Source organism: Vibrio sp. Isolate22 (genome assembly GCF_022398115.1).
Classification (GTDB): domain Bacteria; phylum Pseudomonadota; class Gammaproteobacteria; order Enterobacterales; family Vibrionaceae; genus Vibrio.
On record NZ_JAKEUW010000038.1, the window covers coordinates 1 to 47948 of the forward strand.

The following is a 47948-nucleotide window of genomic DNA, read 5'->3' on the forward strand; positions in this document are numbered from 1 at the left end:
CATGGATAGCCTCGGCTTCAAGACCGCAAAGGCATTTAGCCTCAGAGTTAGGTTTAAGAGTCAGTGTAATAAGTGATGCTGTCTGGTGAGACTTTACTATTTTAAAGCCTTCCCAGAATGAAGATAGGAAAGTATGATTCGGCATGAAAACGGTAGTTTGTGTATGATTTTTGTTTGGCGACTAAACCATATCACTTACTACCGTTTTTGTTTTTAGTTCCCGCTAATCCGCGATGAACCTTTTTTTATTCACCGGGTTAATCAACCACTGGATTATCGAATATCAAATTTCGACTCCGCGCCTCTCTCATAGTTGAAGCGGAACCACTTATCGATATCATCACAAATACCAAGATAAGTCTCACCGCGGCGCCCTAAAGCTCTTGGGTTCTGAGAACAGTATTGTGCCTTACCAACCTCATAACCTTGGTCATAAGCGGCATACAAATTAGCGTCAATTGACGGTGACGAGGCAGCTTCTGCCAAGCTAGCTTCCGTCTGCTTGGTTTTTCCTTTGAGTGCCATTTCTTCACCAAAACTCTGCCAATCGGTTGTGTTCATAGACGTTGGTGGCGGAGTTTGCGCACAACCAAATAACATTACTGATAGCACCAATAATAGATATTTCATAATTTCCTCCTGATGGAAAAGACTAGCCTGTACATTAAGACTTCTAGCTATTACGTCAGAATGCTTTCAGTAGTTCATTCACTACAGCGGGTTGTTCCGCTTACACCAGTCACCCGAAAGTATTTCTTTATTAGCTGTTAGATCAAGCTGATACAAATATACCCATGCTAATCCAAATATAGTCTCTATTTGCTCGCGACGATACTCGATAGGCACATCTTCTAGCCGATCGAGCGACTCCAAAACTTCGTCGTTAATCATATAGACCTCCCCAACGACACTTTTCTTTCCAAAAATTATCGCGGGATAAGCACCTAGGTCAAAAAGCGCGTATTCCTCTGGAGTATCAAACCTGCCTAGTAATTTACAGCCCTTTAAATAATGGTGATTGGATTGGCCTTGCCTCAAGGTTCCATAGACAAAAACAAGATGCTTCATAAATCCTCCATACCATTAATACGAGCACGGTAATCAATGGCTGATGCATTACCTAAGTGACTTCAAATAGCTTTATTCGAACTCAAACTGATAAAGGAGGTCTACCGCACTGTCTAAACCAGAGACGGCTTCAACGTAGAGATCCTGCATCAATCGATAACGAACAGTAAACTCACCAAGTGAGTTGAAGATACCCACACCATACTTAACCTGTAAGCCTGGAAGGATGTAGCCGCTTACCGTTACTTGTGAGTCGTCACCAGAGCCTGCGGTATCCAGTTGTAAATCTTGTACACCAAAGGCTTCACCTATCTCTCCAACTACCTTACCGCTCTTCGCTAAGCTCAAACCAATTAAAGTGGTTGTCATAGAGCCGCTCGACTCACCATCGATATCTTGACCACGCAAGATATAGGAAAGAGCATTTGCTTGCGGCATCGTAGGGTCCGAATAAATCTCAATAGCTGGCTCTGTCGCCGGGCCAGTCACTCGAATACCCGCCGTCACATCATCTTGAGTATTGTCAGGATTACGGATCGCATTGATCGCTACGTAAGGCTGGTCTGCTGGTCCATTCATCAAGATCTTACCTTCTTCAATCAATAAGTCCTGACCGAACGATTGGTAGGTACCGTTAACGATGTTGACCTCACCGGTCACAAACGGACCTTGGTCTTTTTGAGCAACATTCAGTTTACCAACCAATTCACCCTCTAGGCCGAAAGCGGACAGCTTAAAGTCATCGCCAATTGAGATATTAATGTTCGTCACGACATCAAATGGAATGGTCGATTCGCCCTCAGGTTGCAGATCTTTATTCAAAATAACCTGATCAGAAGAAACACCAACCGCAGAAGGTGGCAAGTCTTCAACTACAATGCGTCCCCATGGTAATGCAATATCACCGGTAATTTTTGCAAGCTCAGGCGTAACATCAATGGTCATGTCAGGAACGACCTTTACCTTGACCATAGGTGGCACATCCACCATCAATTCATCGGCAAACACCCTAACGTTCGAATGCCATGCTTGAAGATCTTGCCACTCACCGGAGCCTTCAATATCAAGGTGTCCATCTGGCGTTTCTACATTGGCATCCAGCTTTGCACTATAGCCATCAAAGTCGAGGTCAATACGGCCATCTTTCACATCGATTGGGGTAACGTCGCCTTTAACTTGAATGCCGTCCACTGAGAATTGCCCGAACACTTGAGGATGCATCAAAGAGCCTTTTACCTGCAAGTCACTCGCAAGGTCTGCTTTCAACAAGCTATATTCACCTAAAATAGGCTGTAAGAAGTCCAAATGGAAAGTCGTCAACTTAATCGCAGCATCGACCATTTTATCTTGTGCAAGAATATCAGGCAGCGACACCGTACCAGACAGATCACCGTTATCAGACACATCCAATTTGAAGTCTGCGTCTAGCTTGTTGTCTTTCAGTTGAGCATTTAGGGCAACGCTCTCCCAACCGATTGTGATTGGTTCACCAACTTGCTGTACAGCCTGACCTTTTGGCATATCAAGGCTTAACGTGACTTCTGGTTGACCTTGTTCCGACCATTTTGCGTGAGCTTTAACATTCACTAAGCCTTGTAGCTCAGTCTCTTTAGGAACAAAGGCTTTAATCTGATCGAAGTCGAACTGATTAATTGCAATCTTGGCCTCACCCGATTTTCCTGCACGGGTGTCTTCGTCCAGACACACACTCGCACCAGCTTGCTTCCAACAGTGCGCTTGAACATCAGCAAACTGCTTGTCGACATCGGCCTTAATAGAGACAGGTTGATCAAGCACCCAAGGGCCTTGTTGAGTGGTGATTTTTACTCGGTCTAACGAGCCATCCCAAATAAGAGAAGGCTTTTGGATCAACTCACCAGAAATCGCTAAACTTGTCGATACGATGTCGGATATGACATCTAACGTCACAGTGTGCTTTTTCTCACCGCCACTTACCGTCAAGTCGATGCTTTCTACGTTTTGTTCTTGATAGCTCAAGTTATTGGCTTTCAACACCAGATCGGCTTGCGCTTCAGGTAATGGCAATGGAACCACTGAACCATTAAGAGATAGTGACTCTAGTGTTGCTTCGCTATTCCAATCCACCTTATTAACGTTCAGTGTTAGATCGACCTTGGGCTCTTGAGTCGGGCCACTAAGTTGGATGTTACCAATCACTTGTCCTTTCAAGTCTGGAACACTTTTCACAAGCTCAGGGAAGTAGATATCAACGCCCATATCCCATTGCTTATCGAGTTGTCCCTGTGCCTTTATCGAATTCACACCGTGAGCTAAGCTCAAGCCACTGGTTTTCAGTTTAGGCTCACCACTTGCGCTTCGATCTGACGCCGACAGCTGGCCTTCAATATCCAGTGGGTAATCACGCAAGATACCCTCGATATCAAGCTTAGGTAGCTCAATCGCCCAGCCACCAGCCTCAGTCAATTCACCCGAGGTCACTAAGCTACCGCTGATATTACCTTCCGCTTCAGGCCACTGTAGTCCAGGTTGAATGTCTTTTAGGGATACATCTGCTTGCCAGTTAACAAGTTTTGCCCAGTTAGCTTTTACCGTACCATGGAGCTCACCGCCCAAGGTGTTCAATTTCAATCGCTCAAGCTCTATTTGTTCAGTGGTGCCTTTACCCTGTAAGTCGATGGCTAAGGCTGGAATCTCCTTACCGTCCGCCTCACCTTTAAGCTGAACATTAAAACCATCTAATGAGCCATCAGCCTTGAAGCGTTCAATTTCAGCTTGGTAATCGCTTTCACCATTTAGAGGCCATTGTGCTTGTCCATCTTCTAGCAGTAAATCAAATGGCAACGTCGGCTCTAAAGGTTGCAGTTCTCCAGAGAGCTTGGCTTCTATCAAGTCAGAAAACTGCGAGTCGAGCTGTAGCTTAGCCACACTACCTTGTGCTTTTAGTGATAACTTCTGACCAGCAAGGTCGGTTTCCTTCACCTTAGCGTCCAACGAAAGCTCTAATGGGTAACCATCTTTCAGCTCTACCTTAGTAGAAAGGTTCGCGCTCGCCTGTGGCATGTCGAGTTCAAGGGTGGATACATCAACGGTATTTTTTCCCGCTCGCGCTTCAAGCCCGAGGTGATTAACAACGATTGGCGTCTCTTGCTCTAAAGTGAAACGATTGAGATCAAATCGTTCTAGTACAACCTGTAATGGAATCCAAACCTCAGGCAGCTCTATCGCGGTTTTAATGGCAGATTCAGGCTCAACGGCTTCTGGTTTTGGCTCTTCAGTTGATTCCGCAAGTTTAACTTTTAGATCATTGAACAAGGTTGGCGATACTGTCAGCCTTTCACCTTGCATACTCAAAGCCGTTGAGAACAAGCTCCATTCAACCTCATTACCCAAGATGTTCAGCTTAATATCAGATAAAGCGATACGATTGATGGTGATTGGAAGTGGCGTTTTTACCGACTTAAGAGGTGGCGTTGGCTCAGTCTCTTCTGTAGAGGCAGGAGGAAGCTCAGTAAAAGCAAAATCTAGCCCCTGAATTGCAATGCGATCAACACACAACTTAGGATCGAGTAGACAACGAGGATTAATAGCCAATACCAGTTTTTCCACTTTGGTATCGATATGGAGGCTATCATCTTTGAATTGAACATTATTGAGCGTAAAGCTCGGGAAAAAAGCACCTTTTGTGCTTCCCACTTTAAGTTGTGGCAGAGCTTTTTCAGCACCCCACAGCACAGTGTTTAAGCCAGGGTTTGTAAACAATACAAAACCTAACAGGGCTATTAACAACAGCAAAATCGACGTCAGTGAAATCGACGTCCATTTTATGCACTTGCCCATCACTTTGATCATAACTCTGGTCCTAAACTAAAGTGCAATTGAAACTCATCACCTTTCTTCGCATCTAGACCCCATGCAAAGTCGAGACTGACTGGCCCAACAGGCGACGCCCAGCGTACACCAACGCCAGTACCATGTTTCCACTCTGGTTTATCGTTGAACGCATCACCAATATCGTAGAAAGCTGCGCCCCACCAATTTCCAACGAGACGGTATTGATATTCAACCGAGCTTGTTGCGATGAACTTAGCACCGGTTAATGCACCACTTTCATCTCGAGGAGAGATCGATTCGTAGCCGTAACCGCGGATACTGTTGTCACCACCGGCGAAGAATCTTAGTGAGGGAGACAGTTTCTCAAATTCATCAGCAAAGTTACCACCAAACTGTAGGCGAGTTAGACCACGGTGGTTGTTACCGATACTTCTGATCCAAGCCGTTTGACCTTGAAAACGTACCACTTTGGTTTCCGACAGTAAGGTGTCATCAGCGGCTTCAACCATAATGGTTTGTTTATCGCCCCACATCGGCATCGAGCCACCACGCGTTCGAGTTCGTGAGAAAGAGATACCCGGCAACACGAATTGCGCTAAATCATCCTGCAAACCTTGCTCATAGTTTTCAACCAAGTATCGAATGAAGACAGTACGTTGCCAGCCATTATCAAGACGCCAATATCTCTCTAGCGCTAAGTTCGACTCCAAACTCTTGGTATCACGATTATCTAGGTTCTTCATCCCGTACTTAACTTGGTAATAATCATTAAGCACATCATCTAATGGGATTTTATAAGTCGCGGTGATCGTCTGCTCAGGTTTGGATATCGACAAACTACTATTAAAGCTATGACCAAGTTCGTTAACCCAAGGTTTCTTCCATTTAAGCGTACCTTTAACACCAAGGTCAGTAGAAACACCAATACCCGTTTCAATCTGGTTACGAGCTTGAGGAGCAAGGCTAACCTTCATCGGAATTTCTCGGCCTTCACCTAACTGGCTTAAATCAGGCTCAACAAAAACCGAAGAGAACCAATCCGTATTGGACAAGTTTTGGTTGTACTCACCCACTTTAGTAATCGAATAGGGTTCACCATCTTCAAAAGTCTTGAGAGATTGAACCTTATCGTCCTCGATTTGGCTTCCAGTTACTGTGGTTTTACCGAAGTGGTAACGAATGCCACTGTTGTAATGAAGGCGGACATAAGCACGATTCAGTTCAGGCGCAACCTCTAGCTTGCTAACCTCATATGTACCATCGAAGTAACCTTTAGCTAGACCGAGATTACGTATCGAAGACTTCAAAGAATCGTAATTACCATGATTCAAAATCATGCCTTTAGAGAGCTTACTCTTCGCAATTAAGGCCAAAAAGTCTGGATCATCTTTAGCTTCACCGCTCAGTACGATGTCTGATTCATAGATACGAACAGCCTCTCCCTGCTCAACCGTCACCGTGAGCTCAGTTTCATCTTCAGAGTGGGAAAAAGTAATGGTGGGTTGGTAATAACCTAACGCGTTGAGGGCTTCTTTAATCATAGACTCCAAGCGAGACTGGAATCTTAGTGATATCGCATACTCTTCTTCAGGCACAGCACTCAGATAAGCATCTACGTTATCTTCAAGCGCTCCATCAAGCCCTTTAATTTCAAGGGAAACGTCAGCAAAAGCGAGCGTCGATGACAATAGAGTGCCAATCAGAACTGGTAAAGTTTTTCTTATCATGCTTAATTGGTGAAGAAGTTATCAATACGTTAATAATCAAAAAGAAATAATACCGCTAAAAAGGCATTGAGTCTGTAAGTAATCCTGCAATAACACGGTCTAATTTAAAGACTTATTTAATATGAACCAAGCGTTAATACGCCCACAGTTCACAAAAGCCAACGTGGTCAACGTATGCGAAAAGGAATATGACATGCTAAACAAACAACAACTGGTTTCCGCAGCCACCGCATTACCGGGAAATGCTGCTCCAATTCAAATCACTGAGCGCCATTACGTTAATCAAACTGACTTGCTAGCAGCCCCTATGGGCTCCCAACAAGAGGTGTTGTTAGGCATGGGATGTTTCTGGGGAGCTGAACGTTTGTTTTGGCAATTAGACGGTGTGGTCTCTACATCAGTGGGCTACGCTGGCGGTTACACAGTGAACCCAACCTATGAACAAGTGTGTACCGGACAAACTGGCCATACAGAAGTCGTCCGTGTCATTTTTGATAGCGAGCAAACTTCTCTAGCACAAATACTTGAGACCTTCTGGGAGCGCCATGACCCAACTCAGGGCATGCGCCAAGGTAATGATTTAGGCACACAATACCGCTCTGCTATCTACACCTTTAGTGAAGAACAACAGACCATTGCTGAACAATCTCGACAAAATTATCAAAGAGCGATTACTGCCTCTTTAGGCAATGAGATTACGACAGAAGTTCTACCAGCTGGGAAATATTTTTTCGCGGAAACCTATCACCAACAGTACTTAGCTAAGAACCCTAATGGTTACTGTGGGTTAGGCGGAACTGGTGTTTGTTTCCCTCCGCAATAACGCATGGCAAAAGGCGAAATTCAGAATAATCAAAACTAAAAAAGGGCTTTCGTTAGGAAGCCCTTTTTACGTTTAATCGTTCAAGGTGAGTGCGATTTACAAAAATCAATTACACCGGAAGCGCTGCAATTTTGCCGTTAACTTCTTTAAAAATGGTGAGCTTTTGTTTATCTGAAACTTCAGGAAGCAGTACTTTGCCTTGGTCGAAGCGAAACTCTCCAACACCCTCAATAGCAAACTGGCCTTTGAATAGGACTTTAACGAAACGCGCCACCTGATGTGGGCGGTAAGTAGAAAATTTTCTTAACATATTACAACCTCAATTCCATTTGAGTACTACAGCCACGTACCTGAACACTGGCGAGTTCGAAGCACATTTAATCGCTAATTCCTTTAGCAAACAGCAAGATAATCCGTTGTTTATCTTGGATATTGTTGCATTATACCTTTTGGTAACAAGCCTGCAACTTATTTCTACATCGTACGATAAAAAAGTTAAAGAGGCATTTTTCAGATTTCATATTATACTTCCAATGCAAACCAACAAGCGGAACAAAAATATAATGAAAAACAAAACTCTACTGGCTTTATTAGCCGCAGCCTCTCCACTCTTCGCCAATGCTCACAACTTATCTGTAGGTTCAACTCTTCCTGCCGTTGATGTTAGCAACTATGGTGAAATCGTTCTAAAAGACGGAACTACAGAATATCAAGCTTGGGCAACCAAGGATCTTCTGGGTAAAGTTCGTGTCGTTCAAGCTATCGCAGGCCGCAGCAGCTCAAAAGAGCTTAATGCACCACTGATGGCAGCGATTACAGCGTCGAAGTTTTCAGAAGACAGCTACCAAACCACGACCATTATCAACCAAGATGATGCGATTTGGGGCACAGGCTCTTTTGTAAAATCATCAGCTGAAAGCAGCAAAGAAGAATTTCCATGGTCTTCTATGGTTCTTGATGAAAGTGGCACCGTTGCTTCATCATGGGCTCTAAAAGAAGAGAGCTCAGCGATTATCGTGCAAGACAAACAAGGTAAGATCTTGTTTGTAAAGGAAGGCGCACTTAACGAATCAGAGGTAACGCAAGTTATTGAATTGATTAAAGCCAGCCTTTAATCAGATATTCGCGTCTTTTTAGAGACCTTATCAAAGGATATTGTTATATTGTAACAGTATCCTTTTTTAATTCTGTGGTTAATCATCCTCATGTGGCACAACACACCTAACAATGTGAAATGCAAATCAGGCTTCTTGCTTGGGCTTATGCTCATGCTAAGCGTGTTAGCAGCAACACATATGGTGGATATAGCCCCAGAGCATCACACATCACATCATTGTGAACTGTTTTCAATAAACCAGTTCATTACCTCGCACTCTCTACCACAAATTCCAGAACTCAATTCAGAATTTACAGCCGCTCCCACAGAGTCAGTAACCACGCTACAACGGCTCTACTTTGCTTATTTGGCGCGTTCTCCTCCTGTCAATATCGCTTAATTACCACTACTTTTTAATTAACTTTTATTCAGGAAAAAAACATGAAACCTTCTATTTTAGCCGTTGTTATCGGTATGACTGTCTCTACTACTGCTCTAGCTAATGAGGAGTTCCGTTCTCACGGTGCGCACGTGCATGGCCAAGTTGAAGTAAACATCGCTCAAGACGGACAAGAACTGCTTGTTGAAGTAACAGCGCCAGGTGCAGACGTAGTTGGCTTTGAGCACGCCCCAGAAACCGCTGAGCAAAAGAAAGTGTTTGAGCAAGCTATCGCACAACTGAACAAGCCAGACGAGCTATTTAGCTTTAACAACGCGAACTGTACGCTGAAATTTAAATCAGTGTCGAACACGTTAGAAGGCGATCATGATGAGCATGAAGGCCATGACCACGCTGAGCACGATCATGACGACCACGAAGGCCACGACCATGCTGAACATGATCATGACGACCATAAAGGCCATGACCATGCTGAACATGATCATGACGACCATAAGGGCCATGACCATGCTGAGCACGATCATGACGACCATAAGGGCCATGACCATGCAGAACACGATCATGACGACCACGAAGGTCACAACCACCACGATCATGAAGGTCATGACCACTCTGAAGGTGGCCACGGTGAGTTCACTGTTGAGTACCACTACCAATGTTCAGATGTAGCTAAGCTAGACACAGTTAGCACTCAGTGGTTCTCGAAGTTCAGCAACACCGAAAAAATGACGGTGAACCTACTAACAGATACCGCTCAAGTACAAGAAGTACTTAACGCAGAGCGTATTAGCTTTCGATTCTAATCACTCCTAGATCGGATTAAACGTAAAATAAACAGCCAAGTAAGTGCCTACTTACTTGGCTGTTCAAATCGGTGTGCTATGGGAATTTATGTCACTAACTGCTGTCCAGTAGATACACCGCTTTAATTATTGGAGCTAGCATGTCTTTTGACAGTTCATCACTTGTGGTCAAACTCGAAAATATCAGCTTTCGTTGGAAACCAGAATTACCCCCAACTCTAGAGATCCCTTCTCTGCATATCCAAGCCCAAGAACACCTATTCATAAAAGGGCCAAGTGGCTGTGGCAAGTCAACACTGTTAGGGTTATTGACTGGCATAAACCAGGCAGAGCAAGGCGAAGTCTCTATTCTAGGTCAAGATCTGACTCAGCTAACACCTCGCCAAAGAGACACCTTTCGAGCCGATCATATTGGTTATATCTTCCAACAATTTAACCTTCTTCCTTATTTATCAGTGATCGATAACGTCACGCTTCCTTGCCAATTCTCAAAAACACGTAAGCAGCAAGTCACTGATAGTAAGAACAGTTTGCAAAAAACAGCTCAAGAGCTACTGCTCCGATTGAAGCTACCCCAAGCTTTAATGGATAAGCCAGTGACTGAGCTCAGTATTGGCCAGCAACAGCGTGTTGCCGCTGCCCGTGCTCTTATGGGGCAACCTAAAATAATCATTGCAGATGAACCTACTTCAGCACTCGATCATGACAACCGAGAAGCTTTTATCGAGCTATTGCTAGAGCAAGCCAATCAAGCAGGCTCAACTCTAATCTTTGTCAGCCATGATCCAACATTAGAAAAACTGTTCACTCGCACCATAGATCTAAAAACCGTTAACCAAGCTAAGGTTGTCGTATGAAAGTAATTACTCACTTAGCCCTAAAAAGCGTTCTCAACCGCAAGGCCACGGCTATCCTCACCATTCTGACTGTGGCAGTGTCAGTTATTCTATTACTTGGTGTAGAACGTGTTAGAACCGAAGCCAAGAGCAGCTTTGCTAATACCATTTCAGGCACTGACCTTATCGTTGGTGGCCGCTCAGGTCAGGTAAACCTTCTGCTCTACTCTGTATTTAGAATCGGTAATGCGACCAACAATATCGACTGGAAAAGCTATCAAGAATTTAGCCAGCACAAAGCCGTAAAGTGGGCGATCCCTATTTCATTGGGTGATTCTCATAAAGGTTTCCGTGTGATGGGTACTAACCATAGCTACTTTGAAAACTACCGCTATGGAAGTAAGCAACCACTTACTTTTCAGCAAGGTAAAGAGTTTAATGAGCTATTTGATGTAGTGATTGGTGCCGATGTCGCGAAAAAGTTAGATTACAAGATTGGTGATCAAATCATTCTTGCACACGGTATCAGTGATGTGGCGTTCAGCCGACACGATAACCTACCCTTCAAGATTGTCGGAATACTCGCACCAACAGGAACGCCAGTAGACAAAACTGTGCATGTATCGTTAGAAGCGATCGAAGCGATTCACGTTGGTTGGGAGTCGGGTGCCAACCTAGGGCATACCCCAGATGCCGAAACCTTGAAAACCTACGATTTCCAACCTCAGCAAATCACAGCAATGATGCTTGGACTGAAATCGAAGATTCAAACCTTTGCACTACAACGAGAGATCAATAATTATCGCCAAGAGCCTTTGAGCGCAATCATGCCTGGTATTGCTCTGCATGAATTATGGGGCATGATGTCTGTAGCAGAGCAAGCACTGTTAATTGTATCAGGGTTTGTTGTTGTGGCCGGTTTACTGGGGATGCTCAGCAGCCTACTGACTAGCTTACAAGAGCGACGTCGAGAGATGGCTATTTTGCGTGCGATGGGCGCAAGGCCTCGCCATGTGTTTGGTCTATTGATTAGTGAAGCCAGTGCCCTGACCTTGTTAGGTATCACATTGGGCGTTGCAGTATTGTTTGCTCTAATCGCAGTAGTTGCTCCTATTGTGCAACAAAGTTATGGTATCAACATATCGATATCCGCAATCACACCTCATGAGTGGAAACTGCTTATGTTGGTCCAAGTTGCCGGAATCATTATCGGCTTTATTCCCGCTTTCAGGGCTTACCGTCAGTCATTGTCTGATGGCATGACAATTCGAATCTAAATAGGAAACTACGATGCAACGCAAATTCCTACTGATACTTGGGCTACTGATGTTCCCATTTATGAGTACAGCTCACGCTGAAACACCTCAGAATGAGGAATCAGTATTAACACTCGAATGGATTGATTTAATTCCAGAATCAGAGCGTGCTCAACTTGATTCGTTTGGCATGCCAATGGTTGACCATAACAGCACGGAGAAACCTCAACAGTCGACTCTAGGCGCAGTTCGCCCCGAGCTAAACGGCAGTAAGGTTAAGATTCCCGGCTTTGTGATTCCATTGGAAGGCGATGAGAATATGATCACTGAGTTTCTGTTAGTGCCGTACTTTGGTGCATGTATCCACGTGCCACCACCGCCACCAAATCAAATCATCTACGTTAAGTTTCCTAAGGGAGCGCCAATACAACAATTGTGGGATGTTATCTATTTGGTAGGTACGCTGAAAACAGAATCGATCAGTCACGATCTAGCGCAAACTGGCTATCTGATTGAAGGGACTGCGATAGAAGAATACGACGACATGTAGTCGTTTGGAGGGTGGCTCAGCAATGAGCCGCCGTCACTGAATAAACAAAATTATTCAATAACAGTTTAATAACGATATTGTTCCTCTAAATTACGCAATGTAATTAGATAAATAAGCTAGCACACCCACATAAGTCGCGAGTAATAAACCTATACCAAGCTGCTTTTTCAGCTTGTTATCATTGACTTGATTCATAACTCCTCCTTGATAATTACAACAAATTTAACATTTTATTATCATTATCAAAAGTAAAATTTTGTTGAAGTCTTCAACTCTGCACGCAAAATCTAGCCACCAATCAGATAAAGAGTTACATTTTAGACAGTTAAGTCGTTTCCTAACGGTACTCTTATGTCAGAAACCAAACAGCCAGTGATCATTGAGCATGCTAGCGACACACAGCACAAGCATGAGAAAAAGCCTCATATTGCCGACAGTGCCAGTCGAATGCTGCACATTGCCCAAAGCTTCGGTTTAGATTCCTTAATCAGTCACAGCGAGAAAGCGAGCGATAAAGCCGCCAGCACCCTGATTGAGCGAGCGCTATTACGAGAGAAAAAACGTAAGGAGCTGCGCCAGAAGAACTTAGAGCAGATCCTGAAACTGGCACACTCTTCATGTAAAGATGAAGCGGCTGGCGACCCTGATCAGGATTGGTTATATCGCTTTTTCGACATGGCACAAGAGATCCACAATACCTCAATGCAAAGGCTTTGGGCTCAGGTGCTAAAACGAGAAGTCACCAACCCAGGTTCTACGTCGATGAAGGCACTGCAAATCCTAAAAGACATGACGCCAAAGGAAGCACTGACCTTACAAAGAGCCGCTTCACTGGGTTGTAGTTTTGGTAGCGACAACAGTAAAAAGCTATTGCTTGGCTTTAAGTCTCACGCAGGGCTGTTTAGTTTTGGTAAAAAAGACACCACCAACACCATTAACCTTGGTGGGCATAACCTTCCCTACTCTAGCCTTCTCCACCTGATTGAACTTGGCATCATTCTAGGCACGGAGTTAGAGTCTGGAGAAATCGACTTCGACCCAGCATTACATCTAACGTACCAAGGGAAAAGTATGTCACTGGCGCCGCTATCAAAAGGCGTTAAGTTAGTGTACTACCGATTCAGCCCTACGGGCAATGAGCTATGTGCGCTACTAGGCAATAAACCTAACATGCCTTATTACGACCAATTAATTGCCCTATTGAGCCAGAAATTCACGGTACAAACCGAAGTGAAAAGCAGTGTGAATTACACCGTCTAGATAATAGAGTCTAGGAAGTAGACGGTGTAAAGATTGAAAAGCATTGAGAAGAATGAAGATAATCTAGAGGATAGGTTTCTTGTCTCGGTAGAGTGAGGCTGCACTGCTTTTAGCGGACATGCGCTGCCTTAGTCATACCAACGGTCTCAATTAGCTAAAATGTTACGCTTCTCTAACGCATCAATGCACAGCTCGACCAATTCATCGATCGTCTTCTCTCCTGCAGGTAGATCGATCTCAGGGTTCTGTGGCGCTTCGTAAGTCGAGCTAATTCCGGTGAAATTAGGAATCTCTCCCGCACGTGCTTTCTTATACAAGCCTTTAGGATCACGCTGTTCGCAAACCTCTAATGGCGTATTCACAAACACTTCAAGAAACTCCCCTTCAGGCAGTAAATCGCGTACTAGTTGTCTTTCCGCTTGGTGAGGAGAGATAAACGCAGACAGTACGATCAAACCAGCATCGGCCATCAATTTAGCTAACTCACCGATACGACGAATATTCTCTCGGCGATCTTGCTCAGAAAAGCCAAGATCACTACATAAGCCATGACGAACATTGTCACCATCCAGCAAATAGGTATGGTAACCCAGTTGCGCCAAACGATTCTCTAGCGCACCTGCCACTGTCGACTTACCAGAACCAGACAGCCCAGTGAACCAGAGCACGGCAGGCTTTTGTGATTTCAGATCCGCGCGGAATGCTTTATCAATCGAGTGTTGATGCCACACAACATTCTCATCTTTGTGTTTGAGTACTGCGGTCATAAATAGTCCTTTAAATAAACAGCATTAAAATGGGAAAAAGTAAGGAATTAGGGTCAGTACCAAGCCCGAATAAACAATCGAGATTGGGATACCGATGCGCAGATAATCTGTGAGGTGATAATTACCTACGCTATAAACAAGTAAGTTGGTCTGATAGCCGTATGGCGAAATAAAGCTGGCACTCGCACCAAACAATACCGCCATGATGAATGGCATTGGGTCAACGCCATAGCCTATCGCCATGCTGTAGCCGATCGGGAACGAAAGTGCCGCTGCAGCGTTATTGGTGACTAACTCTGTCAGAATCAAAGTCATCAAATAAGTCGCGACCAAGGCACCAAATACGCCCCAGCCATTAAATGCTTCAATGAACATCTGCCCCATTCGTTCCGATAAACCCGATGAAATCATCAGCTGAGCAATAGAGAGCGCAGAGCCCACAATCACAACGATATCAACAGGAAAGCGGCGGCGAAGCTCACTCAGCTGCACGATGCCAAATGCCACCAGCAATAATAAAAATCCAGCTAAACCTTTAATTATCGGCACCATATCAAGCAGTGCTAAACCAATCACGCTGGTGAAACCGAGTAGTACAAGCGCCGATTTATCAGCATCAAGCTTGGCACTTGAATCCAAATCATTCATCAACACAAACTCTTTGTTGTGTTGTTGTCGTTGCTCTTCAAAGCGTTTGCCAGGCACTAGAATCAAGGTATCGCCTGCCGTCAGCGTGATGTTACCCAAGCCACCTTCAAGGCGTTCATGACCGCGACGAATCGCCACCACCACCGCATCAAAGCGGTCTCGGAACTGGCTAGTTTTCAATGTTTTATTACAAAAGCTTGCCGATGAGCTCACCACTACTTCAACAAAGCTCTGACCGTTGAGGTGATGTTGACCAAACAAAGTTAGCCCTTGGATTTCTTGCAGCGTCGCGACACTCTCTACATCACCACAAAACAGCAGTCGATCACGAGCCTGCAATACAAAATCAGGGTCAATTGAGGCTGTGGTTTTACCGTCACGAATCACTTCCGCTAAGAACAACTTTCGCAGTGCTCTTAGGTTATTCTCACTCACACTGCGACCAACCAACGGAGAGCCCGGCTCTACTCTAGCCTCTAAGAAGTAAGGCAGATCATCTTGCGATCCATCATCGTAGCTTGGTAGGAAGTAACTCAGAGGAATAAGGATCAACACCCCACCCGCTAATACCGCTAAACCGATCAGAGTTGGCGTAAAAAAGTTAAGACTCGGCAATCCTGCATCTTCAACAAAGCTATTGATGATCAAGTTGGTTGAAGTGCCGATCAATGTCAGTGTTCCACCAAGAATAGCGGCGTATGACAATGGAATAAGGAGTTTAGATGGCGCGTGTTGTTGATTACGTTTGATCGCACCGATCAAAGAAACCACCACTGCCGTGTTATTGGTAAAAGAAGAAAGCAAGGCTGTGGAAATACCCAACTTTGCCACCACTGTGCCCAACCGCCCTTCAGAAATATTGCGGCTAACCCAGCTAATTAAGCGAGTTTTTTCCAACGCACTTGATGCCAAGATCAGGAGAATTAGAGTCAGTAGTGAGGAATTAGTGAAATTGTTGGCTATGCTCGATAGGTCGATCATCCCACCCATAAAAGCAATAAACGCCGCGCCAGCAAAGATAAAGCTTGGCTTAATACGGGTAACGAGCAGGCAAGTAATAATGCCGAGCAAAATCGCTAATACAAATCCTTGTTGCCACATATACCCGTCCTTTGTGGCGGAAACGGTCGGTTTCCGCCTGATTCAATAAGCTGCTACTTAGCCGTTTATGACTTCAGTAGTTGGCTTAAATCTTTGGCATCCCAATGCGGGAAGTGCTTGCGAACCAATGCATTAAACTCAAGTTCAAATGCAGAGAAGTTACCGACTTGCTGTTCAACAGAGTCCAAACGGTCTCGAATCAAACCCGCACCAACTGTCACGTTGGTTAGGCGGTCAATAACGATGAAACCACCGGTATCGGCACTTTCACGGTATTTATCCAGCGCGACTGTCTCGTTCAGTGACCACTCACACAATCCAATACCATTCAGTGGTAACTCTTCAACCTCATGCGTCGACAAGTTGTTGATGTCGTATTGATGGCGAACAGCTTCCACCTGACCTACCGTTTTCTTACCTGCGATCTTGATGTCGTAAGCTTTACCCGGTTGCAGTGGTTGCTCTGTCATCCACACGATGTCTGCCAATACGTGGTTAGTAGATTCAATCTGAGCGTTTTCCAACACAATCAAATCACCACGGCTGATGTCGATCTCATCTTCAAGGGTCAGCGTTACCGCCAAGCCCGCTTGCGCAGATTCCAAATCACCATCAAAAGTCACAATGCGTGCAACTTTAGAAGTTTTGCCTGACGGCAGTGCTTTGATTTCATCACCAACACTCACACGGCCAGAAGCAACAGTGCCTGCAAAACCACGGAAATCTAAGTTCGGACGATTCACATACTGCACTGGGAAACGGAATTCCCCAGCAGAACGTTTTTGATCAATGTCGACATTCTCTAATACTTCTAATAGAGATGGGCCTTCGAACCATGCAAGCTCTTTACTTGATGCGGCAACGTTGATGCCTTCAAGCGCTGAAACCGGCAAGATCTGAATGTTGGTTTCGCCTTCTAAGTTTTCTGCAAACTCTAGGTATTCATCGCGAATTTCTTCAAAACGATCTTGTGCGTAATCCACGAGATCCATCTTATTTACAGCGACAATGAAATGCTTCAAACCAAGCAGGTTAGAAATAAACGAGTGACGACGTGTTTGATCCAGAACGCCCTTACGAGCATCAATCAGGATCACCGCGAGATCACACGTTGAAGCACCTGTTGCCATGTTGCGCGTGTACTGCTCATGCCCTGGAGTATCAGCAATAATGAACTTACGTTTTTGAGTCGAAAAATAGCGGTAAGCTACATCGATCGTGATGCCTTGTTCACGCTCAGCCTGCAGGCCATCAACAAGCAATGCTAAATCAGGCTTCTCACCTGTGGTGCCCACACGTTGGCTATCCGAGTGAACCGCTGCTAGCTGATCTTCATAAATCTGCTTTGTATCATGGAGTAAGCGACCGATTAACGTACTTTTACCGTCGTCTACCGAGCCACAAGTTAAGAATCTAAGCATAGATTTATGCTGATGCTGACTCAGATAACCTTCAATCCCTAGTTCAGCCAATTCGGCTTCTACTGCACTATTCATTTTTCTTTCCTTAGATTCTTAGAAATAACCTTGGCGCTTTTTCAGCTCCATAGAGCCAGACTGATCATGGTCAATCGCTCGACCTTGACGCTCACTAGACGTCGCCACCAGCATCTCTTCAATAATGCCTGTTAGCGTATTCGCCTCAGATTCAACCGCTCCGGTTAGTGGGTAACAGCCTAAAGTACGAAAACGAACGCTTTTCTCTTCAATCACTTCACCTTCTTGCAGCTCCATACGGTCGTCATCCACCATGATCAGCATGCCATCACGCTCAACAACTGGGCGTTTGTCTGAAAGATAAAGTGGAACAATATCGATACTCTCTAGATAGATGTATTGCCAAATATCCAGCTCAGTCCAGTTTGACAGAGGGAATACACGAATGCTTTCACCCTTGTTAACCTGACCGTTATAAGTATGCCAAAGCTCTGGACGCTGGTTCTTTGGATCCCACGTGTGGTTCTTATCGCGGAAAGAGTAAACACGCTCTTTCGCTCGAGATTTTTCTTCATCACGGCGCGCACCACCAAAAGCGGCATCGAACCCATACTTGTTTAACGCCTGCTTAAGACCCTGAGTTTTCATGATGTCTGTGTGCTTTGAAGAACCGTGTACGAATGGGCTACACCCCATCTCGATACCTTCAGGGTTCTTATGTACCAAAAGGTCAAAACCGTACTTTTCTGCAGTGCGGTCACGAAACTCAATCATCTCGCGGAATTTCCAGTCCGTATCAACGTGTAACAGTGGGAATGGAATCTTGCCTGGGTAAAACGCTTTGCGAGCTAAATGAAGCATCACAGAAGAATCTTTACCGATGGAGTACATCATCACTGGGTTATCAAACTCAGCCGCCACTTCACGGATAATATGAATACTTTCCGCTTCTAGCTGTTTTAGGTGGGTTAAACGTTCTTGGTCCATTTTCAGTGCTTCCTTTAAGGCTCGCGTTACGAGCAATTCATTACTTGGTCTTACCAAGCAAGGGATTTAACTCATCCACTTGAGTGAATGGGAGTATTGGCACTAGAAGAAAACAGAAGCTTCGTTTTGAGCTATCCTTGCTATTCATCTGCCTGATACATCCTTGATATAGGCATTATGACGAGCCTCTCATATTACTGGAAATTCTAAAATTTCATTTTTTATTCGAAAAGCTGATAAGGGATTTTATTTATCGATAAGCAGGTGAAATGAATGGACTAATCTTATCGATACCATTTGTACATAGATCGACCAGGTTTGGGAGGCATCTTGCAGAACACCATAAAGTAATCGATCTAAGTCACGAATTCACATTCGTTGTAATCATTGTTTCATTCTGTTTTGTTACATTACGCAACGAATTTTCTACCATCCACTTTGGAGCTACAAAATGAAAGTTGCAATGAAACCTTTATCATTGGCTGTACTTGCGGGTCTTGGTCTGACACTCGCAGGCTGCACAACAACACCAGATACCGATGAAGTGATTAAACTACGTGTCGTAGAGACGACTGACATCCATACTAACCTAATGGATTACGACTACTACAAAGACAAGCCATCACAAAAAATTGGCTTAGCACGTACTGCAACTCTAGTAAAAGAAGCTCAAAACGAAGTAACAAACAGCGTATTAGTTGATAACGGTGATCTACTGCAAGGTAGCCCAATGGGTGACTACATGGCAGACAAAGGTATCGTTGCCGGTGAAGTTCACCCTGCTTACAAAGCAATGAACCAGCTAAGCTATGATGCAGCGAACATCGGTAACCACGAGTTCAACTACGGCCTAGAGTTCTTAGAAGAGTCTATCAACGACGCTGATTTCCCATACATCAGTGCTAACGTTTACGATGCTGAAACGAAAGAGCACTACTTCACGCCTTACATCATCAAGACGCACACGTTCGCAGATACAGCGGGCGTAGAGCACGAGATCAAAGTAGGTTACATAGGCTTTGTTCCACCACAAATCATGACGTGGGATAAGAAGAACCTTGAAGGTAAAGTCATCGCTCGCGACATCGTTGAGACAGCGAACGAACTAGTACCTCAAATGAAAGCTGAAGGCGCAGACGTTATCGTTGCGATCCCTCACTCTGGTGTATCTCAAGACCCATACAAAGCAGGCGAAGAGAACTCGACGCTTTACCTATCTGAAGTAGAAGGCATTGATGCAATCGCATTTGGTCACTCTCACGCCGTATTCCCAGGTAAAGGCTTCGACAACATCCAAGGCGTTGACAACGAAAACGGCACTATGAACGGTGTTGCCGCAGTAATGCCAGGTCGTTGGGGTAGCCACGTAGGTGTTATGGACCTAACACTGGCGCAAAAAGACGGTAAGTGGGAAGTAGTTAAAGGCCAATCTGAAGCACGCCCTATCTATGACAAGATTGAGAAGAAATCACTGGCTGCAGCGGATGAAGGCATCGTAACTGCACTAGAAAAAGACCACCAAGGTACTCGTGATTTTGTGAACCAGCCAATTGGTAAAGCAGATGACGTGATGTACAGCTTCCTGTCTCTAGTACAAGACGATCCAACAGTACAGATCGTTAACCTTGCACAAAAAGATTACGTTGAGCAATTCATCCAAGGCGACCCTGATCTAGACGGTACACCAGTACTTTCAGCAGCAGCACCATTCAAAGCGGGCGGTCGTAAGAATGACCCAGCAAACTTCACTGAAGTTGAATCTGGTCAACTAACTTTCCGTAACGCGGCTGACTTATACCTTTACCCGAACACGCTAGTGGCGATGAAGGTAACGGGTCATGAAGTAAAAGAGTGGCTTGAGTGTTCTGCTGGTCAATTCAACCAAATCGACGTGAACTCAACAGCACCACAACAGCTGATTGAGTGGGATAACTTCCGTACTTACAACTTCGATGTTATCGACGGTGTGGATTACCAAATCGACGTAACTCAACCTGCGAAATACGATGCAAACTGTAAAGTGGTTAACCCTGATTCTCAGCGTATTGTTGGCCTAACTTACCAAGGTAAGCCAATCGACATGAAGCAAGACTTCCTGATCGCAACCAACAACTACCGTGCTTACAGCGCTAAGTTCCCGGGTACAGGTGAAGAGTTCATCGCATTTGATGCACCAGATGAAAACCGTACTGTACTGGCGAACTACATCTCTCGCGTAAGCAAAGAGCAAGGTCAAGTGAGCCCAACAGCTGACAACAACTGGTCATTCGCCCCAATCAAAACGGATAAGAAACTAGATATCCGCTTTGAAACGTCACCAAGTGAGAAAGCTGCTCAGTTCATCAAAGATAAAGGTCAATACCCGATGAAACGCGTTGCGACTGATGACGTTGGCTTCGGTGTTTACCAAATCGACCTAACTAAATAGATTACTTAACTAATCGATAGTTAACCTTCCAAAGGCTGAGTTTCACGACTCAGCCTTTTTTGTTTTTAAAACAACTTAAGCAATTGAATAGCAGATAGATTAGTTCTTAATTTCAAATAATTCGTCACTCTCAAACTGTTTTTCAAATCACAGCCTCTTATCTAATTCCCTCATCGAAACATCACTACGCTTACACCTATCGCTACTCAACCAGATTAAAAAATCCGCCATTCGCTGTAAGTTTTTCTCAGCTCCTCCTGTCTATTTAATTTACTACACTCAATGAATGGTCAAAAACCATTCATCTATAGGATAAATAGGGACATTTGATGAGTACCGCCGAGAGCATTCAAGCATGGTTACATTCAGGAGAAGAGTCGCTGCTATGGCTAATGCTTGGCATCATCGCGCTTTCTTACCTGCTTGAAGATCTAGCGATTGTGACCGCTGCTGGTTTGGCGACACAAACACTCATCCCACCTCAATACGCACTGCTTGCGATTTTCATCGGCATTGCCACCGGTGACCTTGGGCTCTATTACCTTGGGAAATCAGGGCGTTACTTTCGGGGAGTTCGTTATAAGGCACTAACCAACCGACACTTTCGCGCACTTCGCACCAAATTACGCAAAAACGCATTCAGTAATCTTTTTGTGATTCGCTTTATTCCCGGGCTACGCACGGTTGGTTTTACCTTGAGTGGTTTTTTCGCTATCCCACTTCCAACTTTCTTACTGGCTGTAATCAGTGCTACCGCGTTATGGACAGGCGCTGTCTTCTCTGCCATCTACTATTTAGGGACATCAGCCTGGCTGCAAGCCTCTGAATATCAATGGATCGTCATCCCTTGTGCTATCGCTTTGCTGCTTGTCGGTAATCGATTAATGAATAAAACCTACTTTAGAGGATTATCATGAGTTCACCGCAAGATATTCGCGTTATTCCCGCACATCAAATCAATGCAGGCATGCCCCTACTTGAAAAAGATACTGTGCGCAGTGTCTCTCCTTATGAGTTTCTTCCGACTTGGTTTTTCTATACACCTGTCGTGATTCAAAGCCTGATTCAAGGGTTACGGCACTTTGATTGGGCACTGCCACTCATTGCCAACCCGAGTATCAAACTCAGCGGCATGGTTGGTGAATCAAAACACGAGATATTGAGCCTTGCCGGATCGTCGAGCAAGCGTTGGATCTCTCCATTTATCACTTTAACCAAAACAGATCTCAGCAGTAAGAAGCAAGCTGAAGATGCACGTACAGCACTAGTACAAACGGATCTTAATTTCCCTATCGTGGCCAAACCGGATCTTGGTTGTCGCGGCGTTGGAGTAAAGCTGATCAACAGCCAAGATCAACTTGAGCAATATATTGAATCCTTCCCAAATCACGCTCGTTTTCTACTGCAAGAAAAAGCGCCATACCAGGCTGAAGCGGGCGTGTTCTATGTTCGTTATCCGAATAAAAAACAGGGTGAGATCATCTCGATTACCCTCAAATATGCACCAATGGTCACTGGCGATGGCACTTCGACACTCCAGCAATTAATAGAAGATAACCCACGAGCCGGACAACTCAGTCACCTGTACCTGCCGAGGCATGAAGACAAATTAGAACAAGTACTTGATGAAGGTGAAGAGTTCCAACTCGCCTTTGCTGGCAGTCATAGCCGTGGATCGATCTTCCGAGACGGCAATCAATATATCACTCAGGCTTTAACCGAACGTTTAGATGAGATATTCGACGACTTCGATGGTTTTCATTTTGGTCGACTAGACGTCAAGTTCAAAGACATCCACAGCCTAATGCGAGGCGAAGATTTTACGATTCTTGAGGTCAATGGCGCGAGCAGCGAGGCCGGACATATCTGGGATCGCAATACGCCGCTGCGAGAGATTTTTTCTACGCTACTTCAACAATACCGCATTCTTTTTGACATAGGTGCTCAGCAGAAACAACGAGGCCACCAGCCTCCATCTTTTAAGAGCCTGTTTAACGCATGGCAAGAAGAGCGACGCCTTGTTCAACAATATCCAACCACCGACTAACTTTATACGAGGAACATGCATGAATCCGATAGCCCAGCCGAGCGCCTTTGCCGTTGTCTCTCCTAGTATCAAGGGAGCGGTAGAGATACTGAATCAAGGCCTAGAGTTTCTGACAGCAATTTCTGATAGCGATTATCTAACGAGTGCTAAGCCACACGTCACTAGCTCTATTGGTGAGCATACTCGCCATACGCTGGATCTTTTTCACGCTTTGATTTTGAAAGAGGATGCGACCGTTGATTACAACACTCGTCGTCGTGGTCACCCAGTCGAATACAATAGATCGATGGCAATCAAAGAGATCCACTACGTGATCAATTGGCTGGAGCGATTAGACCATCATGATCTAGAAGCGCCTATCACGATCCAAACTGAGGTTTCGATGGATACTCAAGTGTTTGCTAGCCTGCCTTCAACACTAGAAAGGGAGATAACCTTTGCAGCGCTGCACGCTAATCATCATTACGCGATGATCAAAGTGATCACCACCTTCCTTGATGTTGAAACCTGTAACACCTTTGGTTATGCCCCAACCACTAGCAGCTATCTGAGGGAGCAATAATCATGTGTTCAGTATCTTGGTTGCTTGAAGAAAATGGCTATCAGGTCTTTTTTAATCGTGATGAACAAAAGACCCGAGCATTGGCCATGCCCCCTAAACAATACCAGGTTAACGGTGTCGATATCATCATGCCACTCGATCCTACTGGTGGTGGTAGCTGGATCAGCATTAACGAGTTTGGGCTTTCACTATGCTTACTCAATAATTATCAAGGCATGGTGCCAGTCGGCCCATTAGTCAGCCGTGGTTTATTACTAAAGAACCTATCCTCGAGTCGTAATATTAGTCAGCTTTCAGAGGCTTTTCATCGCCTCAACCTACACTCGTTTGCCCCATTTACCCTACTGGCTTTTGCTCCAAATCTAACGCAGCACAATGGTTTGGTGATTGCCTATATGTGGGATGGAATTCAACAGAGAGTAGTGGAAACCGACTCTCCTCTATTCTCATCCGGTGTTGATTTAGAACGAGTACAAGCCTACCGACAAGCCCAATACGCTCAACTCGTCGCAACGGAGAAAAATCAGCAAAACCTACTTAAGTTCCACTCTCACCATCACAGTGAACAGCCCCATTTAGCAACCTGTATGCATCGTGAAGACGCGCACACAGTCAGCTTTACCCATTTACGTAATCTGCATGGTCATGCCTCGATGTTTTATGCACCCGGCTCACCTTGCGAACCAATCAAACCACGCCAGATAAATCAGCAGCGTTTTACCTTCGATTTATCACCAGCAATCAATCTATAGATGGAGTCCATCATGAGAAAACTAATCACTATGGTCATGCTACTTGTTAGCCCGTACGTATTTGCCGCCGATGAAATCTATACCGGCTTTTTTAGCAGCAAGGCACTCGATGGCTACGATACCGTGGCTTACTTCACCTCAGGCAAGCCTGTTGAAGGCAGTAAACAATTCAGCACTGAATACAAAGGCGCGGATTGGTATTTCTCTTCTGAAAAGAATCTGACTTTATTTGTTAATAATCCTGAAAAATATGCCCCTCAATATGGTGGTTATTGCGCATGGGCCGTTTCTGCCAAAAACGACTTTGCACCAGGTGACCCACAATATTGGACCATAGTGGATGACAAACTTTACCTGAACTACGACCAAGAGATTCAAGAAACTTGGGAGAAAGACCGTGCACAGCACATTCAACAAGCCGATAAAGCTTGGCCGCAGCTGATTAAGTAAGGGAATAACCATGACATTCACTCCTGCTAAACATCTTCCGGCAGCATTAATTGCTTTTGTGTTCATTCAGTCGCTGTTTTTTAAATTCACAGGCTCATACGAGACAGAGCATATATTTGGCACGCTCGCGACATGGTCAGGCTTAAGCTGGTTCGGTTCGTTTGGCGGCTATTTGATAGGCATCGCTGAATTGATTGCTGCCATTCTACTGTTCTCTCGCTGGCATGGCCTGGGTGCCATTATGAGTGTGGGGATCATGAGTGGCGCAATTTTCTTCCACCTGTTTACGCCACTCGGTATTCAAATGCCTGAGTTTAATGCAGCAGGCGAGATTGTCGGTTACGACGGCGGGTTATTGTTTGGCATGGCATGCCTGGTTTGGTTATGCGGTGCGTTTTTAAGTGTGAAAGATTTCAAGAGTCAAGACGGTTTCTTAAACAACTTTAGTCAATAAGGTAGCTTCATTATGATTGATAGTCCTTTTCGTTTACCACGTTACACGCCTTTTGGTTTGGGTGAGTCTGTTGTCGAGTGGGCAACTGGGCTATCTAAGCTAGACCGACTCTATCAAGATCGCCAAGACGAGTTATCTAGTTTCGAATTCATGAATTACACCTTGTCGGCGCTCAATATCGACTATTCCATTGTATCGGGAAGCACAGAAAACATTCCTGAAGAAGGTCCTGTTGTGATTGTAGCGAACCACCCACTCGGCGCGATTGAAGGCGTGATCCTAGCTGATCTCGTAGGATCAGTGAGGAAGGATGTGAAGGTATTGGCGAATGAGTTACTCAAACGGCTACCTGAACTGGATGATCTTTTCATTGGTGTTGATGTCTTTAATGGTAAAGAATCAAAAAGGACTAATGCCAAAGCTATTCGAGATGCCAATCATCACCTGGCTGATGGTGGGCTGCTGATCGTGTTCCCAGCCGGAGAAGTATCCAGTTACCGCAAAGGAGCAAAAACACTTACCGACATAGAGTGGAGCAAATCAGTCGCTAAGTTTGTTAAGCGCCATCAAGCGACGACGGTTCCAATCTTTATCAATGGTAAAAACAGTGAACTGTTCTACCAAGCCGGCCGTGTGCATCCACTATTGAGAACCGCTCTACTCGGGCGTGAACTTCTCAATAAACAGGCGACAACTATCTCTATCTCGATTGGCTCATCGATTCCGTATTCAGAGATAAAATCGTTTGAAAAAGAGATGGATATCGTCAACTATCTAAGGCTCAACACCTATCTTATGAGTCAACAAGATAGCCCGAACACGCAGATCCACGCACCCTCTTTCGATACCCAAGTGATTACGCCAATATCACCAGAAGTATTGGCAATAGAGATAGACTCACTGCCTCAAGAAACGATGCTACTCGAACAGGGTGACTTCGAGGTCTACTGTACGCCAAGCCAATCTATTCCCAATTTAATGCGAGAGATTGGTCGAGTCAGAGAAGAGAGCTTTCGAGAAGTCGGTGAAGGTAGCGGGCTTGCTTGTGACTTGGATGAGTATGACCTTTACTACCATCAACTGTTTGTGTGGAACAAAGCTAAGGCCGAATTAGTCGGAGCTTATCGACTGGGTATGGTCGACAAGCTAATTGCCGAACACGGATTAGACCAACTCTATTCCCGTAGCCTGTTCAACTACAACCAAGAGTTCATCGATACCCTAGATAACAGTATTGAACTTGGTCGCTCTGTAGTGAGTAAACCTTATCAAAAGAGCCTCAATTCACTGTTACTGCTATGGAAAGGCATTGCGACTTTTGTCTCTCGACACCCTCAATATACTCACCTATTTGGCCCGGTCAGTATCAGTAATGATTACAGCCACAATGCGCGCCTGTTGATCGCGACTACCTTATCGATCCACCATTATGATGAAGAAAAGGCGAGTCTGGTTTCTCCTTCGTCACCGCTCAATACTAGCAGTCATGTGTTCTGGCAAAATCACCTATTGTCTTCACTGGCAAGTGTGCCTCTGCTATCCAAAGTGTTAGCTCGTATGGAGCAAGGAAAAGGGTTACCGGTACTACTGCGCCAGTATCTTGGGATGAATGGCAAGCTAGTGTGCTTTAACGTCGACCCATCGTTTAATGATGCGCTAGATGGCTTGATTGTGGTTAACCTTAAAAAGGTACCATTGAAAACCTTAGGCAAGTACATGGGACGAGAGCTTGCTCAAGAGTACCTAGAGCAGCACGCACAACGCTGATTTAGCCCGAACTGTACCTACACCCAAATAAGTGCGATGATTTCAGCACTTATTTGGGTTAGGTTATTTTCATGCACACCTCTTTTATCGAACAACTGCAAAGCTTCGACTTCTCAGAAAGTCAGATTGAATCGCTAGTCGCTGTCGCCAAGCCTCTTGAGCTACCAACCAGACACATTCTTATTAACCAAGGAGAGATGGCAGACTCAATTTACTTCGTGCTTGAAGGCTTATGTCACGCTTGTTACCTCACTGATGAGGGCAAGCAATACAGCAAAGAGTTCTACTGGGAACAAGACTGGATCATCGGCTTTGAGAGCTTGATAAAAAACCAAGCGTCCCCTTACCTGCTTGAAACCCTCACGCCTATTACGCTATTAGAACTGCCAATGAAGGCCGTAATCGAGTGGCGTGCCTCTAATAATCCTTTGTATTTAAAGTTGTTAGAAACCCAGCTGATGCACAAGGAAAACAAAGAGCGATTCATGTTGCTCTATACACCAGAGCAGCGTTACCAGCTTTTCTGTGAGCACTACCCCGATCTGGAACAACGCCTCAACGACAATCAAATTGCTGCCTATCTAGGAATAACGGCGATAAGCTTGAGTAGAATTAAAGGGCGAATTAACAATAGTTAATGCCAACAGTCAGTGTGCATAGTACATTCAAAGCATCGATAATCTCTGGATGTAAACATGATCACTTGGCACTCTATTCCCTTTTCTGAACTTTCAACACAACAGCTTTATCAACTGCTACAACTACGAGTCGACGTATTTGTGGTTGAGCAAACCTGCCCTTATCCAGAGCTCGATGGCAAAGACACCCTTGAAGGTGTCCAGCACCTAATGGGCTATGCAGACGGAGAACTCATCGCTTGTGCTCGTTTATTGCCACCAGGTACGACTTATGACAATGCCAGTATTGGTCGAGTTGCAACCAAACAATCAGCAAGAGGCAATGGTTTAGGGCATCAATTGCTGGTGGAAGCATTAGCTCGCTGTGAAGCATTATGGCCGAACGCGACCATCGACATTGGTGCGCAAGAGCACCTAGAAAGCTTCTACGCTAGCCATGGATTCAAGACGATCTCTGAAATGTATTTGGAAGATGATATTCCACACGTAGACATGAGATTAGAGAAGTAATGTCGAATATCACTGTCGGTATCCTACTTTTGATTGCGGGCAACCTGTTTGCCTCGCTCTCTGACGTAGCTGTGAAGTTATTGAACGGCGAAGTCCCACCTCTTCAGTATATTTTTTTCCGTCAGTTGATATCTCTGTTACTCATTACTCCTTTGTGGCTGCGACAAAGCAAGGAGCAACGCTGTTTACAACAAGCTAAGGTCACCTTAATTCGTGGACAACTGATCTTAATCGGCAGTGGATGTATGGTGGTCGCGATCACCCATATGTCTTTAGCGACAGCTAACGCGGTATTTTACGTAGCCCCATTATTGATGCTGCCTCTGTCAGTACTTCTGCTAAAAGAGCAGCCTGCGCTTGGCAAAATCATCGCCACTACTGTCGGCTTTATTGGCGCGCTAATCGTGTTGCGACCTTCTCAGTTCCACTGGGCAGCACTGTTTGCATTGGGAACAGCACTAACTCTTGCTCTGTTTAATGTACTGGTAAGAAAACTTCCTAGTGAGCAATCCGTAGTGACGACGCTATGGTGGACAACCCTCTTCTCCATCCCCGCATCGTTACTACTGTGCTTATTGTATTGGCAGCCCGTGTCTTTAGAACATCTTGGATACATAGCACTAAGTGCAACGCTAATATTGAGTTACAACGGGCTTGCAGTTGCCGCCTACCAAAAAGCGCACTCTAGTCAGATTGCACTCGCTGAATATTCTGGCTTGGTGTTTGTCGCGTTGATTGGCGCCATATGGTTCGATGAGATCCCTGATACGCTAACCTTTATTGGCATTATGCTGATCATCCTACCGCTCGCACCTTTCAAGCGACCAAAAAAAAGAGCTAATGCTTAGCTCTTTTTTGTCTCGTTCGTGCTGTTGAGTTCGTAACTCACGCAAGATATCTATTTGCTGCGGCCAAAGCCACCATCCGACAGACGGAAGAACATGACTGATGTATCGCCCTTCTCTAACTGTAGAATATCAAGTTGTCCGGTCTCTGCTAATTTGAATCGAACTAACTGACCTTTGCGGATCTGGCTGAGTGGTTTGTCAGCCCCTTCAATGCGAACTAGCGCATTCAAATCAGACAGCGGTAAATCGTTGTTTCGGAAAACCTGAGCCAAGGTATCACCTTGCTTAACTAGGTACTCCTGCCAATTATTGTTCGTCGGCTCTGATGAGTTACTCTTCGTATTGTGCTGCTCGCTCAACCCAACGGTATTGATCTCAAGCGCAACGCGAGATGTAACCGGGGTTGTTTCTACCTTAGGCTCAGGTAGAGGCACAACAAGTAGGATAAGAACGATCGGCAAAATCACCATTAATAGTCTTTGGTGTAGCTTAGGTAATAAACCCCAAGTCTGGACAACCGAGGTTTTCATTTCTTTTATATCGATCGAGCTCAATTTCTCTTTGACCTGGTTCAGTCGATCCTTGAGTTCTGCTAAGTGGTCAACTTTCTGCTTTTTCTTTTGACGACGATTCATACCACTGCGTCCTATACATTGAATAACTACAGTATAAAAACCAAAGTACCAACAGTATAGATCTTTCCGTCACAACGGGGCTCAATGCAAGAAAATTGACATGGCTGTGATTTGGACGCGGTAAAGCGCAAGTGATCAGGGACTAGCCGTTTCTTCAAGCTGCTAATACTGGTATTCTTACCTTTTTCGTACTGACAAAAAGAGTGACTTTTCATGTCTGAAGTAAAATTTGAAACTGTAGAGCAAAAAGCTAGCTACGGTATCGGTCTACAAATGGGCCAACAACTTGCTGGTTCTGGTCTTGAAGGCCTAAACGTTGACGCAATCGCTGCTGGTATCGCTACAGCTCTAGTTGGTGACATGCCAGCTATCGAAGTTGACGAAATCAACAACGCACTACAAGAGCTACACACTCGTGGTGAAGCTTCACGTCAAGAACTAGCTAAAGCTGCAGCTGCAGACGGCGAAGCTTTCCTAGCTGATAACGCTCTTCGTTCAGAAGTAACAGTTCTTGAGTCTGGTCTTCAATACGAAGCACTAACTGAAGGCACTGGCGAAATCCCAACAGCAGACAAGCAAGTACGTGTTCACTACCACGGCGAACTAACTGACGGTACTGTTTTCGACAGCTCTGTATCTCGCGGTCAACCAGCTGAATTCCCAGTAACTGGCGTAATTCAAGGTTGGGTTGAAGCTCTACAAATGATGCCTGTTGGCTCTAAGTGGAAGCTATACATCCCTCAAAACCTAGCATACGGTGAGCGTGGCGCAGGTGCTGCAATCCCACCATTTGCTGCTCTAGTATTTGAAGTAGAACTTCTAGCTATTCTTTAATTTTTATAAAAACCTATGGTAAAACAAAATGCTATAGGCAAATAAAATTAAAATAATGTAACGGCGATGTGACCACATCGCCGTTTTTCGTTTATAGTGAAAGAGTAAATTACTTTATTACTTAAGGACGAATAATGAAGAAAGTACTCATCACCGTTTTAAGCAGCCTTGCTGTTGTCTCTTGCGCTAGCACTAGCGATTCCGAACAAACCAGTTCTGGTTCTGATACCAACTACTCTCAACTATCACAAACTGCATTGATGGCAGCTGTAAACATGTGGTCTCAACAAAATGAAACAACACCGCTTGCCGATACCGTTGCTGACCAAGCTTCAGTAACTAGCGATCAAGCAATTGGCGGCATCGGCTCTATGTTAGCACTTGCACAGAACTCTCTAGATACTGCTGACAACAAAGAACTCGCAACGCTTATTCCTGGCATGTCTAGCTTGGAGTCAACAGGTCTATCATCACTACTGAATTCGCAAGGTGCAGTTGAAAGTGCTTTTTCTAGCCTAGGTATGGACCCGTCGATGGTATCTACATTTGCACCAATCATACTTCAAGCACTGCAATCGCAAGGCGCAACAAGTGGTTTGATGGATTCGCTAGCAGCGATTTGGAAATAAACTAAGTAACAAGACTGTAGATTTAAATAATAAGGGCACTTCGGTGCTCTTTTTTGTAGGTGTAAGAAACTGAGATACGAGATACGAGATACGAGATACGAGATACGAGATACGAGATACGAGATACGAGATACGAGATACGAGATACGAGATACGAGATACGAGATACGAGATACGAGATACGAGATACGAGATACGAGATACGAGATACGAGGCTTTTTGTATTAAGAATCTAGTATAGATTACTCAGCAGCTTCTTCAGCAGCTGGGCGGTCTACAAGCTCAATGTAAGCCATTGGAGCTTTATCACCAGTACGGAAACCACATTTAAGAATGCGAGTGTAACCACCTTGGCGAGCCGCGAAACGCGGGCCTAGTTCATTAAATAGTTTTGCTACCACTTCGTTATCACGAGTGCGAGCGAATGCAAGACGACGGTTAGCAACACTGTCTGTCTTAGCTAGGGTAATCAACGGCTCAATTACGCGACGTAGTTCTTTTGCTTTAGGCACGGTAGTTTTGATAACTTCGTGACGAACAAGAGAGCTAGCCATGTTGCTGAACATCGCTTTACGATGACTGCTGTTGCGGTTGAGTTGACGACCACTTTTACGATGGCGCATGACCTAATCCTTCTAACTTTTCGATTAATCTTCAGCGATTGACGCTGGTGGCCAATTTTCTAGACGCATGCCTAGAGAAAGACCACGTGAAGCAAGCACATCTTTAATCTCTGTAAGAGATTTCTTACCAAGGTTTGGCGTTTTAAGTAGCTCAACCTCAGTGCGCTGTACAAGATCACCGATGTAGTGAATCGCTTCTGCTTTCAAACAGTTAGCAGAGCGAACTGTTAGTTCAAGATCGTCTACAGGACGTAGTAGGATAGGATCGAATTCTGGCTTCTCTTCCTTCTCCTCAGGTACACGTACATCACGAAGATCTACGAACGCATCCAGTTGTTCAGCTAGGATAGTAGCTGCGCGACGGATTGCTTCCTCAGGTTCTAGAGTACCGTTCGTTTCCATATCGATAACAAGCTTGTCTAAGTCAGTACGTTGTTCTACACGTGCCGCTTCTACAGCGTAAGCGATTTTATCAACCGGGCTGTAAGTAGCGTCAACAAGTAGACGACCGATTGGACGCTCATCTTCTTCAGTATGGATACGAGCTGAAGCTGGAACGTAACCACGACCACGTTCTACTTTGATACGCATAGCGATCTCAGCGTTGTCATCCGTTAGGTGACAAATTACGTGCTCAGGGTTAGCGATCTCTACATCACCATCGTGGGTGATGTCACCTGCAACAACAGGGCCTGAGCCTGATTTGTTCAGTGTAATAAACACTTCATCTTTGCCTTCAGCAACGCGCACAGCCAAACCTTTAAGGTTTAGAAGGATTTCCAGGATATCTTCCTGAACGCCTTCTTTAGTGCTGTATTCGTGTAGCACACCTTCGATTTCAACTTCTGTTACGGCACAACCCGGCATAGAAGATAGAAGAATGCGGCGAAGAGCATTACCTAGAGTGTGGCCGAAACCGCGCTCTAATGGCTCAAGAGTTACTTTCGCGTGTGTCGTATTGATCTGTTCAATGTCAACAAGACGCGGCTTAAGAAATTCTGTTACAGAACCCTGCATTGTGTCCTCTCTTTTTTTAACCTTACTTAGAGTAAAGTTCGACGATCAAGTGTTCATTGATGTCAGCTGATAGGTCAGAACGCTCAGGCATACGCTTGAATGTACCTTCCATTTTGCCAGCATCTACTTCAATCCAAGTTGGCTTTTCACGTTGTTCAGCAACTTCTAGAGCCGCTTTAATACGAGATTGCTGTTTAGCTTTCTCGCGGATAGAAACAACGTCGTTTGCCGCTACTTTGAAAGAAGGAACGTTTACAACTTTACCGTTAACTAGGATAGACTTGTGGCTAACTAGTTGACGAGATTCAGCACGAGTTGCGCCAAAGCCCATACGGTAAACTACGTTATCAAGACGACCTTCAAGAAGCTGAAGCAGGTTTGCACCCGTGTTGCCTTTTAGACGTGCAGCTTCTTTGTAGTAGTTGCGGAATTGTTTTTCTAGAACGCCGTAGATACGACGAACTTTTTGCTTCTCACGAAGCTGAACGCCATACTCAGATAGACGACCGCGACGAGCGCCGTGTACACCTGGTGCGTTATCAATTTTACACTTGGTATCGATCGCACGGACACCAGACTTAAGGAATAAGTCAGTACCTTCGCGACGGCTAAGCTTTAGCTTAGGACCCAAATATCTTGCCATGATCTTTCTCCAATATTCCTAGAAACGAAACTTAAACGCGACGTTTCTTAGGTGGACGACAACCGTTATGAGGGATTGGTGTCGCATCAACAATGTTAGTGATACGGAAACCAGCAGCGTTCAGTGCGCGAACCGTAGATTCACGACCTGGACCTGGACCCTTAACCATAACTTCCAAGTTCTTTAGGCCATATTCTTTAGCCATTTCACCACAACGCTCAGCTGCAACTTGTGCTGCGAACGGAGTAGATTTACGAGAACCACGGAAACCTGAACCACCTGCTGTAGCCCATGCAAGAGCGTTGCCTTGACGGTCAGTGATAGTTACGATTGTGTTGTTGAAAGAAGCATGAATGTGCGCTACGCCATCAGCTACTTGCTTGCGTACGCGCTTACGCGCGCGAGTTGGTTGTTTTGCCATTGTACTCTACCTTATCCGACTATTTCTTGATCGGCTTGCGCGGACCCTTACGGGTGCGAGCGTTGGTTTTAGTACGCTGTCCACGTAGTGGTAGACTGCGACGATGACGAAGACCGCGGTAACAGCCAAGGTCCATAAGACGCTTGATGTTCATCGATACTTCACGACGTAGATCACCTTCTACAGTGTACTTAGCTACACCATCACGCAGTTGATCGATCTGCTCTTCAGTTAGTTCACTGATCTTAGCATCTTCAGCAATACCCACTTCAGCTAGAATAGCTTGAGAGCGAGTTTTACCGATACCGTAGATTGCAGTAAGTGCAATTACAGAATGCTTGTGATCAGGAATGTTAATGCCGGCTATACGGGCCATTATTCACTCCTAAGGGGTTCATAAAAGAATTATCCGCAGCAAAGCCCGTTATGGATACGCTGCGGCATACTACTTCTTTTGCACGCAAAAGGTAGGCCGAGGAATATACTCGACTCTACCTTGTATTTCAAGTAAAAATTTCTGCTGATTAGCCTTGGCGTTGCTTATGCTTTGGCTCACTGCAAATCACGCGAACGACACCGTTACGCTTGATAACTTTACAGTTACGGCAGATTTTTTTAACGGAAGCACGAACTTTCATTGCTAAACTCCGTAAATGGAACTGAAATTATTACCACCGAATTAACGGCCGTAACCTTTCAGATTCGCTTTCTTTAACACAGAATCATACTGTTGTGACATCAGATGAGTCTGTACCTGTGCCATGAAATCCATGATAACTACCACTACGATTAGTAGTGAAGTGCCGCCGAAGTAGAAACGAACGTTCCACGCGACCATCATGAATTCAGGAATCAGACATATAAAAGTAATGTATAGAGCGCCCGCAAGGGTTAGTCTAGTCATCACTTTATCGATATATTTCGCTGTCTGCTCACCTGGGCGGATACCGGGTACGAATGCACCAGACTTCTTCAAGTTATCAGCTGTTTCACGTGGGTTAAACACCAACGCTGTATAGAAGAAACAGAAGAAGATTATAGCTGCTGCATAAAGCATTACATACAAAGGCTGACCAGGGCTAAGAGCTAATGACACGTCAGTTAACCAACCGAACGCGCTGCTTTCACCATTTTGACCAAACCACTGTGCTAATGTTCCTGGGAACAAAATAATGCTCGATGCGAAAATCGCTGGAATAACACCTGCCATATTAATTTTAAGTGGCAAGTGAGAGCTTTGTGCTGCAAAAACCTTACGACCTTGTTGACGTTTCGCATAGTTAACGACGATACGACGTTGACCACGTTCCATGAAAACTACGAAGTAGATAACAGCAAAAGACAATACAGCAATCAACAGCAGAAGAAGCACATGCAATTCACCTTGACGCGCTTGCTCGATTGTTTGACCGATTGCAGAAGGCAATCCAGCAACAATACCTGCAAAAATCAGAATGGAAATACCATTACCGATTCCTCGCTCAGTGATTTGTTCACCTAACCACATTAAGAACATGGTACCAGTTACTAAACTCACGGTAGCAATAAGCGTAAACATGGTTTGGTTGATAACAACCAGATTGTCTACCATGTTTGGTAAGCCCGTTGCAATACCAATAGCTTGGAATGTTGCAAGTACAAGCGTGCCGTAGCGTGTATATTGGCTTATCTTACGACGGCCTGCTTCACCCTCTTTCTTGAGTTCCGCTAACGCTGGATGAACTACAGTTAACAATTGGACTACGATCGATGCCGAAATGTACGGCATGATACCCAATGCTAATATAGATGCACGCTCAAGAGCACCACCGGAGAACATGTTAAACATTTCAACGATGGTACCTTTTTGCTGATCGAACAAATCGGCAAGTACAGCTGCGTCAATACCAGGGATCGGCACAAAAGAGCCGGCTCGGAATACTAAAAGTGCACCAATTACGAATAATAAGCGCGACTTTAGTTCACTTAAGCCGCTCTGAGCACTACGAAAATCTTGTCCTGGTTTCTTAGCCATCTGTACCTCGTTCCTCGAGATTATTCCTCGATTTTACCGCCTGCAGCTTCGATTGCAGCTTTAGCGCCTTTAGTCACGCGTAGACCTTTAACAGTCACAGCTTTGCTTAGGTCACCAGAAAGAACGATCTTAACGAATTCGATGTTCTTAGTGATAACGTTAGCAGCTTTAAGGCTGTTAAGATCAACTACGTCACCTGTTACTTTCGCTAGCTCAGCTAGACGAACTTCAGCAGACACTAGGCTCTTACGAGAAGTGAAACCGAATTTAGGTAGACGTTGTTTTAGAGGCATTTGACCGCCTTCAAAACCTGGACGTACAGAGCCGCCAGAACGTGACTTTTGACCTTTGTGACCGCGGCCACCTGTTTTACCAAGGCCAGAACCGATACCACGACCTACACGCTTCTTAGAAGGTTTAGAGCCAGCAGCCGGTGATAGAGTATTCAAACGCATTCTGATTACTCCTCAATCTTAACCATGTAGTAAACCTTGTTGATCATACCGCGTACGCACGGAGTATCTTCAAGTTCTACTGTATGGTTGATGCGACGAAGACCTAGACCTTTAAGGCACGCTTTGTGCTTAGGTAGGCGACCAATTGAGCTTTTAGTTTGAGTTACTTTAATAGTTGCCATCGTGTGCTTACTCCGAAATAGATTCAACAGTTAGACCACGTTTAGCAGCAACCATTTCTGGTGACTTAACGTCTACTAGAGCACCAATCGTTGCACGAACGATGTTGATAGGGTTCGTAGAACCGTATGCTTTAGAAAGTACGTTATGTACGCCCGCAACTTCAAGTACAGCACGCATTGCACCACCGGCAATAACACCTGTACCTTCTGCAGCTGGCTGCATGTAAACTTTAGAGCCCGAATGACGACCTTTCACCGGGTGGTGAAGAGTGCCTTCGTTCAGCGCAACAGTAACCATGTTACGACGCGCTTTTTCCATTGCTTTTTGAATCGCAGCAGGTACTTCACGAGCTTTGCCGTAACCGAAACCTACACGACCATTACCGTCACCAACTACTGTTAGTGCAGTGAAGCTCATGATTCGACCACCTTTAACCGTCTTAGATACACGGTTAACAGCGATTAGCTTTTCTTGCAAATCATTAGCTTGTTGTTGTTCTTTAGCCATCTTCCAACCCTACCTTAGAATTTCAGACCAGCTTCGCGAGCAGATTCTGCTAGCGCCGCTACTCGACCGTGGTATTGGAAACCAGAACGATCGAATGCAACTGAAGCTACGCCTTTTTCAAGAGCGCGCTCAGCAACAGCTTTACCAACTGCTTTAGCTGCATCAACGTTACCAGTGTTCTTAACTTGCTCACGGATCGCTTTTTCTACAGTAGAAGCAGCTGCGATAACCTCAGAGCCGTTTGCCGCGATAACTTGTGCGTAAACATGGCGAGGAGTACGGTGTACTACCAGGCGAGTTGCACCAAGTTCTGCAATCTTACGACGTGCACGTGTAGCACGACGGATGCGAGATGCTTTCTTATCCATAGTGATACCTTACTTCTTCTTAGCTTCTTTAGTACGCACATTTTCATCTGCGTAACGAACACCTTTACCTTTGTAAGGCTCAGGAGCACGGTAAGAACGAATGTCAGCCGCAACTTGACCAACTAGCTGCTTGTCACAACCAGTTACAACGATCTCAGTTTGGCTAGGGCACTCAGCTTTAATACCTTCAGGTAGAGCGTGCTCTACTGGGTGAGAAAAACCAAGAGTTAGAGCTACAGAGTTGCCTTTCATAGCAGCACGGTAACCAACACCCTTTAGAGTTAGCTTCTTAGTGAAGCCCTCTGTAACACCCACAACCATGTTGTTAACTAGAGCGCGAGCTGTACCAGCTTGTGCCCATGCGTTAGCAACACCTTCTTTCGGACCGAAAGTTAGGTTGTTTTCTTCCTGTGCAATAACTACGGCGTTGTTAAGAACGCGAGTAAGCTCACCTTTGCTACCTTTTACAGTAACTTCTTGGCCGTTTAGTTTCACCTCTACGCCAGCTGGAATAGCGACAGGTGCTTTAGCAACACGAGACATAATCTACTCCTTATTAAGCTACGTAACAGATGATTTCACCGCCAAGACCTGCTTTACGAGCAGCACGGTCAGACATTAGACCCTTGGAAGTAGAAACAACTGCAATACCAAGACCGCCCATCACTGTTGGTAGAGAGTCTTTATTTTTATAAACTCTTAGACCAGGACGTGATACACGCTTGATTTGCTCGATTACAGGTTTAGCTTGGAAGTACTTAAGAGTAACTTCTAGCTCAGGTTTTGCTTCGCCTTCAACAGCGAAGTCTACGATGTAACCTTCAGCTTTTAGTAGTGCAGCAATTGCAACTTTAAGCTTTGAAGAAGGCATTTTTACAGCAACTTTGTTTGCTGCCTGACCGTTACGAACGCGGGTCAGCATATCCGAAATCGGATCTTGCATGCTCATAAGATTTACTCCAAATGATTAAGTGGCAATTACCAGCTAGCCTTACGAAGACCCGGAATCTCGCCTTTCATGCAAGCTTCACGAACCTTAATGCGGCTTAGACCGAATTTACGTAGGTAACCGTGTGGACGACCAGTTTGGTTGCAACGGTTACGCTGACGTGATGCACTTGAATCACGTGGAAGAGATTGCAGTTTAAGAACCGCATTCCAACGATCTTCTTCAGATGCGTTTACATCGCTAATGATAACTTTTAGCGCAGAACGCTTTTCAGCGAACTTAGCTACTAGTTTTGCACGTTTAGCTTCACGTGCTTTCATTGATTGTTTAGCCATAACAGTAACCCTACCCTTACTTACGGAATGGGAAGTTAAAGGCAGCCAGCAGAGCTCGGCCTTCCTCATCGGAACCCGCAGAAGTCGTGATAGTGATATCAAGACCGCGGACACGATCGACTTTATCGTAGTCGATTTCCGGAAAGATGATTTGCTCGCGAACGCCCATGCTGTAGTTACCGCGACCGTCGAAAGACTTAGCGCTAACACCACGGAAATCACGTACACGTGGAAGTGCGATAGAGATTAAACGCTCTAAAAATTCCCACATGCGCTCACCACGCAAGGTTACTTTACAACCAATTGGGTAGCCTTCACGAATTTTGAAACCAGCTACAGATTTACGCGCTTTAGTGATAAGTGGCTTTTGACCAGAGATCGTTGCCATATCAGCTGCTGCGTTTTCTAGCAGTTTCTTATCGTTGATTGCTTCACCAACGCCCATGTTTAGGGTGATTTTCTCAATCCTAGGGACTTGCATGACGCTTGTGTAGCTGAACTCTTTGGTAAGCTCAGCGACTACAGACGACTTGTAGTAATCATGCAGTTTCGCCATAGTAGAACTCCAAATTACTTCTAATTAGTTAGAAACAGTTTCGCCGTTAGATTTGAAGAAACGAACTTTCTTGCCATCTTCGATACGGAAACCGATACGGTCTGCTTTACCAGTAGCCGCGTTAAAAACTGCAACGTTAGAAGCGTCAATAGCTGCTTCTTGTTCAACGATGCCACCTTGTTGACCTAGAGCCGGAACCGGCTTTTGGTGTTTCTTAACAAGGTTGATGCCTTCAACGATAACTTTACCAGTTGTCAGAACCTTAGTTACTTTACCTTTCTTGCCTTTATCTTTACCAGCAAGAATGATTACTTCGTCATTACGACGGATTTTAGCTGCCATATTGCCGCTCCTTACAGAACTTCAGGTGCTAGTGATACAATCTTCATGAATTTCGCGTTACGAAGTTCACGAGTCACAGGACCAAAGATACGTGTGCCGACTGGTTGCTCAGTAGTGTCGTTTAACAATACACAAGCATTACTGTCGAAGCGAATGACAGAACCGTCTGGGCGACGAACGCCTTTACGGGTGCGCACTACTACCGCCTTCAGAACATCACCTTTTTTTACTTTACCGCGAGGAATTGCTTCCTTAACTGTAACTTTGATGATGTCACCGATATGTGCATAACGGCGGTGAGAGCCACCCAGAACCTTAATACACATTACCTTGCGCGCGCCAGAGTTATCTGCTGCGTCAAGTGTACTTTGCATCTGGATCATTGTTAGTGCTCCGCTAAATATTAAAACTAGACCCTCTCGGGTCGGGCTGCCTCTTTAAAAGGGACGCGAATTGTACCACCCTTTTTTTAAATTGGGTAGACAAAAAACAAGCGGCCCCAAAAATAATTTGGAGCCGCTTATAAGTTATAGAATTACAAAGATTAAATCTTCGCTTTTTCTAGAACTTTAACCAATGTCCAAGACTTAGTCTTAGACAGAGGACGACACTCAGCGATTTCAACTTTGTCGCCTAGGCCACAAGTGTTGTCTTCGTCGTGTGCGTGTACTTTAGTCGTGCGTTTAACGTATTTACCGTAAATTGGGTGTTTTACAGTACGTTCGATAGCAACAACGATAGACTTGTCCATCTTGTCACTTACTACACGGCCTTGCTGGATGCGGTTAGTTTCGCTCATTATGCGCCTGCCTTTTCAGTCAAAACAGTTTTCACACGTGCGATATCACGGCGTACAGCTTTTAGAGTATGAGTTTGCTGAAGCTGACCAGTTGCAGCTTGCATGCGCAAGTTGAACTGTTCACGTAGCAAATTCAATAGCTCAGCGTTAAGCTCTTCAACGTTCTTTTCGCGTAGATCTTGTGCTTTCATCACATCACCTGCTTAGTTACAAAAGTAGTTTTAACAGGCAGTTTACGTGCCGCTAGGCGGAACGCTTCACGTGCCAACTCTTCAGGTACGCCATTCATTTCGTACATAACTTTGCCAGGTTGGATTTGAGCAACCCAGTACGCTACTGAACCTTTACCTTTACCTTGACGAACTTCAAGAGGCTTTTCAGTAATCGGTTTGTCTGGGAATACACGAATCCAGATTTGACCTTGACGCTTAATGTGACGTGTCATAGCACGACGTGCCGCTTCGATTTGACGTGCAGTCAGACGACCACGGCCAACAGCTTTAAGACCGAATTCGCCGAAGCTTACTTCAGTACCTTTAGCTAGACCACGGTTACGACCAGTCATAACCTTGCGGAACTTAGTACGTTTTGGTTGTAGCATCGTTCGACTCCTTACTTACGGCCTTTACGCTGCTTCTTAGGCTTATCGCCTTTAGGCTCTACTGCGTTAGCAGCTGGCATACCGCCTAGAATCTCACCTTTGAAGATCCAAACTTTAATGCCGATCACACCGTATTGAGTGTGAGCCGAAGAAGTTGCGTAATCAATGTCTGCACGTAGAGTGTGTAGAGGCACACGGCCTTCACGGTACCACTCAGAACGTGCGATTTCAGCGCCGCCTAGACGACCACTTACTTCCACTTTGATACCTTTAGCGCCTAGACGCATAGCGTTTTGTACTGCGCGCTTCATAGCACGACGGAACATAACACGACGCTCTAGTTGAGACGCGATGCTATCAGCTACAAGCTGACCATCTAACTCAGGCTTACGTACTTCAGCGATATTGATTTGCGCTGGTACACCTGCGATTTTAGCTACAGCTGCGCGTAGCTTCTCTACGTCTTCACCTTTCTTACCGATAACAACGCCAGGACGAGCAGTGTGAATAGTCACACGGATGCTCTTAGCTGGACGCTCGATAACGATACGAGATAGTGATGCTTTTTGTAGTTCCTTTGTAAGGAACTGACGTACCTTGAAGTCGCCGTCTAGGTTGTCAGCGAAATCTTTGGTATTAGCAAACCATGTAGCATTCCAAGGCTTAACGATGCCAAGACGAATACCATTAGGATGTACTTTCTGACCCATTGCTTACTCTCCTAGTCTTTAGCGATCTGCTACAACAATAGTGATGTGGCTTGAACGCTTCAAGATACGATCCGCACGACCTTTAGCACGAGGCATAATACGCTTCATGATAGGGCCCTCATCTACGAAGATTTTAGCGACATTTAGATCGTCGATATCTGCACCTTCGTTATGTTCCGCGTTAGCGATAGCTGACTCTAGAACTTTCTTAACTAGAACAGCAGCTTTTTTGTTGCTGAAAGTTAGAATTTCTAGAGCTTGGTCTACCGACTTACCGCGGATTTGGTCTGCAACTAAGCGAGCTTTCTGTGGAGAAATACGAGCAAAGTTATGTTTAGCTAAAGCTTCCATCATCTACTCCTTACTTCTTCTTAGCTTTCTTATCTGCAGCATGACCGCGATAAGTACGAGTTGGTGCAAATTCGCCCAGTTTGTGACCGATCATTTCTTCGGTAACGAAAACTGGAACGTGCTGACGACCATTATGGACAGCGATGGTCAAACCAATCATTGTTGGGATGATCATTGAGCGACGGGACCAAGTCTTAATAGGCTTTTTGTCTCCGCTTTCCACCGCTTTCTCTACCTTCTTCAGCAAGTGTAGGTCAATAAAAGGACCTTTCTTGAGAGAACGTGGCATGGCGATTCCTCTTTATAAATTATTTAGTGCGACGACGTACGATGTACTTGTCAGTGCGCTTGTTCTTACGAGTCTTGAAGCCCTTAGTAGGAACGCCCCAAGGAGAAACTGGGTGACGACCACCAGATGTGCGGCCTTCACCACCACCGTGTGGGTGATCCACCGGGTTCATTACTACACCACGTACGGTTGGACGTACGCCGCGCCAGCGTGAAGCACCAGCTTTACCAAGTTCACGTAGCATATGCTCAGAGTTACCAACTTCACCGATCGTTGCGCGACCTTCAGAAAGTACTTTGCGCATTTCACCAGAACGTAGACGGATAGTGATGTATGCACCGTCGCGAGCAACGATTTGAGCATAAGCACCAGCCGAACGAGCTAGTTGAGCACCTTTACCAGGCTTAAGTTCAACACAGTGTACAGTAGAACCTACTGGGATGTTGCGCATCGGCAGAGTGTTACCTGCTTTGATTGGCGCATCAACACCAGATTGGATCTGGTCACCGGCTTGAATGCCTTTTGGTGCAATGATGTAACGACGCTCACCGTCTGCGTACAGAACTAGAGCGATGTTAGCGCTACGGTTTGGATCGTATTCTAGACGCTCAACTTTCGCTGGGATGCCATCTTTAGTACGTTTGAAGTCAATTACACGGTAGTGGTGCTTGTGACCACCGCCGATGTGACGTACTGTGATACGACCGTTGTTGTTACGACCACCGTTCTTAGAGTTTTTCTCTAGAAGAGGTGCGTATGGCTTACCCTTGTGTAGGTCAGCGTTAACAACTTTAACGACGTGACGACGACCAGGGGAAGTCGGCTTACATTTAACAATAGCCATTTTTAACTACTCCTGTTATTCCGCGCCGCCAACGAAGTCAAGATCTTGACCTTCTTTCAAAGTAACGTAGGCTTTCTTAACGTCTGAACGACGGCCTTCACGCATACCTTGACGTTTGGTCTTACCCTTTTGAACAAGAGTATTTACAGACTTAACTTCAACTTCAAATAGCTTTTCTACAGCTGCTTTGATCTCTTTCTTAGTTGCATCTTTAGCTACTTTGAAAACGATAGTGTTCGCTTTCTCAGCTGCCATAGTTGCTTTTTCAGAGATGTGCGGAGCACGTAGAACTTTTAAGATACGCTCTTCAGTGATCATGCTAGCATCTCCTCAACTTGCTTAACTGCGTCCGCAGTCATTAGAACCTTGTCGAATGCAATTAGAGATACTGGATCAACACCAGCAACGTCACGTGCATCAACTTTGTATAGGTTACGAGCAGCTAAGAATAGATTTTCATCTACTTCGCCAGTAACAATCAGAACGTCGCTTAGCTCAAGCTCTTTAAGCTTAGCTACAAGTTCTTTTGTTTTTGGTGCTTCTACTGAGAAGTTATCAACAACGATTAGACGCTCTTGACGAACAAGCTCAGAAAGAATGCTCTTCATAGCACCGCGGTACATTTTCTTGTTTACTTTTTGGCTGTGATCTTGTGGTTTCGCAGCAAAAGTAACACCACCTGTACGCCAGATTGGGCTACGAATTGTACCAGCACGTGCGCGGCCAGTACCTTTTTGACGCCATGGCTTAGCGCCACCGCCAGATACTTCAGAACGAGTCTTTTGAGCACGAGTACCTTGACGAGCACCTGCTGCATATGCAACAACTACTTGGTGTACAAGAGCTTCGTTGAAGTCACGTCCGAAAGTAGTCTCGGAAACAGTTAGTGCATCAGCACCTTTAACCATCAATTCCATTACTTACTCCTAGACGTTATGCTTTAACAGCAGGTTTTACGATCACGTTGCCGCCTGTTGAGCCTGGTACTGCACCTTTAATAAGAAGCAGATTGCGCTCAGCGTCAACACGTACGATCTCTAGGTTTTGAGTCGTTACACGCTCAGCACCCATGTGACCTGCCATTTTCTTGCCTTTAAACACGCGACCTGGAGTTTGACATTGGCCAATTGAACCCGGTGCACGGTGAGACAAAGAGTTACCGTGAGTCATATCTTGAGTAGAGAAGTTCCAACGCTTAACAGCGCCTTGGAAGCCTTTACCTTTAGATGTACCAGTAACGTCTACTTTTTTAATTTCGTTGAAAAGTTCTACGTTTAGCTCAGCGCCAACTTCAAACTCTTCGCCGTTTTCTAAACGGAATTCCCAAAGACCGCGACCTGCTTCTACACCCGCTTTCGCGAAGTGACCAGCTTCAGGTTTAGTTACACGGTTAGCTTTCTTAGCACCAGTAGTTACTTGGATTGCTGCGTAGCCGTCGTTCTCTAGAGTTTTAACTTGAGAAATACGGTTCGCTTCAACCTCAACAACAGTTACTGGGATAGAAACGCCTTCTTCAGTAAATACGCGGGTCATACCCACTTTACGTCCGACTAGACCAATCATTATTCTTATCTCCCTTAACCTAGGCTGATTTGAACATCAACGCCAGCTGCAAGATCAAGACGCATTAGAGCATCAACAGTTTTGTCTGTTGGCTCAACGATGTCGATCAAACGCTTGTGAGTACGGATTTCGTACTGGTCACGTGCATCTTTGTTGACGTGTGGAGAGGTAAGAACAGTGAAACGCTCTTTACGAGTAGGTAGTGGGATAGGACCACGAACCTGTGCGCCAGTACGTTTTGCTGTTTCAACGATTTCCGCAGTTGAAGCATCGATTAGCTTGTAATCAAACGCTTTAAGGCGGATACGAATACGTTGGTTCTGCATGAGACAGAGCTCCAATTATTAAAAATTACACAAACAATATCGCCACTCAAACTCGATAAAACGAGAGAATGCCGATTGATTTATGTGAAACCGTAGCATCCAAAATTAGGACGCATTGTCAGTTAATTTTTGAAGTAAAGACAAGCCTTACTATTTTTATTAACCGCGAACATAAGCTGAGTATACATTACTAGGTAAAACCTACTCCTCAGTGCTCATTGGTTCACAACCAGCTTAAGCCAGTGCGGTGCATTATACAGATCACACTTTAACTTGCAAGCTGTGTTTGAAAAATAATCGCAGAATCTATTGAGAGGGGTGATTGGAGGATTTTTAGTTCTTGGTAGTGCCCTACCGCCTGAAAAAGAAATGCAAGGTAGCCACTAGGATGCGCCTGAGCAGCTACCCTTGTTATCGATATATTTTAGCCTTCGTCTTCATCGACATATTGAGCTTGTAGGTAATTTTGAATACCCGTCATTTTGATGAGGCCAAGTTGGGTTTCTAACCAATCGACATGCTCTTCTTCATCTTCCAAAATCTCAAGAAACAGATCTCGTGACACATAGTCATGAATATCTTCTGCATAAGCGATGGCGTTTTTCAGATCTGGAATGGCTTCCATCTCTAACGATAAGTCACACTCCAGCATTTCCTGAGTATCTTCGCCGATTTTAAGTTTACCTAGCTCCTGCAGATTGGGTAGCCCTTCGAGAAACAAGATTCGTTCAATCAGATGGTCGGCATGTTTCATTTCGTCGATGGATTCATGATACTCCTTGTCGGCTAGATGCTTTAAGCCCCAGTCTTTATACATACGCGCATGCAAGAAGTACTGATTTATTGCGACAAGTTCATTACCAAGAATTTTATTGAGATGTTGAATGATGATTGGATCGCCTTTCATGACATAGCCCTCCTCTTTGGCTCTTCTAACTGTAGAACCAAATCGAGAAGTGTCAAAAAAGCTACTGCTCTTTGGGCAGAATTAGCTTGCCTGTTTGAACAGGTCTTTCGCGGTGTCGTTAATAACTTTTTTTGCTGAACGTACACACTTGCCGCATTGACTGCCAAGTGCTGTACACTTTTTAATTCCTTTTATGTCAGTAATGCCCTCTTCTAATACCAACTTGCGGATTTTCTTATCCGAGACCCCATGGCATAAACAAACGTACATAGTAAAACCTAACCCTTTAACTTGAGGTTAAATATAAAAAGGAATCATTCTTATTACCAGTCAAAATTTACCCTATGTTTATATCGATTGGTTATAGTGTTTTGTCGAAAAGAGAGATTAACGGGCTTTGAAGCGAAGATAGTTTAGGAGGGTGATTTAAGCCGTTAAGTAAATAACTGTATTTAAATCGGAATATAGACTGTGGATATTACGTGTTAGGAATTTCCCTTATAACCAAAATAAAAAAGGGAAGCCGAAGCTCCCCTTTTTTGATGCGTGCTCTTCTAATGAAGAGAGTGCAAAAATCTAAATGCTATTAAGCGAAGATTTTAGCTACAACACCAGCACCTACAGTACGGCCACCTTCACGGATAGCGAAACGTAGGCCTTCGTCCATTGCGATTGGAGCGATTAGCTCAACAGTCATTTGAACGTTGTCACCTGGCATTACCATTTCTACGCCTTCTGGTAGAGTGATGTCGCCTGTTACGTCAGTTGTACGGAAGTAGAACTGTGGACGGTAACCTTTGAAGAAAGGAGTGTGACGGCCRCCTTCGTCTTTAGAAAGTACGTATACTTCAGACTCRAACTTAGTGTGTGGGTTGATAGAACCTTTAGCAGATAGTACTTGGCCACGTTCAACTTCGTCACGCTTAGTACCACGTAGAAGTGCACCAACGTTCTCACCTGCACGACCTTCGTCAAGCAGCTTACGGAACATTTCAACACCAGTACAAGTAGTAAGAGTAGTTTCTTTGATACCAACGATTTCTACTTCGTCACCTACACGTAGGATACCACGCTCGATACGACCAGTTACAACAGTACCACGACCTNAACTTAGTGTGTGGGTTGATAGAACCTTTAGCAGATAGTACTTGGCCACGTTCAACTTCGTCACGCTTAGTACCACGTAGAAGTGCACCAACGTTCTCACCTGCACGACCTTCGTCAAGCAGCTTACGGAACATTTCAACACCAGTACAAGTAGTAAGAGTAGTTTCTTTGATACCAACGATTTCTACTTCGTCACCTACACGTAGGATACCACGCTCGATACGACCAGTTACAACAGTACCACGACCTTGGATCGAGAATACGTCTTCGATTGGTAGTAGGAACGGTTGGTCAACTGCACGCTCTGGCTCAGGGATGTAAGAATCTAGTGCTTCTGCAAGCTCAACGATCTTGTCTTCCCACTGCTTCTCGCCGTTTAGTGCGCCAAGTGCAGAACCTTGGATAACTGGTAGGTCATCACCTGGGAAGTCGTACTCAGAAAGAAGTTCACGAACTTCCATTTCTACTAGCTCAAGTAGCTCTTCGTCATCAACCATGTCACATTTGTTCATGAATACGATGATGTAAGGGATACCAACTTGACGACCAAGTAGGATGTGCTCACGAGTTTGAGGCATTGGGCCGTCAGTCGCAGCAACAACTAGGATACCACCGTCCATTTGCGCAGCACCAGTGATCATGTTTTTAACATAATCCGCGTGTCCTGGGCAGTCTACGTGTGCGTAGTGACGTGATGGAGTGTCGTACTCAACGTGAGAAGTAGCGATTGTGATACCGCGCTCACGCTCTTCTGGAGCGTTATCGATAGATGCGAAATCTTTAGCAACACCACCGTACACTTTTGCAAGTGTAGTACAGATAGCAGCAGTTAGAGTTGTTTTACCGTGGTCAACGTGGCCGATAGTACCAACGTTTACGTGCGGTTTCGTACGTTCAAATTTTTCTTTAGACA

At 45.0% G+C, this 47948-nt stretch carries 62 protein-coding genes and 1 pseudogene; 21 read left to right on the forward strand and 42 right to left on the reverse strand.

Going from position 1 to position 47948, the window contains the following annotated elements; all coding sequences use genetic code 11:
- Positions 1 to 273 precede the first annotated feature (273 nt).
- From L1D55_RS18450 to L1D55_RS18465, 4 genes are all read right to left on the reverse strand, one after another.
- Positions 274 to 630, reverse strand: a complete 357-nt coding sequence (locus L1D55_RS18450; RefSeq protein ID WP_239918406.1) for a DUF2799 domain-containing protein — start codon at positions 628 to 630, stop codon at positions 274 to 276.
- Between the two features lie 81 nt (positions 631 to 711).
- Positions 712 to 1068, reverse strand: coding sequence for a gamma-glutamylcyclotransferase (locus tag L1D55_RS18455; protein ID WP_239918407.1), 357 nt, complete (start codon positions 1066 to 1068; stop codon positions 712 to 714).
- A 72-nt stretch (positions 1069 to 1140) separates the two neighbouring features.
- Positions 1141 to 4899, reverse strand: coding sequence for a translocation/assembly module TamB domain-containing protein (locus L1D55_RS18460; protein WP_239918408.1), 3759 nt, complete (start codon positions 4897 to 4899; stop codon positions 1141 to 1143).
- A complete protein-coding gene (locus L1D55_RS18465) occupies positions 4896 to 6608 on the reverse strand; it encodes an autotransporter assembly complex family protein (RefSeq protein WP_239918409.1) in 1713 nt (570 codons plus the stop codon). Before L1D55_RS18465 ends, L1D55_RS18460 begins: the two co-directional genes overlap by 4 nt.
- Positions 6609 to 6801: 193 nt before the next feature.
- Here L1D55_RS18465 and msrA point away from each other — a divergent pair, with 193 nt between their 5' ends.
- On the forward strand, positions 6802 to 7431 hold the full coding sequence (msrA, locus tag L1D55_RS18470; RefSeq protein WP_004738729.1) for a peptide-methionine (S)-S-oxide reductase MsrA: 630 nt from the start codon (positions 6802 to 6804) through the stop codon (positions 7429 to 7431).
- 109 nt (positions 7432 to 7540) lie between these two features.
- On the opposite strand, the gene L1D55_RS18475 is transcribed toward msrA, so the two are convergent.
- Complete coding sequence (locus L1D55_RS18475; protein WP_171368768.1) at positions 7541 to 7741, reverse strand: DUF1107 family protein; 201 nt, start codon at positions 7739 to 7741, stop codon at positions 7541 to 7543.
- A 253-nt stretch (positions 7742 to 7994) separates the two neighbouring features.
- Here L1D55_RS18475 and L1D55_RS18480 point away from each other — a divergent pair, with 253 nt between their 5' ends.
- The 7 genes from L1D55_RS18480 (at position 7995) to L1D55_RS18510 (ending at position 13632) form a co-directional block, all read left to right on the forward strand.
- A complete protein-coding gene (locus tag L1D55_RS18480) occupies positions 7995 to 8546 on the forward strand; it encodes a YtfJ family protein (protein ID WP_239918410.1) in 552 nt (183 codons plus the stop codon).
- Positions 8547 to 8636: 90 nt separating this feature from the next.
- Positions 8637 to 8927, forward strand: coding sequence for a DUF2607 family protein (locus tag L1D55_RS18485; RefSeq protein ID WP_128159301.1), 291 nt, complete (start codon positions 8637 to 8639; stop codon positions 8925 to 8927).
- 41 nt (positions 8928 to 8968) lie between these two features.
- Positions 8969 to 9730 (forward strand): DUF2796 domain-containing protein, encoded by a 762-nt coding sequence (locus L1D55_RS18490; protein WP_239918411.1) that lies wholly within the window; start codon positions 8969 to 8971, stop codon positions 9728 to 9730.
- Positions 9731 to 9870: 140 nt separating this feature from the next.
- A complete protein-coding gene (locus L1D55_RS18495; protein ID WP_239918412.1) occupies positions 9871 to 10587 on the forward strand; it encodes an ABC transporter ATP-binding protein in 717 nt (238 codons plus the stop codon).
- Positions 10584 to 11843: an ABC transporter permease gene (locus tag L1D55_RS18500; RefSeq protein WP_239918413.1), complete on the forward strand. Its 1260-nt coding sequence runs from the start codon at positions 10584 to 10586 to the stop codon at positions 11841 to 11843. Before L1D55_RS18495 ends, L1D55_RS18500 begins: the two co-directional genes overlap by 4 nt.
- A gap of 13 nt (positions 11844 to 11856) precedes the next feature.
- Positions 11857 to 12372 (forward strand): DUF3299 domain-containing protein, encoded by a 516-nt coding sequence (locus tag L1D55_RS18505; RefSeq protein ID WP_004738741.1) that lies wholly within the window; start codon positions 11857 to 11859, stop codon positions 12370 to 12372.
- Between the two features lie 351 nt (positions 12373 to 12723).
- Positions 12724 to 13632 (forward strand): TIGR03899 family protein, encoded by a 909-nt coding sequence (locus L1D55_RS18510; protein WP_239918414.1) that lies wholly within the window; start codon positions 12724 to 12726, stop codon positions 13630 to 13632.
- 146 nt (positions 13633 to 13778) lie between these two features.
- Here L1D55_RS18510 and cysC read toward each other — a convergent pair whose 3' ends face one another.
- The 4 genes from cysC to cysD form a co-directional block, all read right to left on the reverse strand.
- Positions 13779 to 14399, reverse strand: coding sequence for an adenylyl-sulfate kinase (gene cysC / locus L1D55_RS18515; RefSeq protein WP_004738745.1), 621 nt, complete (start codon positions 14397 to 14399; stop codon positions 13779 to 13781).
- 24 nt (positions 14400 to 14423) lie between these two features.
- Positions 14424 to 16148 carry an SLC13 family permease gene (locus L1D55_RS18520; RefSeq protein ID WP_239918415.1) on the reverse strand — a complete coding sequence of 575 codons (1725 nt, stop codon included), beginning with the start codon at positions 16146 to 16148 and terminating at the stop codon, positions 14424 to 14426.
- 65 nt (positions 16149 to 16213) lie between these two features.
- A complete protein-coding gene (gene cysN / locus L1D55_RS18525) occupies positions 16214 to 17644 on the reverse strand; it encodes a sulfate adenylyltransferase subunit CysN (protein WP_239918416.1) in 1431 nt (476 codons plus the stop codon).
- An 18-nt stretch (positions 17645 to 17662) separates the two neighbouring features.
- The gene (gene cysD / locus L1D55_RS18530; RefSeq protein WP_275665337.1) at positions 17663 to 18607 is read right to left on the reverse strand and encodes a sulfate adenylyltransferase subunit CysD; all 945 of its coding nucleotides are present in this window, start codon (positions 18605 to 18607) and stop codon (positions 17663 to 17665) included.
- 415 nt (positions 18608 to 19022) lie between these two features.
- Between cysD and L1D55_RS18535 the strand changes: the two genes are divergently transcribed.
- The 11 genes from L1D55_RS18535 (at position 19023) to L1D55_RS18585 (ending at position 29027) form a co-directional block, all read left to right on the forward strand.
- Positions 19023 to 20999 carry a bifunctional 2',3'-cyclic-nucleotide 2'-phosphodiesterase/3'-nucleotidase gene (locus tag L1D55_RS18535; protein ID WP_128159282.1) on the forward strand — a complete coding sequence of 659 codons (1977 nt, stop codon included), beginning with the start codon at positions 19023 to 19025 and terminating at the stop codon, positions 20997 to 20999.
- A gap of 329 nt (positions 21000 to 21328) precedes the next feature.
- Complete coding sequence (locus tag L1D55_RS18540) at positions 21329 to 21916, forward strand: DedA family protein (protein WP_239918417.1); 588 nt, start codon at positions 21329 to 21331, stop codon at positions 21914 to 21916.
- Positions 21913 to 23046, forward strand: a complete 1134-nt coding sequence (locus L1D55_RS18545; protein WP_239918418.1) for an ATP-grasp domain-containing protein — start codon at positions 21913 to 21915, stop codon at positions 23044 to 23046. Before L1D55_RS18540 ends, L1D55_RS18545 begins: the two co-directional genes overlap by 4 nt.
- A 19-nt stretch (positions 23047 to 23065) precedes the next feature.
- Complete coding sequence (locus tag L1D55_RS18550) at positions 23066 to 23608, forward strand: hypothetical protein (RefSeq protein ID WP_239918419.1); 543 nt, start codon at positions 23066 to 23068, stop codon at positions 23606 to 23608.
- Between the two features lie 2 nt (positions 23609 to 23610).
- On the forward strand, positions 23611 to 24360 hold the full coding sequence (locus L1D55_RS18555; protein ID WP_239918420.1) for an NRDE family protein: 750 nt from the start codon (positions 23611 to 23613) through the stop codon (positions 24358 to 24360).
- Positions 24361 to 24372: 12 nt separating this feature from the next.
- Positions 24373 to 24810, forward strand: coding sequence for a YHS domain-containing (seleno)protein (locus L1D55_RS18560; protein ID WP_019825480.1), 438 nt, complete (start codon positions 24373 to 24375; stop codon positions 24808 to 24810).
- Between the two features lie 10 nt (positions 24811 to 24820).
- Entirely contained in the window at positions 24821 to 25264 is a 444-nt protein-coding gene (locus L1D55_RS18565; protein ID WP_239918421.1) for a hypothetical protein, read from the forward strand.
- Between the two features lie 12 nt (positions 25265 to 25276).
- Positions 25277 to 27031 carry a lysophospholipid acyltransferase family protein gene (locus L1D55_RS18570; protein WP_239918422.1) on the forward strand — a complete coding sequence of 585 codons (1755 nt, stop codon included), beginning with the start codon at positions 25277 to 25279 and terminating at the stop codon, positions 27029 to 27031.
- A 71-nt stretch (positions 27032 to 27102) separates the two neighbouring features.
- On the forward strand, positions 27103 to 27669 hold the full coding sequence (locus tag L1D55_RS18575; RefSeq protein ID WP_061033925.1) for a Crp/Fnr family transcriptional regulator: 567 nt from the start codon (positions 27103 to 27105) through the stop codon (positions 27667 to 27669).
- Between the two features lie 57 nt (positions 27670 to 27726).
- Positions 27727 to 28179: a GNAT family N-acetyltransferase gene (locus tag L1D55_RS18580; RefSeq protein WP_239918423.1), complete on the forward strand. Its 453-nt coding sequence runs from the start codon at positions 27727 to 27729 to the stop codon at positions 28177 to 28179.
- Complete coding sequence (locus L1D55_RS18585; RefSeq protein ID WP_239918424.1) at positions 28179 to 29027, forward strand: DMT family transporter; 849 nt, start codon at positions 28179 to 28181, stop codon at positions 29025 to 29027. The genes L1D55_RS18580 and L1D55_RS18585 overlap by 1 nt, the downstream gene beginning before the upstream one ends.
- A gap of 50 nt (positions 29028 to 29077) precedes the next feature.
- Here L1D55_RS18585 and L1D55_RS18590 read toward each other — a convergent pair whose 3' ends face one another.
- Positions 29078 to 29662: a LysM-like peptidoglycan-binding domain-containing protein gene (locus L1D55_RS18590; RefSeq protein WP_239918425.1), complete on the reverse strand. Its 585-nt coding sequence runs from the start codon at positions 29660 to 29662 to the stop codon at positions 29078 to 29080.
- Between the two features lie 213 nt (positions 29663 to 29875).
- On the opposite strand from L1D55_RS18590, the gene L1D55_RS18595 reads away from it, so the two are divergent.
- Complete coding sequence (locus tag L1D55_RS18595) at positions 29876 to 30496, forward strand: FKBP-type peptidyl-prolyl cis-trans isomerase (protein WP_239918426.1); 621 nt, start codon at positions 29876 to 29878, stop codon at positions 30494 to 30496.
- 134 nt (positions 30497 to 30630) lie between these two features.
- Complete coding sequence (locus tag L1D55_RS18600) at positions 30631 to 31125, forward strand: DUF2780 domain-containing protein (RefSeq protein ID WP_128159260.1); 495 nt, start codon at positions 30631 to 30633, stop codon at positions 31123 to 31125.
- A 242-nt stretch (positions 31126 to 31367) separates the two neighbouring features.
- Here L1D55_RS18600 and rplQ read toward each other — a convergent pair whose 3' ends face one another.
- From rplQ to tuf, 32 genes and pseudogenes are all read right to left on the reverse strand, one after another.
- Positions 31368 to 31748, reverse strand: a complete 381-nt coding sequence (gene rplQ, locus L1D55_RS18605) for a 50S ribosomal protein L17 (protein WP_004729812.1) — start codon at positions 31746 to 31748, stop codon at positions 31368 to 31370.
- A gap of 24 nt (positions 31749 to 31772) precedes the next feature.
- Positions 31773 to 32765, reverse strand: a complete 993-nt coding sequence (gene rpoA, locus L1D55_RS18610; protein WP_004729813.1) for a DNA-directed RNA polymerase subunit alpha — start codon at positions 32763 to 32765, stop codon at positions 31773 to 31775.
- 22 nt (positions 32766 to 32787) lie between these two features.
- The gene (gene rpsD / locus L1D55_RS18615) at positions 32788 to 33408 is read right to left on the reverse strand and encodes a 30S ribosomal protein S4 (RefSeq protein WP_004738777.1); all 621 of its coding nucleotides are present in this window, start codon (positions 33406 to 33408) and stop codon (positions 32788 to 32790) included.
- 31 nt (positions 33409 to 33439) lie between these two features.
- A complete protein-coding gene (rpsK, locus tag L1D55_RS18620) occupies positions 33440 to 33829 on the reverse strand; it encodes a 30S ribosomal protein S11 (protein ID WP_004738778.1) in 390 nt (129 codons plus the stop codon).
- Positions 33830 to 33848: 19 nt separating this feature from the next.
- On the reverse strand, positions 33849 to 34205 hold the full coding sequence (gene rpsM, locus L1D55_RS18625) for a 30S ribosomal protein S13 (RefSeq protein ID WP_004738779.1): 357 nt from the start codon (positions 34203 to 34205) through the stop codon (positions 33849 to 33851).
- A 148-nt stretch (positions 34206 to 34353) separates the two neighbouring features.
- Complete coding sequence (gene rpmJ / locus L1D55_RS18630; protein ID WP_000868186.1) at positions 34354 to 34467, reverse strand: 50S ribosomal protein L36; 114 nt, start codon at positions 34465 to 34467, stop codon at positions 34354 to 34356.
- 41 nt (positions 34468 to 34508) lie between these two features.
- Complete coding sequence (gene secY, locus L1D55_RS18635; protein WP_004738781.1) at positions 34509 to 35843, reverse strand: preprotein translocase subunit SecY; 1335 nt, start codon at positions 35841 to 35843, stop codon at positions 34509 to 34511.
- Between the two features lie 20 nt (positions 35844 to 35863).
- A complete protein-coding gene (gene rplO / locus L1D55_RS18640) occupies positions 35864 to 36298 on the reverse strand; it encodes a 50S ribosomal protein L15 (protein WP_004736758.1) in 435 nt (144 codons plus the stop codon).
- Positions 36299 to 36303: 5 nt separating this feature from the next.
- Positions 36304 to 36480 carry a 50S ribosomal protein L30 gene (rpmD, locus tag L1D55_RS18645; RefSeq protein ID WP_004736756.1) on the reverse strand — a complete coding sequence of 59 codons (177 nt, stop codon included), beginning with the start codon at positions 36478 to 36480 and terminating at the stop codon, positions 36304 to 36306.
- 7 nt (positions 36481 to 36487) lie between these two features.
- Complete coding sequence (gene rpsE / locus L1D55_RS18650; RefSeq protein WP_004738783.1) at positions 36488 to 36988, reverse strand: 30S ribosomal protein S5; 501 nt, start codon at positions 36986 to 36988, stop codon at positions 36488 to 36490.
- Between the two features lie 14 nt (positions 36989 to 37002).
- Positions 37003 to 37356: a 50S ribosomal protein L18 gene (gene rplR / locus L1D55_RS18655; RefSeq protein WP_004738784.1), complete on the reverse strand. Its 354-nt coding sequence runs from the start codon at positions 37354 to 37356 to the stop codon at positions 37003 to 37005.
- A 9-nt stretch (positions 37357 to 37365) separates the two neighbouring features.
- Positions 37366 to 37899, reverse strand: coding sequence for a 50S ribosomal protein L6 (gene rplF / locus L1D55_RS18660; RefSeq protein WP_004738786.1), 534 nt, complete (start codon positions 37897 to 37899; stop codon positions 37366 to 37368).
- Between the two features lie 13 nt (positions 37900 to 37912).
- Positions 37913 to 38305 (reverse strand): 30S ribosomal protein S8, encoded by a 393-nt coding sequence (rpsH, locus tag L1D55_RS18665; protein WP_004738788.1) that lies wholly within the window; start codon positions 38303 to 38305, stop codon positions 37913 to 37915.
- A gap of 29 nt (positions 38306 to 38334) precedes the next feature.
- A complete protein-coding gene (gene rpsN / locus L1D55_RS18670; RefSeq protein WP_004738789.1) occupies positions 38335 to 38640 on the reverse strand; it encodes a 30S ribosomal protein S14 in 306 nt (101 codons plus the stop codon).
- A 16-nt stretch (positions 38641 to 38656) separates the two neighbouring features.
- Entirely contained in the window at positions 38657 to 39196 is a 540-nt protein-coding gene (rplE, locus tag L1D55_RS18675) for a 50S ribosomal protein L5 (protein ID WP_004738790.1), read from the reverse strand.
- Positions 39197 to 39220: 24 nt separating this feature from the next.
- Positions 39221 to 39538 (reverse strand): 50S ribosomal protein L24, encoded by a 318-nt coding sequence (gene rplX, locus L1D55_RS18680; RefSeq protein ID WP_004738792.1) that lies wholly within the window; start codon positions 39536 to 39538, stop codon positions 39221 to 39223.
- A gap of 11 nt (positions 39539 to 39549) precedes the next feature.
- Positions 39550 to 39921: a 50S ribosomal protein L14 gene (gene rplN / locus L1D55_RS18685; protein ID WP_004738793.1), complete on the reverse strand. Its 372-nt coding sequence runs from the start codon at positions 39919 to 39921 to the stop codon at positions 39550 to 39552.
- 161 nt (positions 39922 to 40082) lie between these two features.
- Positions 40083 to 40337: a 30S ribosomal protein S17 gene (gene rpsQ / locus L1D55_RS18690; RefSeq protein WP_004738796.1), complete on the reverse strand. Its 255-nt coding sequence runs from the start codon at positions 40335 to 40337 to the stop codon at positions 40083 to 40085.
- Complete coding sequence (rpmC, locus tag L1D55_RS18695; protein WP_004736737.1) at positions 40337 to 40528, reverse strand: 50S ribosomal protein L29; 192 nt, start codon at positions 40526 to 40528, stop codon at positions 40337 to 40339. Before rpmC ends, rpsQ begins: the two co-directional genes overlap by 1 nt.
- A complete protein-coding gene (gene rplP / locus L1D55_RS18700) occupies positions 40528 to 40938 on the reverse strand; it encodes a 50S ribosomal protein L16 (protein WP_004736736.1) in 411 nt (136 codons plus the stop codon). Before rplP ends, rpmC begins: the two co-directional genes overlap by 1 nt.
- An 11-nt stretch (positions 40939 to 40949) precedes the next feature.
- Positions 40950 to 41648, reverse strand: a complete 699-nt coding sequence (gene rpsC / locus L1D55_RS18705) for a 30S ribosomal protein S3 (RefSeq protein ID WP_004738797.1) — start codon at positions 41646 to 41648, stop codon at positions 40950 to 40952.
- A gap of 18 nt (positions 41649 to 41666) precedes the next feature.
- The gene (gene rplV, locus L1D55_RS18710) at positions 41667 to 41999 is read right to left on the reverse strand and encodes a 50S ribosomal protein L22 (protein ID WP_004736732.1); all 333 of its coding nucleotides are present in this window, start codon (positions 41997 to 41999) and stop codon (positions 41667 to 41669) included.
- Between the two features lie 10 nt (positions 42000 to 42009).
- Positions 42010 to 42288 (reverse strand): 30S ribosomal protein S19, encoded by a 279-nt coding sequence (gene rpsS / locus L1D55_RS18715; RefSeq protein WP_004736729.1) that lies wholly within the window; start codon positions 42286 to 42288, stop codon positions 42010 to 42012.
- 19 nt (positions 42289 to 42307) lie between these two features.
- Complete coding sequence (rplB, locus tag L1D55_RS18720) at positions 42308 to 43132, reverse strand: 50S ribosomal protein L2 (RefSeq protein WP_004738800.1); 825 nt, start codon at positions 43130 to 43132, stop codon at positions 42308 to 42310.
- A gap of 15 nt (positions 43133 to 43147) precedes the next feature.
- A complete protein-coding gene (gene rplW, locus L1D55_RS18725) occupies positions 43148 to 43450 on the reverse strand; it encodes a 50S ribosomal protein L23 (protein ID WP_004738802.1) in 303 nt (100 codons plus the stop codon).
- A complete protein-coding gene (gene rplD, locus L1D55_RS18730) occupies positions 43447 to 44049 on the reverse strand; it encodes a 50S ribosomal protein L4 (RefSeq protein WP_004738803.1) in 603 nt (200 codons plus the stop codon). Before rplD ends, rplW begins: the two co-directional genes overlap by 4 nt.
- Before the next feature lie 16 nt (positions 44050 to 44065).
- A complete protein-coding gene (gene rplC / locus L1D55_RS18735) occupies positions 44066 to 44695 on the reverse strand; it encodes a 50S ribosomal protein L3 (protein ID WP_004738804.1) in 630 nt (209 codons plus the stop codon).
- A gap of 14 nt (positions 44696 to 44709) precedes the next feature.
- Positions 44710 to 45021, reverse strand: coding sequence for a 30S ribosomal protein S10 (rpsJ, locus tag L1D55_RS18740; RefSeq protein ID WP_004736761.1), 312 nt, complete (start codon positions 45019 to 45021; stop codon positions 44710 to 44712).
- 424 nt (positions 45022 to 45445) lie between these two features.
- On the reverse strand, positions 45446 to 45928 hold the full coding sequence (gene bfr, locus L1D55_RS18745; protein WP_239918427.1) for a bacterioferritin: 483 nt from the start codon (positions 45926 to 45928) through the stop codon (positions 45446 to 45448).
- Between the two features lie 81 nt (positions 45929 to 46009).
- The gene (locus L1D55_RS18750) at positions 46010 to 46198 is read right to left on the reverse strand and encodes a bacterioferritin-associated ferredoxin (RefSeq protein ID WP_239918428.1); all 189 of its coding nucleotides are present in this window, start codon (positions 46196 to 46198) and stop codon (positions 46010 to 46012) included.
- Positions 46199 to 46514: 316 nt separating this feature from the next.
- Positions 46515 to 47099: an EF-Tu/IF-2/RF-3 family GTPase gene (locus tag L1D55_RS18755; RefSeq protein ID WP_239918429.1), complete on the reverse strand. Its 585-nt coding sequence runs from the start codon at positions 47097 to 47099 to the stop codon at positions 46515 to 46517.
- Positions 47038 to 47948: pseudogene (gene tuf, locus L1D55_RS18760) on the reverse strand (elongation factor Tu); the annotation flags it as partial. The pseudogene tuf and the gene L1D55_RS18755, both read right to left, overlap by 62 nt.

Excerpts from the sequence above, each read along its gene's own strand:
- L1D55_RS18450 (WP_239918406.1), bottom strand. The coding sequence starts at position 630 with ATGAAATATCTATTATTGGTGCTATCAGTAATGTTATTTGGTTGTGCG.
- L1D55_RS18455 (WP_239918407.1), bottom strand. The coding sequence starts at position 1,068 with ATGAAGCATCTTGTTTTTGTCTATGGAACCTTGAGGCAAGGCCAATCC.
- L1D55_RS18460 (WP_239918408.1), bottom strand. The coding sequence starts at position 4,899 with ATGATCAAAGTGATGGGCAAGTGCATAAAATGGACGTCGATTTCACTG.
- L1D55_RS18465 (WP_239918409.1), bottom strand. The coding sequence starts at position 6,608 with ATGATAAGAAAAACTTTACCAGTTCTGATTGGCACTCTATTGTCATCG.
- msrA (WP_004738729.1), top strand. The coding sequence starts at position 6,802 with ATGCTAAACAAACAACAACTGGTTTCCGCAGCCACCGCATTACCGGGA.
- L1D55_RS18475 (WP_171368768.1), bottom strand. The coding sequence starts at position 7,741 with ATGTTAAGAAAATTTTCTACTTACCGCCCACATCAGGTGGCGCGTTTC.
- L1D55_RS18480 (WP_239918410.1), top strand. The coding sequence starts at position 7,995 with ATGAAAAACAAAACTCTACTGGCTTTATTAGCCGCAGCCTCTCCACTC.
- L1D55_RS18485 (WP_128159301.1), top strand. The coding sequence starts at position 8,637 with ATGTGGCACAACACACCTAACAATGTGAAATGCAAATCAGGCTTCTTG.
- L1D55_RS18490 (WP_239918411.1), top strand. The coding sequence starts at position 8,969 with ATGAAACCTTCTATTTTAGCCGTTGTTATCGGTATGACTGTCTCTACT.
- L1D55_RS18495 (WP_239918412.1), top strand. The coding sequence starts at position 9,871 with ATGTCTTTTGACAGTTCATCACTTGTGGTCAAACTCGAAAATATCAGC.
- L1D55_RS18500 (WP_239918413.1), top strand. The coding sequence starts at position 10,584 with ATGAAAGTAATTACTCACTTAGCCCTAAAAAGCGTTCTCAACCGCAAG.
- L1D55_RS18505 (WP_004738741.1), top strand. The coding sequence starts at position 11,857 with ATGCAACGCAAATTCCTACTGATACTTGGGCTACTGATGTTCCCATTT.
- L1D55_RS18510 (WP_239918414.1), top strand. The coding sequence starts at position 12,724 with ATGTCAGAAACCAAACAGCCAGTGATCATTGAGCATGCTAGCGACACA.
- cysC (WP_004738745.1), bottom strand. The coding sequence starts at position 14,399 with ATGACCGCAGTACTCAAACACAAAGATGAGAATGTTGTGTGGCATCAA.
- L1D55_RS18520 (WP_239918415.1), bottom strand. The coding sequence starts at position 16,148 with ATGTGGCAACAAGGATTTGTATTAGCGATTTTGCTCGGCATTATTACT.
- cysN (WP_239918416.1), bottom strand. The coding sequence starts at position 17,644 with ATGAATAGTGCAGTAGAAGCCGAATTGGCTGAACTAGGGATTGAAGGT.
- L1D55_RS18535 (WP_128159282.1), top strand. The coding sequence starts at position 19,023 with ATGAAAGTTGCAATGAAACCTTTATCATTGGCTGTACTTGCGGGTCTT.
- L1D55_RS18540 (WP_239918417.1), top strand. The coding sequence starts at position 21,329 with ATGAGTACCGCCGAGAGCATTCAAGCATGGTTACATTCAGGAGAAGAG.
- L1D55_RS18545 (WP_239918418.1), top strand. The coding sequence starts at position 21,913 with ATGAGTTCACCGCAAGATATTCGCGTTATTCCCGCACATCAAATCAAT.
- L1D55_RS18550 (WP_239918419.1), top strand. The coding sequence starts at position 23,066 with ATGAATCCGATAGCCCAGCCGAGCGCCTTTGCCGTTGTCTCTCCTAGT.
- L1D55_RS18555 (WP_239918420.1), top strand. The coding sequence starts at position 23,611 with ATGTGTTCAGTATCTTGGTTGCTTGAAGAAAATGGCTATCAGGTCTTT.
- L1D55_RS18560 (WP_019825480.1), top strand. The coding sequence starts at position 24,373 with ATGAGAAAACTAATCACTATGGTCATGCTACTTGTTAGCCCGTACGTA.
- L1D55_RS18565 (WP_239918421.1), top strand. The coding sequence starts at position 24,821 with ATGACATTCACTCCTGCTAAACATCTTCCGGCAGCATTAATTGCTTTT.
- L1D55_RS18570 (WP_239918422.1), top strand. The coding sequence starts at position 25,277 with ATGATTGATAGTCCTTTTCGTTTACCACGTTACACGCCTTTTGGTTTG.
- L1D55_RS18575 (WP_061033925.1), top strand. The coding sequence starts at position 27,103 with ATGCACACCTCTTTTATCGAACAACTGCAAAGCTTCGACTTCTCAGAA.
- L1D55_RS18580 (WP_239918423.1), top strand. The coding sequence starts at position 27,727 with ATGATCACTTGGCACTCTATTCCCTTTTCTGAACTTTCAACACAACAG.
- L1D55_RS18585 (WP_239918424.1), top strand. The coding sequence starts at position 28,179 with ATGTCGAATATCACTGTCGGTATCCTACTTTTGATTGCGGGCAACCTG.
- L1D55_RS18590 (WP_239918425.1), bottom strand. The coding sequence starts at position 29,662 with ATGAATCGTCGTCAAAAGAAAAAGCAGAAAGTTGACCACTTAGCAGAA.
- L1D55_RS18595 (WP_239918426.1), top strand. The coding sequence starts at position 29,876 with ATGTCTGAAGTAAAATTTGAAACTGTAGAGCAAAAAGCTAGCTACGGT.
- L1D55_RS18600 (WP_128159260.1), top strand. The coding sequence starts at position 30,631 with ATGAAGAAAGTACTCATCACCGTTTTAAGCAGCCTTGCTGTTGTCTCT.
- rplQ (WP_004729812.1), bottom strand. The coding sequence starts at position 31,748 with ATGCGCCATCGTAAAAGTGGTCGTCAACTCAACCGCAACAGCAGTCAT.
- rpoA (WP_004729813.1), bottom strand. The coding sequence starts at position 32,765 with ATGCAGGGTTCTGTAACAGAATTTCTTAAGCCGCGTCTTGTTGACATT.
- rpsD (WP_004738777.1), bottom strand. The coding sequence starts at position 33,408 with ATGGCAAGATATTTGGGTCCTAAGCTAAAGCTTAGCCGTCGCGAAGGT.
- rpsK (WP_004738778.1), bottom strand. The coding sequence starts at position 33,829 with ATGGCAAAACAACCAACTCGCGCGCGTAAGCGCGTACGCAAGCAAGTA.
- rpsM (WP_004738779.1), bottom strand. The coding sequence starts at position 34,205 with ATGGCCCGTATAGCCGGCATTAACATTCCTGATCACAAGCATTCTGTA.
- rpmJ (WP_000868186.1), bottom strand. The coding sequence starts at position 34,467 with ATGAAAGTTCGTGCTTCCGTTAAAAAAATCTGCCGTAACTGTAAAGTT.
- secY (WP_004738781.1), bottom strand. The coding sequence starts at position 35,843 with ATGGCTAAGAAACCAGGACAAGATTTTCGTAGTGCTCAGAGCGGCTTA.
- rplO (WP_004736758.1), bottom strand. The coding sequence starts at position 36,298 with ATGCGTTTGAATACTCTATCACCGGCTGCTGGCTCTAAACCTTCTAAG.
- rpmD (WP_004736756.1), bottom strand. The coding sequence starts at position 36,480 with ATGGCAACTATTAAAGTAACTCAAACTAAAAGCTCAATTGGTCGCCTA.
- rpsE (WP_004738783.1), bottom strand. The coding sequence starts at position 36,988 with ATGGCTAAAGAACAACAACAAGCTAATGATTTGCAAGAAAAGCTAATC.
- rplR (WP_004738784.1), bottom strand. The coding sequence starts at position 37,356 with ATGGATAAGAAAGCATCTCGCATCCGTCGTGCTACACGTGCACGTCGT.
- rplF (WP_004738786.1), bottom strand. The coding sequence starts at position 37,899 with ATGTCTCGTGTTGCTAAAGCACCTGTCGCTATTCCAGCTGGCGTAGAG.
- rpsH (WP_004738788.1), bottom strand. The coding sequence starts at position 38,305 with ATGAGCATGCAAGATCCGATTTCGGATATGCTGACCCGCGTTCGTAAC.
- rpsN (WP_004738789.1), bottom strand. The coding sequence starts at position 38,640 with ATGGCTAAACAATCAATGAAAGCACGTGAAGCTAAACGTGCAAAACTA.
- rplE (WP_004738790.1), bottom strand. The coding sequence starts at position 39,196 with ATGGCGAAACTGCATGATTACTACAAGTCGTCTGTAGTCGCTGAGCTT.
- rplX (WP_004738792.1), bottom strand. The coding sequence starts at position 39,538 with ATGGCAGCTAAAATCCGTCGTAATGACGAAGTAATCATTCTTGCTGGT.
- rplN (WP_004738793.1), bottom strand. The coding sequence starts at position 39,921 with ATGATCCAGATGCAAAGTACACTTGACGCAGCAGATAACTCTGGCGCG.
- rpsQ (WP_004738796.1), bottom strand. The coding sequence starts at position 40,337 with ATGAGCGAAACTAACCGCATCCAGCAAGGCCGTGTAGTAAGTGACAAG.
- rpmC (WP_004736737.1), bottom strand. The coding sequence starts at position 40,528 with ATGAAAGCACAAGATCTACGCGAAAAGAACGTTGAAGAGCTTAACGCT.
- rplP (WP_004736736.1), bottom strand. The coding sequence starts at position 40,938 with ATGCTACAACCAAAACGTACTAAGTTCCGCAAGGTTATGACTGGTCGT.
- rpsC (WP_004738797.1), bottom strand. The coding sequence starts at position 41,648 with ATGGGTCAGAAAGTACATCCTAATGGTATTCGTCTTGGCATCGTTAAG.
- rplV (WP_004736732.1), bottom strand. The coding sequence starts at position 41,999 with ATGGAAGCTTTAGCTAAACATAACTTTGCTCGTATTTCTCCACAGAAA.
- rpsS (WP_004736729.1), bottom strand. The coding sequence starts at position 42,288 with ATGCCACGTTCTCTCAAGAAAGGTCCTTTTATTGACCTACACTTGCTG.
- rplB (WP_004738800.1), bottom strand. The coding sequence starts at position 43,132 with ATGGCTATTGTTAAATGTAAGCCGACTTCCCCTGGTCGTCGTCACGTC.
- rplW (WP_004738802.1), bottom strand. The coding sequence starts at position 43,450 with ATGATCACTGAAGAGCGTATCTTAAAAGTTCTACGTGCTCCGCACATC.
- rplD (WP_004738803.1), bottom strand. The coding sequence starts at position 44,049 with ATGGAATTGATGGTTAAAGGTGCTGATGCACTAACTGTTTCCGAGACT.
- rplC (WP_004738804.1), bottom strand. The coding sequence starts at position 44,695 with ATGATTGGTCTAGTCGGACGTAAAGTGGGTATGACCCGCGTATTTACT.
- rpsJ (WP_004736761.1), bottom strand. The coding sequence starts at position 45,021 with ATGCAGAACCAACGTATTCGTATCCGCCTTAAAGCGTTTGATTACAAG.
- bfr (WP_239918427.1), bottom strand. The coding sequence starts at position 45,928 with ATGAAAGGCGATCCAATCATCATTCAACATCTCAATAAAATTCTTGGT.
- L1D55_RS18750 (WP_239918428.1), bottom strand. The coding sequence starts at position 46,198 with ATGTACGTTTGTTTATGCCATGGGGTCTCGGATAAGAAAATCCGCAAG.